Origin of the sequence: Yeosuana aromativorans (assembly GCF_014646655.1) — a bacterium.
GTDB lineage: Bacteria > Bacteroidota > Bacteroidia > Flavobacteriales > Flavobacteriaceae > Yeosuana > Yeosuana aromativorans.
The window spans coordinates 288,356-344,510 of record NZ_BMNR01000005.1 but is presented as its reverse complement, the minus strand read 5'-3'; the positions used below and the strand labels follow the sequence as shown (position 1 = coordinate 344,510).

The window sequence follows — 56,155 nt, the reverse complement described above, 5'->3', positions numbered from 1 at the left end:
TTAATTTTGTTAAATTGAATGGGGGCATAAATGGATTGAAAAGTTTGGTAGCCCAAAAACGCAATCAGCACCCAAAGTAATATTATTAAAACGGGCTTAAATTTTGGTGAGATAAATTTGTCAACCAGCTTTACTAAGCCAATTGTAAGCAGAACTACAACAACTGCAATGATGATTATTTTAAACATAGTAAGTTATTTATTAATAATATTAATTAATGGTGTTCACAAATCTACAATTTTTTTTTAATCGTAAAAACCAATGTGCGTAAAAATCATTTCTATCTTTGAATAATTTATAATTTTAATACAATAAATGACTGCTTCAGAATTCTATTCACTTTTAAAACAGCAATTTCCATTTGAACCCACCCCAAAACAAAATATTGTACTTCATCAATTATCAGAATTCATTTTTAATGGTAAGGCAAATGCACTTTTTCTATTAAAAGGCTATGCCGGAACAGGTAAAACAACCATTATCAGCACTATTGTAACCAATTTATGGAAAGCCAGAATGAGTGCCGTTTTAATGGCACCAACAGGACGTGCTGCCAAAGTGATATCCAATTATTCAGGAAAAGAGGCTTTTACAATTCATAAAAAAATTTATTTCCCCAAAAAAGAAAAAAGTGGAGGTGTGAAATTTGTATTGCAACCCAACAAACATAAAAACACCTTGTTTATTGTTGACGAAGCTTCTATGATACCGGATACACCTGGTGAATCAAAACTTTTTGAAAAAGGATCACTATTGGATGATTTAATGCAATATGTGTATTCAGGACATCAATGTAAACTGATTTTAATAGGTGATACGGCGCAATTGCCACCAGTAAAATTAGACTTGAGCCCTGCTTTAAATGAAGATACACTCAATCTTAATTATAACAAAGAAGTTACAAAAATAGAGTTGGATGAAGTGGTGAGGCAAGAAATGGATTCTGGGATATTGGCCAATGCAACAGTTTTGCGAGAAGCACTATCCAGCACGTTTTGTGATACGTTTAAGTTTGAACTCAGTGATTTTAAGGATATTGTTAGGTTGATTGACGGTCAAGAAGTTATGGATGCTATAAATGATGCTTATAGCAATTTAGGAAACGAAGAGACAGCCATCATAGTCCGCAGTAATAAACGGGCCAATTTATACAACAAAAATATTCGCGATAGAATTTTATTTAATGAAAACGAATTGACGCCCGGTGATTACATTATGGTTGTCAAGAACAATTACTTTTGGATAAAGCCAACAACCGAAGCCGGATTTATTGCCAATGGCGATATTATTGAAGTTCTGGAGATTTTTAATATTTTGGATTTATATGGATTCCGTTTTGCCGAAGTAAAAGTGCGTATGGTAGATTACCCTAGAATGCGCCCTTTTGAAACGGTTTTATTGTTGAATACCATAGAATCTGAATCACCATCGCTATCTTATGATGATTCTAACAGATTATACCAAGAGGTCATGAAAGATTATGAATCAGAATCCAGCAATTACAGAAAGTTTTTAAAAGTAAAGAACAACAAGTATTTCAATTCCTTGCAGGTCAAATTTTCCTATGCTATAACCTGTCATAAATCACAAGGTGGTCAATGGCATACGGTTTTTGTAGAACAGCCGTATTTGCCAAATGGTATTGATAAAGAGTATTTACGCTGGCTTTATACAGCCATTACCCGTGCCAAGGAAAAACTCTACTTAATTGGTTTTAAAGACGATTTTTTTGAGAATTAGATTTTAGCCATTCTAAGGTTGTATCAATAATAATTATTATATTTTTGGTGTTCAATTGATTTAGTACGTTGATGAAGATAATCTCTATGATACCAGCACGCTATAGTGCATCACGCTTTCCAGGAAAATTAATGCAAGACCTTGCAGGAAAAAGCGTCATTTTAAGAACTTATCAAGCTACCGTTGCAACGCAGTTATTTGATGATGTATTTGTAGTTACCGATAGCTCAATTATTTATGATGAAATAGTCAATAATGGTGGAAAGGCCATCATGAGTAAAAAGGAACATGAGTGTGGTAGTGACAGAATAGCAGAGGCTGTGGAATTTTTGGATATTGACATAGTTATCAATGTGCAAGGAGATGAACCTTTTACCGAAAAGGAATCCCTAAAAAAGCTCATTGAGGTTTTTAAGGATGACCATGACAAGCAAATTGACCTAGCGTCTTTGATGGTTTCTATTTCAGATTGGGACGAAATAAGCAACCCTAACACCGTTAAGGTTATTGTGGATAAAGATAATTTTGCCTTGTACTTTTCCAGAAGTCCCATTCCTTATCCAAGAGACAAAACTGTTGATGCACCATATTACAAGCACAAAGGCATTTATGCATTCAGGAAAGAGGCTATTTTAGACTTTTATCACTTACCCATGTTGAAACTAGAGGCTTCAGAAAAAATTGAGTGCATCCGTTACCTAGAATATGGTAAACGCATAAAAATGGTAGAAACAGATGTACAGGGCGTTGAAATTGATACACCAGAAGATTTGGAACTTGCCAAAAAGCTATGGAAATAGATTACAGTAAGATAAAGGTAATTGGTTTTGATGCAGATGACACGCTCTGGGTCAATGAAACATATTTTCGTGAAGCTGAAATAGCCTTCTGCAATCTCATGTCAGAATATGAAACACCCAATAAAACGGACCAGGAGTTGTTTAAAATGGAGATGAAAAACCTTCCTATATACGGATATGGTATTAAAGCTTTTGTGTTATCCATGGTTGAAATGGCGTTGGAAATTTCCAATTATAATGTGTCGCAACAAACCATTCAATCCATTTTGGAGATTGGTAAAAACATGCTTGAAAAACCGGTTGAGCTTTTAGATGGCGTAGAAGAAGTCTTAAAGAAGTTATCAAAACGCTATCGGTTGATTTTAGCAACCAAAGGCGATTTATTGGATCAAGAGCGCAAATTGGAAAAATCGGGGTTAACGGATTATTTTCACCATATAGAAGTGATGAGCGATAAGCAACAAGCCAATTATTCCAAACTATTAAACCATTTGGATATACATCCGTCTGAATTTTTAATGATAGGAAATTCTCTAAAATCCGATATTTTGCCACTGGTTCATTTAAAGGCTCACGCTGTTCACGTTCCGTTTCATACAACATGGGCACACGAGCAGGTTACAGAAAAAGAAACCAATGGTAAAACCTATAAAACCATTGCAAGCTTAAGGGAATTGTTGAACATTTTGAATTAGAACAAATGTTTAAATACCCAAGTTTGATAGATGGTTTATTGATATTTTCCATAAAATTTCACTACGTTTTAACTTAATAGAAATTATAATAATACTATTTTTACTGTTTTAAATGAAAATTTATTAAATGAGTTATAAAAACTTTCCCATGGTGCCAAGGGTGATTTTTGGCAGAGGTAGTTTCAATCAATTAAATGAAATAATAGCCCCAAAGCGATTAAATGTTAATGCCCCTTTTGTGTTTTTGGTTGATGATGTTTTTAAAGGAAATGCATGGTTGACATCAAGAATACCATTATCCTATGACGATAGGGTTATCTACATATCTGCAAAAGAGGAACCAAAAACAGGCCAGGTTGATAGTTTGGTTGAAGATATCATTTTAACATCACGACAAGGCACTTCAGGTATCATTGGCATTGGTGGTGGAACCATTTTGGATTTAGCAAAGGCCGTGGCTATCATGCTGACCAATGAAGGTGAGGCAAAAGATTATCAGGGTTGGGATTTGGTTAAAAATCCAGCAATCTATCATGTTGGAATTCCTACCATATCAGGGACGGGAGCAGAAGTTTCCAGAACAACGGTCTTAACAGGTCCAGAAATGAAACTGGGTATTAATTCAGATTTCACGCCTTTTGATCAGGTTGTATTAGATCCGGAACTCACAAAAGATGTTCCAACACACCAATGGTTTTACACAGGGATGGATTGTTTTATCCATTGTGTAGAGTCCTTAAATGGTACTTATTTAAATGCTTTCAGCCAAAGTCATGGAGAAAAAGCCTTTGACCTTTGTAAAGAAATCTTTTTGAACAATGATTTGTCGGTTTCCGAGTCTCAAGATAAACTTATGATGGCGTCTTGGCATGGCGGTATGAGCATAGCTTATTCACAAGTAGGTGTTGCCCACGCTATGAGTTATGGTTTATCTTATTTGTTGGGAACCAAACATGGTATTGGCAATTGTATTGTATTTGATCACTTGGAAGAGTTTTATCCTGAAGACGTCAAACTTTTTAAGCAGATGAAAAAGAAGCACAACATCCAATTACCTAAAGGAATTTGTGCTAACTTAGATGACTCACAGTTTGACACTATGATCAATATCTCTTTGAGTTTAGAACCTCTCTGGGAAAATGCAATTGGGAAAAACTGGAAAAAGCTCATCACAAGGGATAAGCTAAAATCACTTTATCAAAAAATGTAGCATGCAATGGTTGGCCAAATTTATCTATTTTAAGATTTTAGGATGGAAGGTTGTGGGCAATACTGATATTTCAAAAAGTACGATAAAAAAAGCAGTAATCATAGCCGCACCTCACACTAGCTGGCATGACTTTTATATTGGTGTTTTACTGCGTTCTGTTTTAAAGGTAAAAACCAATTTTGTAGGTAAAAAAGAATTGTTTGTGTTTCCAATAGGTTGGTTTTTCAGAATGTTGGGAGGTGCACCAATTGACCGATATAATAAAGGAAATAAAGTACAGGCCATTGCTAAGCTTTTCAAGGAACGTGACGAATTTAGAATGGCCATGTCACCAGAAGGAACACGTAAAAAAGTAAATGAATGGCGCACAGGATTTTATTACATAGCCAAGGAAGCCAAAGTACCTATCATTATGTTTACACTGGATTTTGAAAATAAACAAAACCGTATATCAGAGCCATTTTATCCTACAGATGACATAAAAAAGGACTTTGAATATATTCATAAATTTTATGAAGGCGTAAAAGGTAAAATTCCCGAATATTCCTAGCATTTACATATTAAATCATGGCATGAAATTTGAACTTTACAGTATGTATTAGTTTGTGAAACATACAGTAAACACATGCATGTCACTAAAAAGAAACACAAACTAATCCTATAAAAAAAGCTACTTGATTCAAGTAGCTTTTTTAAGTTTTAATGAAAAATTTTATTTGATTTCTTTTAATGCATTGTCAATTAGTGTTCTTAAATGTTCTTTGTGTGCTTTTGAACTTATATTACCTGACGGAATGGCCATCGTTCTAATAGTTTTCAAATTATACAACGCCATGGATTTTGCATTAAAATCATATTTGTCAGATTGCTTACCAGTTAGCATGTCAATAAGCATATTGGTATATTCCAATTGAAGATTTTGCCTAAAAGAATTAACATTGCCATTTATATCTGTTTTAAAAATGGCATTGTTCAAGTCAGTCATGAAAGACGATAAGCTATATTCATTACCGTACAATTCAGAATCTGTTATTCTTTGTAGTGTATTGTAGTGCAACAAATGGTTCAACACATTCTTTTGGTATGCCAAAACCTGACTGTGTATTTTAGGATCTTCTGGACCTCTGAAAAATTCTTGCCCTCTTCGCTGCATGGCTAGATAGTTATATAAATCATTTGGTGCATCAAACGCATTAGGGGCAAACACATATTTACTTAGTGCAGCCATGGCTCGTTTTTGGTCCTTTAAGCTTACTGGAGTATAGGGTTGTGTAGCACCTTCTTGACCTGCCATAGCACGATCAACATAAACACCACCAATAAATCTTGAAATGGTATTTGCGGCAGAACCTTGTTGTCCACTCAATAAATAATAAACGCGACGAAGCTCTTGATAGGATTGCCCATTTTTAGTAAACTTAGCTTTGGCATCCTTCATTAAATCATTTGACAATTCAATTCTGTCAATGGCCCATTTTATTTGATCATTTGATTGGTCAGAAACATTTACTCTTGGGTCTATGGCTTTACCTGGTGAACGCATATCATCAGCGTCATTGCCAAAAATATGCTCTGGTTTTGTAGATTCGTTTAATAAAGCTTGGCGTTCATCTTCAGATTTAAATGGCGTGTAACCCAGCTGAATAGCCCAAATATCATATGGCCCAACGGCAACATCATCATATTGCCCTTGTTTGCTTCTATCTCGTGTGATATTTAAAGCGGCATAATCCATCACAGAGGCTGTTAAACATTTTCCTTTAATGAAATCAGCATCTGCCAACTGTTCTGGTGAATATAAATAACTGGCTTTCATGTTATGGTTGAGCCCTAATGTATGCCCAACTTCATGCATAATAAGCGCCATCATGGATTCTTTTTTAAGGCGCTCCATTTCAAAATCAGTAGCTCCTGTAGCTGATGCTACAGCACTGGCAAACATAGTCTCATTTTGTAATCGTTGTCCTAAAGAGCAATACATTTGATCTGATTTATAGTTGTTGGAATTGTCAACTGGTTCTTCAACTGATGATGCTAAGTCATATATTTTGTCATAGAACACTCTGTTTGTGAAATGGGCAAATTCAAGCATAATATCTGCCCCTAAAATCTCACCTGTTCTTGGGTTCACAAAACTTGGTCCATAGCCTCCAAATGGAGGTGTGGGAGATGATGTCCATCGCAATACATTATATCTAATATCCCCTGCATCCCATGTGGCATCATCAGGTTGTACTTTAACTTCCATAGCATTTTTAAAGCCCGCTTTTTCAAAAGCAACATTCCATTGTAACACAGCATTTTTTATGGTTTCCCGCCATTCCAATGGGGTTGAGTTTTCTATCCACCATGTAATAGGCTTTACAGGTTCAGAGATAGCTGCTTCTGGATCTTTCTTTACTAAATTCCATCTGTGTATTAAGTCTCGGTAAGGTGTAGAACTTGTAGATGTCTGATCATTGACTTCAGTAGTAAAATAACCAACCCTAGGATCATCAAATCTTGGCTGATAGTCATCTTCTGGCATTGCCATTAGCGTGTGATACACTTTAATGCTCACATTTCTGCTGTCTGCTAAAGCATTTGAACCACCGTTTGAAACTGATGGTGAAGAGTAAACATATTCAACTTCAAGATTGGTGTTTTCTGGATAGTTTTTAATTGAATTTATTTTGGTTTTTGCTTTGTCCAAATTTCCAAGTTTGAATTCGTTACTTGAAGCACCTGGTCTTGATGCTGGTTTTATTTGGGATAAGGTTTCACTCAAAAATATATTGCCTGCTTTGATTAAATAGAGACCTTTTTCTTTATCCTGTGCTTCAATTTCTAAACTGGCCATATTGCCTTCGCTAACGTTGGCATCTTTTGATTTTGATAATGGATTGTTGGGATCAAAATAAAACGAGGTATTTTGAGTTACAAACTCTATATTGTTAAAGTATTTATTTATTTTAAACACCTTAGAACCTCTGTAAGACCCTCTGTTTCTGCCAACATCTAAAACACCATCTGCAATTTGGCTAAAATAAATATACTCTTTTCCAATTTGATCTTCTGATATGAGCATTTGTATAGAACCAGTAATGGTATCTTGATAAATTTTGAACAATCCATCAATTTCTTTACTGGATTTAACGAGGTCTTTGATGGTTTTTTCTTTGTCTTTTTTTGGTGTAGCGGTTACTTCTTTAGATGAATTTTCTTTGTCTTTTTTGTTCCTCTTTTGTGCATGTGTCTGCTGGAACATTAGCATGGCTAATAAAACACAAGCAACACTTAGCAACCTGATGCTTTTTGAATGTGATTGTTTCATTGGATTTAAACGATTATTTATATTAATATGAATTAGTCGTTCTAAAAGTAATTATTATAAACATATTTTTTTATGTCAAAATGTTAAAAGTGCTTTTAAAAATATTGATTTAAATCTATGATAGGATTTAAAAGCATACTTGTTTTTTCAGTACCTTTATCAACTATGATAAAAGACACCAAAATAGCCGTTTTAATTGATGGCGATAATATTCCATCAAAGTACATAACTGAGATGATGCAGGAAATTGCTAAATATGGTACGCCAACCATCAAGCGAATTTATGGCGACTGGACCAAACCTCATTTGGCAAAATGGAAAAGTGTACTGCTAGAAAACGCTATCAGCCCCATACAACAATATAGTTACACGACAGGAAAAAATGCTACCGATTCAGCCATGATTATTGATGCCATGGATATTTTATATTCAAACAAAGTAGATGCGTTTTGTTTGGCATCATCCGATAGCGATTTTACAAAGCTGGCAACCAGGTTGCGCGAGGCTGGTTTACAGGTTTATGGCATTGGCGAAAAGAAAACGCCTGATCCGTTTATCGTTGCTTGTGATAAGTTTATTTATCTTGAAATCTTAAAAACATATGATGAGAAGGTAGAAGGTAAAAAATCTGAAAAAGCCAATTTATATAATATTACACCTAAGGTAATTAGGATGCTGAAAAACTCAGTCTCTGATGCCGCCGATGATGATGGTTGGGCATTTTTGGGTGATGTTGGGTCGTTGATTTTAAAAAAACAGCCAAATTTTGATGCCAGAAACTTTGGTTTTGAAAAACTCACCCCATTGTTTAAATCTTTGGATATGTTTGAAATGGAACAACGGGACCAAAGCAATGGTCGCTTTAAACTGATATACGTTAAAAACAAATAAGTTTAATCAATTACTTGGCTTAATGCGGCAAACAAAGTTTGTTTAATTGATGAATCTATTTTATTGTTATTTGAAAACTTTTGATTGATTTCCAATTCAATTCCAAGATAATTTTCTGGAAACCGCTTTCTTAAATACGTAGTAAATCCGTCAGCTTTTCCTAAATAGGGGTAATTGTATCTGACGTTTAAATCAGGATTTAGCTTTTTAATGCTATTTTTAAGTTGCTTGCAAAACTGTTTTTCAATCTTGTTTGTAGAATCATAGAGCAAGCCAATATCGCAGTTCCTTTTTACATTGTTTAAAATAGGAGTGAAGCTGTGCACAGAAAGGTGTATCACCGTTTCACCTTGTTCAATATAACTTTTGATTATGTTTTCAATATCATTCCTGTATGGTAAGTAATATTGATCGATTAGGTATTGTTTTTCAGTTATTGACAAGTTTTTTGAAAATTCTGAAAATAAATGCTTGTGATGCAAAGACCGATTGAGTTCAATAAGCAATCGACTAATTGTATTGGATTTTGAAAAATTAGAAAGTGCTTTTAACTCATTGAAAACATCAAAGGCTCCCAAATCAAAACTTCTATGTGTTTTTAAAACCGCTGTATTATTTTTAAATAACGAAACATATTCTTTTGGAACAACATTGCCTCCGTGCTCACAAGTTAGCACCAGTTTCATGGTATAAACAGTTTGTTTTCTTGTAAACAGTTGGCCAATTGCAAATACACTTTTGTGATATTTTTTTCTGAGTAATCTTTGCCGATGGCGTTTAGTATTCGTGTGGCTAATGTGCCTTCAATCAAAATATGTTCAATAGCTTCTTGATATGGGTTAGGCAAATTGGTTTTAACAAGCTCATACAAGTGTCTCCAGATATTTTGCACACTCATAGATTCATTGATACCAAACAATTCAAGATATTCCATGTTTGAAACTTTAAATGTTTCGGCATCTTTTATAATGGGATTTAAAATGTTGAGTAAGTCTTGTTTAAGCCATTTTTTTTGTAATTGAAGTTTTGATAGTTTTTTGTTGACCAATAACTTTAATATTTCAATAATTAAGTTGCAAATAGCCATATCTGCTTTGGGACATTCTTGAATGTCAACCAACCTTATTTCAATGGCATTTCTATCAAAGCGTGCTATGGCACCTCTTGAATTCAGAAAATGATGATCTAAAATATTGTCATGGTCAAACGGCTTGACGGCCTTTTTTATGGGTTCAAAAATAGTAGCGTAATAGTCGGCTTTGGTAAATACCCGTTCTGGAATAACAGAGCCTGTCATTTCGGGTATTTTTTTCTGATTGGTTTTATAATATTCCAATCGAGTGTCCTTAAACCCCGTTTTTTTGCTTTCAAGTATGGGAGAGCTAGCGCATAAACCCGGAATTAAAGGCAGAAGAATCCGAATGGCCGCATGTAACTTTTCAAATTCCTTATCGTCATAAAAAGGCAAATTGATATGGGTGCTTTGAACATTGCTCCAACCATGTCCTTTACAATTGAAAATCCGGTTATAAAGCTCATAAATTTCATTGTATTCATGTTTCCATAATTGCGTATCAGTCAACGGATTCATTAACGGATGAGCCGCTGTAGGCAATAAACAGGCTTGTAATGGTTTTAACAGAGCATTAATTTCGATAATATTTTTATGAAAACTTTCTGATAAACATTCTAAATTATTCGTCGGCCCGTTGGTTTTAAGCTCAACAACGTGTGCCACTAGTTCATTGCTCCAAGCAATGTCTCCATTGTCTATATCAGAAGTTAATTTTCCATTTTTTTTGGTTAAAAGTGTATCCACAATGGGAGCAACTTTTAAATTGGAGTTTTGAACAAGCATATATTCCAGTTCAATCCCAAAAACCTCAAACAAATGATATTTTTTCATGTTACTCCAATCGTTTCTTAAAAGCATTGAGTACTTCCATATAAACTGCCTCTCCATAATATCGGTCCTCAACACCAAAGTCAATATTTGGGTTATCATTGATTTCAATAACCATCGGAACATTATCAATTACTTTAATATCAATGCCATAAAGCCCTTTCCCCATGAGTTTAGCCGATTTCAAAGCCATAGAAAGCACTTTTTTGGGAACTTTTTCTATGGGCAAACAATCGGCATTGCCATCTTGATCGTCCTTTTTCTTAGCATTCCAATTATAGATTTGCCAATGGCCTTTCGCCATATAGTATTTACAAGCAAAGAAGGGTTTGTCATCAATGATTCCAATGCGCCAATCATACGTAGATGGACAAAATTCTTGAGCAATAATAAGGTCAGACTCTTTAAGCATTTGAGTTACCATTAAGTGGAATTCTTCTTTGGTTTTAGCTTTTTTCACGCCAAACGAAAACGTTGAATCGGGTGCTTTTAAAACACACGGTAATCCAATGTGTTCAAGAACCTGTTGCTTATTGTCCTTATGAACAATAGCGGTTTTTGGAGTATTGATATTGGCATTTTGAAGTGCTTCGGCCATATAGACTTTGTTACAGCATTTTAAAATAGCATCAGGATAATCTATAATAGCAATGCCTTCTTGCTGTGCTTTTCTTGCAAATGCATAGGCTTCGTTATTAACTTCGGTGCTCTGTCTTATAAAAAGGGCATCAAATGACGATAGCCGTGATAAATCTTTAGGCTCAATAATTTCCGCATAAATATTCAATTTTTCAGCAACCTCAATAAATTTCTTTAAGGCCTTAGGATTGCTTGGCGGAGCGGGATCATTAGGATTGACCAAAATGGCCAGATCAAAGTCCGAATTTGTGATTTTAAGGGTATCATAACGCTTTTTTGAAAAGTATTGGTTGGCAAATACGTGAACACTGCTCATGTGCTCTTCAGGTATTTCTGATTCTGAAATTACCTTGATGCTCTGAATATTCCATTTGGTTGTATGGACAAACTTGACCCGTAAAAAAGGAACTTGAAAATGCTTATAAAAAAGGCTGCTTAGCTCCTTGTATTTTTGAGCCACATTTTGTCCAAAATAAATACTTAGGGTAAATTCCTGTGATTTAATGTTTTTTAAACTTTGTTGGATTACATCATCAAATTCGTCAGAGACCAGTCTTACCAGCCTACGGGTTTTTAAGTCAACTAGGTTTTTTACATTGGGAATAACCAAATGCCCTCTGGCCTCGGCCAAAAGTGAGACGTAATATCCTTTTGATTGGTAAGAATAATCCTTACAAAGATTAAATATTCTAGCTTTTTTAAGTAAGGCGTATGTTGGGTTTGTTAGATACTCTTGTGAGGAGATGACTTTGATATTCTCAATCGAAAAACTCCATTTTTCAGGTTGATTGACAACAATATATTTGTTCATTAGAGACGCTGCATAGCGGGATAAATTTTAATCAAAAATATATCATTTTTTAATATGATTGACATCTGCAAACATATTTTTATAAATGATTTCCAAGTCATGTCTCTTAACGTAAAACGTTAAAAAACAATGATTAAATAGTATTACAAACTACTTGTTATATCTTTTGTTTTAGTGACATTTGTTCAAAAAACAACCACGTGTTTGGATCCAATTCTATTGATGAAACATTCTTTTTGCTGGTGATATTTATATGCTGTGATTTTTCAGAAACTTGAATAGTTGTTATGTCATTTGTTCCATCAGCGTAATTGATTTTTACATCCAAAGGAAAGTTAAATTGATTGTTTTGTATTTGTTTGACGTCTAATGATAACGTATTTGCTTGAAATTGCCATGCAACATCTAATTTTGGGTGACCGGATTCAAAAACCCATTGTTTGAAAAAAGTGCTGAAATTTTTACCGGAAACCCTTTCAATAACATGCTCTAAATCTTGTGTCAAGGCATTACCGTATTTATAGGTATTATAGTATGTTTGCATACATTTCCAAAACAAATCATCTCCTAATTCCTTTCTAATCATATGCAAAACCCAACTTCCTTTTTCATAAGAGTTAGGATTTAGTAGCATTAAATAATTGGTAACGGTAGTATCAACTATAGGAGCCTGACTCTGCTTGGCATATCGTAATGCCTTTTCTCTGTCGGCTTTCATTTTTTTAACAAAGGAATCACGCCCATATTGATTTTCAAAAAATAAATTTTCAAAATAGGTAGCAAATCCTTCACTTAGCCAAACATGATACCAATTTAGTTCAGATGCTGAGTCTCCAAACCATTGGTGAGCTATTTCATGGGCAATAGTATCTTCATGATCGCCATTACCAGTAACAGAGTTTTCATTATAAAAAATATTTCCTGCATTTTCCATTCCACCATACCGTGTTTTTGATTGCACATTGGCCAGTTTTTCAAACGGATAGGGGCCAACGTGGCTTATCATAAACTCTAAAATAGGAACAGCAGCAGCATAATCTTTAAATCCATTATCCCTATCCTGTGGATATACCCATGATGATATAGGAATATTATTGACCTCTTTAAGATATTCTGTAGCAAAACGGGCAACGCCTATAACCATGACTTTTGTTGGAATCGGTTCTTCCATTTTCCAACGGGTTAGAGTTTGATTATTATTTAAATTGGTTTTCTCAATAAGAATGCCATTTGCAATAGTTTGATAATAGGGTGGTGCTATAATGTCCCATTCTACAGTTGCTTTGTCAGATGGATGGTCAACAACGGGCAGCCAGTTTTTTGCTCTATCGGGCCAGTTATCACCAAAAAATGTCCGGTCGCCATATTTGTTTTTAGAGATAATCAAACCATCTTGAGGAATGCCTTGGTAAGCGATTGTATACGTTTTGATATCTTCGGGTTTGGCTGGTATTATGTTAAGTTGTAATTGGTTGTTTTCTTGTGTGAAGGGAATTTGCTTTCCACCTTCTAAAACAGATGAAACACTCATGCCTGTTCCATCTGATTGCTTTTCAACAAAATCTAGACTGAAGACGGTTGTTGGTTTCTTAAACTTAACGGTAACATCGGCCATTCCATTTATTACATTGGAACTATCTGACAGCGTCAATTTAAATGTATAGTTAATGATATCAATGGATGCCGAGCGTTTGTTATTGTTTTGAGCATGGAGCGTAAGAAATGACAAGGTTAAAAATAAACTGGCTACAAGAAAGTTTTTTTTAAGTTGCATATTTTTCATTATGAAATGATGATAAACAACAAAGTTAATATTAATTAGGATTTGTTTACTTCACATTAAAATAAAAACAAAGAAACTAGAATTCATCAGAATTATCAGTATTGAGTAGTTGGTTCAAATCAATTTCCAGCAGACTATTTTCATTGGTTTCGTATATTGTGTTATTGATGATACGGAAATAAAATGAAAGACTTAATTCACCTATCGGTTTGTTGTTGGAATCTAAAATTATAGTGCTGTTATCTTGATTGATAAATTTATGACCATTTATAGTGTTTTGAATGAGGTACAAATTATCAAAATCAAATGTTTTTAATTCATTGAAGTCCTTGTCTAATTTTAAGGTTTTTCCTTTACTCGTTTGAACAAAATAATGTGTTGAATCTGAAAGCAAGTTGTAGTGTAACTCAGGATCAGTATTTTTAGTATATAATCGGTCACCGCTAAAAAAAGTTAAGTTTCCGTAAGTTTCACTGTCAAATGTTTTGGTATATTTTATCGCTTTATCTTGTAATGAAAAGCATGTAATTTTATCACCAAACAAAAGCAAAAGACTATCGTTTTTCACCTTATAATCAACAATAGGATTGTCTTTCTCCATCAAATTCTTAAATGCTATTTCAGCTCCGGTAAGTTTATTCACCTCAAGAATAAAAGGGTCTCCAAAATCAATGGTTTTGTCTCTCCAGAATGCATAGCCTTTATTGATTAAAACCAAGCTGCTATCCCTAACGATGAGTGATGATTTACTAGTTGACTCATCAGGTAGTTGATAAGACCATGTCACAGTTCCATCACTTTTATTAATACAAGCAAGTTTTTCTTTTGAAGCCATATAAATATTGGTACTATCCATAATTGTATTTGATAAGACATCCCTGACTAAGTTTGAACCAGACGATACAACATAGGTTCCAGTTAAAGCTCCTAGCACAAGGCCGCCCACATTTTTAGCAATAGTTTCGGTATAGTCCTTTTTTCCTGTTTTGGTTTCATAATCCCATCCAGAACCAGTCTCAATGTTTAAGGAATGCATTCCACCAGCCACAATCAGTAAATTAGAAGCATCAGTTTTTATTATTTTGTTCCAGCCATAATCTCTCTTTAACTCCTTTTGCCAAAGGCTTTCACCTGTGTTTAGGTTGATGCCTTCAAGAGTATGAATAGAACCTGTCAATCCATTATAGGCATATCCGACACCTATTTTTTTGTTTATATTAACATAATATAAATCATTTTTAATATCCCACATGGGGTCACCATTTTCAATATTCAAACGGATAATTTTATTTCCTTTGGATAAAATAAGGATATCACCATATTGTTGAATACTAGACATGGAATAATCAATTTTTTTAGTCCACTTCACGGATTTGTTTTTCAAGTCATAAACAACAACAAGACCCTTTAAACTCAATACTTTACCGTTTTTACTTAATTTTCTTAACTGTAAGGTGGCATAACCAGTAAGCGAATCAACATAAGAACGATAGATCCGTTCGTTGAATACAAATTCATTGGCTACAATATCTTTTTGTTGAATTAGGTTTTTGCCAACTATTTTGGTTTTGTTTAAAACCTCAGTAGAAATATTCTGGGAAAAAGAATTTAGAGCAATGAAAAGTGAAATCAGAATGGTTATGTTATTTTTCATTTCTTTTTAACTTAAGGATAACTTCTAAAGTTAGGATTAAAAACATCAATTTCCTATGACAAAAGTCATAAGAAATTGTTTGTAAAAGGCGCTCGTTGTTTCATGGCAATTGCATTGTATGCAATAAAAAAGAGAGCTTTTAGGCTCTCTTATTATATGTTTTAAAATGAGATATATTTAATCCTCAGTTTCTTCCATAGTGTGATAGACGTTCTGTACATCATCATCTTCTTCCAGTTTTTCAAGCAGTTTTTCAACATCAGCAGCTTCTTCGGGAGACAATTTTTTGGTGACTTGAGGGATGCGCTCAAAACCGGATGATAAAATTTCAATCCCTTTTTCTTCAAGGGCCGCTTGAATGGCTCCAAAACTTTCAAAAGGTGCGTAAATCAAAATGCCATCTTCATCAGCAAACACTTCTTCAGCACCGTAATCAATAAATTCCAATTCAATTTCCTCTGGATCCAAGCCTTCAGCATTGATTCTAAAGTTACAAGTGTGGTCAAACATGAACACCACAGATCCAGAAGTTCCTAAACTGCCATCACATTTATTGAAATAACTTCTCACGTTGGCAACGGTTCTGGTGTTGTTATCTGTTGCAGTTTCCACCAAAATGGCTATTCCGTGCGGCGCATAACCTTCAAAAATCACTTCTTTGTAATCCCCAAGACTTTTATCACTTGCTCTCTTTATGGCACGTTCTACGTTATCCTTGGGCATATTTACAGCCTTGGCGTTTTGTATAACAGCTCTTAGGCGCGCATTGCTATCTGGGTCTGGACCACCATCTTTTACGGCCATAACAATATCCTTGCCAATACGTGTAAACGCTTTACTCATGGCAGACCAACGTTTCATTTTACGTGCTTTTCTAAATTCAAAAGCTCTTCCCATAATTTTAGTTTAAAGTTAAAAAGTTTAAGGTCAAAAATGTTTTTGTAACGGCAGCAAATTTAATAAATTCTATATATTGAAATGACTATAAATCATAATAATCTTACACAGCCAACACTTGCAAGCCATAACCGCAAATAAGTGCTTTTTAATCCTCTTCAGGCTCAACAATGCTTTCAATGGCCTCAGCCAGTTTAAAATCCAAATCGGTTACGCCATGAGCGGAGTGTGTTGATAAGGAAATAGTCAAAACATTGTAAACATTGGACCAATCTGGATGATGGTTTAAGGCTTCACACTCAAATGCAATCCGGCTCATGGCACTAAAGCAATCTTTGAAGTTTTCAAATTCAAATTCTGCGTGAATGGCATCGTCATAATATTCCCAATCGGGGAATCGTAATAATCGTTTTTCTATATCTTGTTCTGATAGTTTACTCATAGTTTTTAGGTTTTAGATTATGTATTTCCACTAATTTAATGATTTGAAATTTCAAAATCAATTATATTTCAATTCTTCTACAATTTCATGGCTCATCAATTGCAGATGTTTGGGCAACAGATTATCTTTTGGCAATACGGCTAAATACCGGTCATCATTTGTTGTAAAAACGTTTTTTAGGATAGCTTTTTTAATGCCCATGGACTCAATGATTTCTTTGATAAAATCATCATGGTGAACCAAATCATTACTGCCTAGGTGAAAAACCCCAACCTTGTTCCTGTTAATGATGTAATGGATTTGTTGTGACACTTTGGAGTCTGTGGTTACGTTCATTATTAAGTTAGGAAACACTTCAATAGGGATGTGTTCCTTTAGGCTTTGTGCTATTTTGTTTACTCTTGGGGATTGTGTCCCAAAAACCATGGGCAATCGTATGATTACTACTTTCTTTTTGGGCAATCGTAAGAGCATGTTTTCAATTTTTATTTTGAAATGCCCGTAAATGCTATGGCTTAAGGTTTTGTCATGCTCATAACTGGGATATTTGCTGTAAGCATCAAACACATTGGCTGATGACAAAAAGATCAGTTTACAATTGGTATCGGAAATATATTCTGAAAGATGTTTGTGAACAATCACTTGGGCTGAAAAATCGCCTCTCAAAGATGAAATTATGATGGTTGGTTTAACAATATTAAGAATTTCAAACACGTCATCTTCTTCCAGATTGTATTGAAAAAAGTGCTTGTTTTTACTTAAGGTAGGATTATCTGTATAATAGGTTCCAAAAGTTTTAAAATAGGAGCAAAGCTCTTTGTAAAGTGAACCTCCCAAAAAACCACTGGCTCCTAAAATTAATATTCTGTGTTTGCTCTCTGTCTCCAAAATCTGTTCAATACGGCATTTGAGCCTTTAATTTCAGCTTTTATAAAACGGTAATTTAACCACGGTTGCCGGAATGGCGTTTTTACGAATTTGGATATAGATTTTACTTCCAACGTCGGCAAATGATGTAGGGACATAGCCTAAACCAATACCTTTTCCTAATGATGGCGACATGGTTCCGGAGGTGACATTTCCAATTTTAGTTCCATCAGCATCCACAATATCATAACCATGACGTGGAATACCTCTTTCATCCAATTCAAAAGCGATGAGTTTGCGTTTTGGACCGTTTTGTTTTTCAGTTTGCAACGCTTCAGAATTCGTGAATGTTTTACTGAACTTGGTAATCCACCCCAAACCAGCTTCAATAGGTGACGTAGTATCATCAATATCATTGCCATATAAACAGTAGCCCATTTCCAAGCGTAAGGTGTCCCTGGCAGCTAAGCCAATGGGTTTGATACCGTAAGAAGCCCCAGCTTCAAACACCTTGTCCCAAACTTGTTGCACTTCGCTGTTTTTACAGTAAATTTCAAAACCACCGCTACCAGTATAACCGGTTGCCGAAATAATCACATGCTCTATACCTGCAAAATCGCCAACAATGAAATTGTAAAATGGAATGGCGGCCAAATCATGACTGGACAACGATTGCATGGCCTCAACGGCTTTTGGACCTTGAATGGCCAATAAGGAACAATCATCTGATAGGTTTCTCATGGTGGCACCCACATCGTTTTTAGATTGGATCCAGTTCCAGTCTTTTTCAATATTACTGGCATTAACAACCAATAGATACTGCTCGTCTTTTATTTTGTAAACAATCAAATCGTCGACAATGCCGCCATCGTCATTGGGTAAACAACTATATTGAGCTTTGCCAATGGTTAATTTTGAAGCATCATTGCTGGTCACTTTTTGAATCAAATCCAAGGCGTTTGGCCCTTCTATCAAAAACTCACCCATATGAGACACATCAAACACACCTACACCGTTTCTAACAGTTTCATGTTCAGCGTTTACGCCTTCGTATTGAACAGGCATATTAAAACCGGCAAAGGGAACCATTTTTGCTCCCAAGGCCTCATGTGTTGATGATAAAGCAGTATCTTTCATAGATGTTTTCCGTGCAGCGGATTTTAAAATTAAACGTAGATTGTTGCGCAAATGTATATAAAAATTATAGATTTATTTTTACGGAATGACAAGAATAAAAATCAATATTTAGTTGGTTCATTATTAATAAAACAATGCAATTTTTAAATCTTTAAACGTGTTTTTAATTATTATTGCTATTTTTCAGAATATTTAAAATCCTTTTTTATGAAAACAACCGTCCAACTCCTTTGTTTTTTATTTCTGTCCATTTCAATGAATGCCCAGAATGGATTGCCAACAGATTATTTATCATCAGAATTCCATAAAGGCAGGAGGGACGCGCTAAGAGCCAAGATGCCCAAAAATACGGTTGCGGTATTTTTTGCCAATGCTGAAAGAAACCGGGCCAACGATGTCAATTATGTGTATCATCAAGATCCTGATTTTTATTATTTAACAGGCTACAAAGAGCCCAATGCCGTGCTTGTCATTTTTTCAGATGATCAAACCGATGAACATGGGGAATCCTACAATGAACTACTTTATGTGCAAAAGAAAAATGAACTGGCAGAACAATGGACCGGCAAGCGATTGGGGATTGAGGGTGCTGAGCAAAGACTAGGTTTTAAGATGGCTTTTAATGGAGAGGATTTTATTAAAAAAGGACTTAACTTCACAACATTTGATGCTGTTTTATTTGACGAGTTCAAAAATGATTACCGAGATTCCAAGCGTGATGATGCTGATTTATATGATTTAATACAAGCCTTTAAATCACAAATCAATTATACCGAAACCACCGTTGTTAGCGGTGATAAAATGGACGTGGAATTAAATCAAAACACCAATATGCTGCAAGAAAAAACAGTAACGGTTGACAATGAAACCCTAACAAAACTCATGGCGGGATTGAGGGAAATAAAAACCGATGATGAAATGGTATTGCTGACCAAAGCGGTTCGGATTTCGGCCATGGGACAACGCGAGGTTATGAAAGCCATGCATGTCGGTATGTCTGAAGCAGAAATACAAGGCATTCATGAGTATGTGTTTAAAAAATATGGCAGTGAGTATGAAGGGTATCCCAGTATTGTGGGTGCGGGCAATAACGGTTGTGTATTGCATTATATCGAAAATTCCAAGATAAAAGTGGACAACGATTTGGTGTTAATGGATTTAGGCGCCGAATATCATGGATACACGGCAGATGTAACCAGAACCATTCCTGCAAACGGAACATTCAATCCAGAACAAAAACGCATTTACGATTTGGTATATAATGCACAAGAAGCTGGAATTGCCGCAGCTGTTATTGGAAATAATTCAGGTTCAACCGATACAGCTGCCAGAAATGTTGTTTATGAAGGATTAATAGCGTTGGGCATTGCCAAAAATGATGACGAAGCCAGACGTTACTTTCCGCATGGTACGTCACATCACATTGGATTGGACGTTCACGACACCAATTTACGAGGCGCTTTTAAACCCAATATGGTCATAACCGTGGAGCCAGGCATTTACATCCCTGAAGGCAGTCCCTGTGATAAAAAATGGTGGGGCATTGCTGTTAGGATTGAAGATGATGTGTTAATTACTGAAAATGGCCCCATAGTGTTATCTGCGGAAGCTCCCAGAAAATCTGAAGATATTGAAGCCTTAATGAAAGACACCAGTCCGTTGGGAAGTTTACAATTGCCCGATTTGGATTAGAGTTTTTGAGGGTATGTTTAGCGTTGTTGTTTAAGATTAGTTGCGTTGTCTAAGCACCTAATTTGGCAATTGCAAACCGAATAGAAAATCCTAGAGGATTTTCGTAAGCAGGCTCACACTAGCAATTAATTTTATAAGGTGTTACGAAATGTTTTTTATTCCGACTTCTCAAATTCCGAATGAGGTGGTGGAGGGTAACTCTTGCGCTTGGAAAACCAAATCTTTAAAAATAAACTGTCTTTGTTTTTTTTGTTTAGTTCGTTATATGAATTGACTATTTTAACCAGTAAATCACTTGTTTTTTTAATATTATAAATAGAATCAACTTGTACCTCAAAAATGGTTTTTGCAGGGGAATCTCCATGTAAAGGATTTTTATCTTTGTTCAAAAGATTTAGTTCTAATGCCGTGAACAGATTCTCAATTCCAATTTTTTTATGGTAATCTATTCTAATTGAATCTGGTGATATAGTCACTAAAAATGGTCTAAAACATGCCATTTCTGAAGAACAGGAATTCATAGGCATAATTTTAAATTCAGATTGAGTATTTTCAAAATTTATAACAGGAATACTATCAGTGCAAACAATTTTGTCAATTTTGTCAACTAATTCATTGAAGTTTTTTAGAGAATCAAGAGTGATTTGAGTGATAGTAGAATCATTTTCAAAATCACTTTTACTAGGATAATAGAATTTTGATTTATTTAATCCAATTGTTTTAGTCTTTTCAACGCAAGAGCTAAAAATTAATATCGAAGCGAGTATGTATAATGTATTTCTCAAATATTTGGTAACTATCTTGATATGAGTCGTTTTCATGTTTCATATCAGCAGTTAAACGAAGGTATCATTTTTTTTTCAACAAAGGTTATCTAATGTCTTTTGAAATAGGAAATTAGCGAATATAAAGAAACCAGTGCCCAAACCCCTTCCAAAATGATAAACGGCCAATAATTCAATAAGATGGAGGCTATGCAAGCCATGGTGGCTCCGGTAAGATTGAGTATTATGAAAATCAAGCTCTTATTGGAGGCTTTTCCAGTGACATTCAATACATAAGCCAGCAAAATTTGAAAGACGCCTAAAAAACCAATCCAATCTATTGTAGTCAATTACTTAAATTTTGTAAAAATCAGTTGCCAACAAAATACTCTACATTGATTAATTCTATGGAGTTTACAATACCTAAATCTAATGAGTCTTCGTGATCAAATACTAACGTGCAACTGGAGTTGGCATCAATTGAATTGCATGGGGAAGATGCATTGTTTGAATAGCTTCCTTTTACTTGAAGGCCATCAGCAACGGTGGTGAGCATAGGTGTTCCATAGACCTTAAAGTCGTTTAAATTGTTAAGCTTTATTTCAAATTGCAAACGATTGGTATTATGTCCCGTGTCTGGTGTAAATGTGAAATTTATAACTTCATAAGTAAAATTCTCAAGCATTCCAGATTCAGATATTGGGCTCGCATCATCAGGTTCAGGATAATCACAGGGGACTTCCTGAACAACTTCAGGAATATATATTGTTCCTGAAGGGTTTGTTATAGTGGTTTCATACTGAACAATTATTTCTTTTTTACAATTGTCGTTTTTGGAAGAACACGCTAGTACTAAACACGCAATTATTAATACATATTTAATTTTGTATTTCATGAATCTATTTCTTTCTGTCAATTAAAAATGCCTTTAAATCCTCATAAGTTGAAATAACAACCGATTCCTTTTTCTTATCCATAACGGATTGTATTTGTTCAGGAAGAGGTTGTTTCTCTTTAATAACAGCTTCAACCACATCCAAAAACTTGGTGGGATGGGCGGTTTCCAAAAACACACAATGTGAATCAGGGTGTTCTTTTAAAAAGGCTTGACAGCCTAAATATCCCACGGCACCATGCGGATCAGCCACATAGTTGTATTTATTGTGGATGTCCAACATGGCAGTTTTGGTTTCATCATCTGAAAAACTATATGAAGACAGATTGTCTTTTAGGTTTTCAAATTTGTTTTTATAAATTTCCTGAATTCTTATAAAATTACTTGGCGCACCCACATCCATGGCGTTACTAATAGTTTGTACAGACGGTTTGGGTTCGTAAAGCTGTGAAATCAAATAGCGGGTTACTACATTGTTGGCATTATTTGAAGCTACAAAATGATTGATTGGCAATCCTAACTGTTGGGCCATCATACCGGCGCAAATATTTCCGAAGTTTCCGCTAGGTACTGAAAACACAATATTTTTATATTGGTTATGTAATTGCTTATAAGCAAACATAAAATAGAACAATTGGGGCAACCAACGCGCTACATTTATGGAGTTTGCTGATGTTAATTGCATCTTACTGGTTAAGGCTTCATCCAAAAAGGCGGTTTTGACCATAGCTTGGCAATCGTCAAATGTACCATTAACTTCCAGAGCTTTGATATTTTGACCTAAGGTAGTCAGTTGTTTTTCCTGGATATCACTGACTTTTCCGCTAGGGTAGAGAATGACTACGTTGACACCCTTAACTCCTAAAAAACCATTGGCAACGGCACCCCCGGTATCACCTGAAGTAGCAACTAAAACAGTAACTTCTTTGTCATTGTTTTGATTGAAATGCCCTAAACAGCGTGCCATAAAGCGGGCTCCAACATCCTTAAATGCCATGGTTGGTCCGTGAAACAGTTCTAAAGTTGAAATATGGTCACTTAACGTAACAACAGGAAAATCAAACGACAAGGTTTCTTCAACAATGGTTTTTAAAACGGATACAGGGATATCAGGAGACACAAATTGTTTAATAGCTTCAAAAGCAATTTCGGTATTTGATAACGAATCGATATTATCAAAAAAAGCTTTTGGTAACGGTGTTATACTTTCAGGGAAATACAACCCTTTGTCTGGTGCCAATCCTTTAATGACAGCATTTTTAAAGGTTGTGTTTGGTGCTTTATGGTTTAATGAGTAATAGTTCATTCTAAGTTAATTTGTTCATTTTGTCATTGCGAAACAAATTTATAATTTGTTGTGGCTATCTGTATTAATTTAAATGAGATTACCACGTTGTTTCACTCCTCGTTTTGACAGCTATACATTTAAAATTTTCATGCCTTGTGTATTGATTTTACAGACGTATGTATCAAAATTAATAGCTGTATTTTTATAAATATTTCTTATTGCAACTTCAACATTTTTAGCAGTTTCAATACCTTTACTTAAATTAAAAATTGATGGTCCAGAACCAGAAATACCACAACCCAAAGACCCTGCACCCAAGGCCGCTTTTTTTACTTCCTTAAAGTGAGGAATCAACTGACTTCTATACGGTTCAATGACTACATCATGTAAGGATCTACTAATTAAATCATAGTCATTGGTGTGCAATGCATGAACCAAACTACCCAAATTGGCCCATTGTGTAATGGCATGTTGCAACGGAATTTCGGTTGGTAAAATAGCTCTTGCTTCAGAGGTTTTTACTTCAATTTGAGGGTGAATGATGGTTGCGTACAGCGCATCAGGAGTTGGAATTTGTAATATTTCCAACGGATTGATGCTTTTTACCAAGGTAAATCCACCAAAAATAGCTGGAGCCAAATTATCAGCATGTTCACATTTACTGGCAATGGCTTCGCCCTTCATGGCAAAATAGGTAAGTTGTGTTTGGTTGTAAGGCTTTCCAAGTAATTCATTGATAGCAAACACACTACCGGCGGCGCTGGCGGCACTGCTGCCAATACCACTGCCTGGTTTGATGTTCTTACAGATTTCTATTTCAAATCCGCAATTAGGTTTGGCATCTTCAATAAGCGCTAATGCGGATACACCTGCTACATTTTTTTCTGTTTCATAGGGTAAATCAAACCCTTTTATTTTGGTGATGTAAATACCCTTTTTGTCTGTCTTTCTAACAATCATTTCATCACCAATGCCATCCAAACAAAATCCCAAGACATCAAAACCACAGGCCACATTGGCTACCGTTGCAGGTGAAAATATTTTTATTTCGTTTTTCATTAAATCCAATTGTTTGTGTCATTGCGAAGCAAATTTTTAATTTGCTGTGGCAATCTATTAATTTAATAGATTACTTCGTCGTTTGACTCCTCGTAATGACCGTTGCTTTTTAATTGTTTCCTATTCGTATGATGTCCGCAAATAATCCAGAGGCGGTTACATCGGCTCCAGCGCCGGCACCTTTAATAATCATGGGTTGCTCTGGATAACGATGCGTGTAAAACATTACAATATTATCTTTTCCTTTAAGGTTGTAAAACGGATGGCCTTCAGGGATTTCCTTTAGCCCAACTTGTGCTTTGCCGTTGTTCAATTCAGCTACATATTTTAACTGACAGTTTTTTGCTTTAGCTGAAGCATACAAACCTTGGTAGTGGCTTTCGTCTTTTATAAGCGTTTGGTAAAAATCATCGACCGTGTTACTTTTTAGGCCTGATTCTGATAAAAACGGGGTGTTTATGATATCCTCTAAATTCAATTCCATACCGCTTTCCCTGGCCAAAATCAAGATTTTTCTGGCCACATCCACACCACTCAAATCAATGCGCGGGTCTGGTTCGGTATAGCCTTCGGCAGCTGCTTGTTTAACCACATCATAAAACTTGGTCGTATCATCAAAATTATTGAACACAAAATTCAAGCTTCCCGATAAAACCGCTTGTACCGAAGTAACCTTATCGCCTGATGCTATTAAATTATTCAAGGTATCAATAATTGGTAATCCTGCACCCACATTGGTTTCAAATAAAAACGGAGCGTTGTATTTTAACGACAAACGTTTTAATAAACTGTAATTTTCAAAATTACTGGAACACGCAATTTTATTACAGGCCACGACACCAATGCTTTGTCTTAAATAATCGGCATACAAGTTGGCTACCTCACTATTGGCTGTTACATCTACAAAAATACTGTTGCGTAGGTTCATCTGTTTTACAGTATTGAAAAATCCTTCCAGAGACGCTTTTTCGCCAGCTTGCAACTGATCTTTCCAAGTATTCAAATCAATACCTTCATCGTTAAACACCATAGTTCGTGAATTGGATAAACCCGTTACGCGTAAATTGATTTTCAGGTTTTCCTTTAGGTACTTTTTTTGTTGTTTGATTTGTTCCACCAATTTTTCACCAACGTTTCCAACGCCGGTAATAAACACGTTGAGTTGTTTGGTTTTGGTTTCAAAAAACTGTTCGTGAAGCGTATTCAAAGCTTTCTTGACGTCACTTTGCAATATGACGGCTGATATGTTTTTTTCGGAAGCGCCTTGTGCGATGGCCCTGATATTAATATTATTTTTCCCTAAGGCACTAAACATTTTACCACTGATTCCTTGATGGTTTTTCATGTTATCTCCAACAAGCGCGATGATGGATAGTCCGGTTTCAACAATCAACGGGTCAATTTTGTGAATGGCAATTTCATTTTCAAACGTCGCATCAATAGCTGTCTTTGCAACAGCGGCATCCTGTTCATCAATACCCAAACAAATAGAATGCTCAGACGAAGCCTGAGTAATCAGGATGACATTGATTTTCTCTTGTGCCAAGGTTTCAAACAATCGTTTTGAAAACCCAGGAATACCAACCATACCATTGCCTTGGAGTGTCAATAATGCAATATTGTTGATGTTGCTGATTCCTTTTACAGGGGAGGTGGTTCCATTTACATCTTTAGAGATAATGGTACCTTTGGCCTCTGGCTCCAATGTGTTTTTTATATGAATGGGGATGTTCAAATCCAACACAGGTTGCACGGTTGGTGGATAGAGTACTTTAGCACCAAAATGAGATAATTCCATAGCTTCCTGATAGGATAATTTTTCAATGGGGTAGGCTTGTTTTACCAACTTGGGGTTGGTGGTAAACATGCCGCTTACATCGGTCCATATTTCCAATTGTTCCACTTGTAATGCCGCTGCAACGATGGCTGCCGTAAAATCCGATCCGCCTCGCCCAAGGGTTGTTTGTTCACCAGATTTTGACTTGGAAATAAACCCTGGAATGATTGTTATTTTCTGCTTAGCGTTTTTAAAATATTCTTGGATGTTTTTATTGGTAACTGCATAATCCACTTCTGCTTTGGTGAAATTTGAATTGGTTACAATTAGTTCCTGTGAATTTTTAAGTGCAGCTGACAACCCTCTGCTTTTCATGGTTTCAGCAATGATGTAAGAAGACAATAACTCACCAAAACTCACCAATTTATCAGACGTTTTAGGAGATAATTCGTTAATCAGGAAAATACCATCCAATAGGTTTTTTAAATCGTCTAGTTTTTTGGAGACTTCTTCAATAACATGTTGATTGTCTTTTGGGATTAATTCTTCAATAATCCCAATATGACTATTTTTGATGGTATGAAACATGTCTTCATACAGAATATCTTTATTTTTAGACAAATTACCAGCCAACAGTAGTTTGTCAGTGATGCCACCAACAGCAGACACAGTGCAAATAATAGAATTGCTTTTAGAATTTGCTATTAAGATGTCTATGACATTATTTATGTTTTTTGCAGAACCTACGGATGTTCCGCCAAATTTTAAAACCTTCATTAGTTAATGAATTGAGAATTGAAAAAATATGTTTTGGGTTTGTGAGCGTAAAATTCACAAAAATTGCCTGAAGAATATATAATTAACAACCCCAAGGGGTTGTAATACCAGTAGTTGTTCCAAAAAAAGACATAGTTCCTTTATCTAAAAAAGAAAAAAACAAGGTTGTATGTTGTTCTAAATGTTTCATTTTTTGTTATAAACATTCCAAAAGTATTACTTTTAAGCTAATAAAAAAACAAAACATAGATTTTTACAAAATTCTTAGCCAGCAGTATATTTTATCTCATAAAAAGTATAAATAGCACATGGTTTTGAAAAAATTAATAATCCTTTAGAAGAGATGAAAATATTTTCCAAAGAACAAATTTATGAAGGCGACAAACTAACCACAGAGCGCCAAGGCATTCATTCTACTGATTTAATGGAGCGTGCCGGTGAACAAATTTTCAATTGGATGCATTTAAGGATGCAAGGTGCCCAAGTACCTATTCACGTATTTTGTGGCATTGGAAACAATGGAGGCGATGGATTGGTGTTGGCGCGGCATTTGATTTTAGCTGGGTATTCTGTAAAAACCTATGTGGTCAATTATAGTCATAAGCGATCAAAGGATTTTTTGATTAATTATGATCGAATTAAAAATGTGACCAAAGATTGGCCAATACTTATGGAAAGTGAAGAAGATTTTCCAATGATTGCCCAAGACGACATTATAGTTGATGCTGTTTTTGGTGTGGGCTTAAACAGACCTGTCGCCAATTGGGTACAAGCGTTGTTCCGCCATTTTAAAACGTCTAACGCATTTACCTTGTCGATAGATATTCCCTCTGGATTATATCTTGATAAGACACCTGAGCATGAATCGGGTATTGTTAATGCATCCTACACCTTAAGTTTTACCTGTCCAAAACTGGTCTTTTTTCTGCCTGAAACTGCACAATTCACCAAACAATGGGAAGTTTTGGATATCGGTTTGGATGCTGAATTTATGCAGACAACACAAACGGATGCCGTAATTATTGGAAAATATGAGGTTTTGCCTATTTACAAACCAAGAGATCCGTTTTCACATAAAGGACATTTTGGGCATTGCTTGGTTGTTGGTGGCAGCTATGGCAAAATAGGTGCTGTTATCTTAGCTAGTAGGGCGGCTTTGTCTTCAGGCTGTGGATTAGTAACATCCTATATTCCAAAATGTGGGTACACGGCATTACAGGCTTCATTTCCAGAAGCTATGGTAATAACGGACAATGACGAAAACCATATTACTGATATTCATTTTGAAATAGCACCTTCGGTAATAGCAGTAGGCGTTGGTATGGGAACCGATTATAAAACTATAAGTGCTTTGGAGAATTTTTTAAAGCATAACAATACACCACTTGTTATTGATGCCGATGGCATTAATATATTGGCAAAAAACCAATCGTTTTTAAAGTTGTTACCAAAACAGACGGTTTTAACACCACACCCCAAAGAGTTGGAACGATTGATAGGGAAGTGGTCTGATGATTTTGATAAATTAGAAAAGGCTAAGGCTTTCTCAAAAAAACATGATGTTATCCTTGTTATTAAGGGTGCCCATAGCATAACGGTTTATGGCAATATGCTCTATATAAATTCAACTGGAAATCCAGGTTTGGCTACGGCGGGCAGTGGCGATGTGTTGACCGGTATTATAACTGGCTTGATTTCCCAAGGATACGATGCTTTATCAGCTACTGTTTTTGGGGTCTATTTACATGGAAAATCGGCCGATATTGCTGTTGAGGATTATGGCTACCAAAGTTTAATAGCCAGTCATGTTATAGAATATTTTGGTGCCGCTTATTTGGATTTATTCAAACAACCGGAACCAGTTGAAGACAATACTGAAAACAAGAAAGAGAGTTAAATAAAAAAAGCTGCTTTTTGCAGCTTTTTTTATTTGTCAGTTTTATATTTCTAAACTATCAAAAAGTTCAATAAGTTTAATGCTTGAAGGTCTTGGGGCATCCGGATTTACAATAGTACCATCAGGGCCTATCAATAAAAATCTTGGGATGCCTTGTATTTTATAAGCTTCTACAAATTCTGATTGCCATCCATTAGGCGCAAATAATTGCATACCTCCCAATTCTTTATCCTTGACCATAGCTTTCCAATCCGCTTTGGCTTTATCCCAAGAGCCGCCGTGTGACCGGTCATCATCAATTGAGATGCTTACAAATTGGATATTTTTATCATGGTATTGTTCTTCTACTTTTTTCAAAAAGGGAATTTCAGCTTTGCAAGGACCGCACCAAGTTGCCCAGACATCTACATAAACATATTTGCCTGCTAAATCTTTTAATGACGTTTTACTACCGTCAAAATTTTCATAATCCTCAAATGTTGGTGATTTAGTACCTTGTTTCAATTCTTCTCTTAATGCAATGCCGCCTTCAAAATATTTTTGGTACATGTTTAACATGGGCTCCAAATTTTTATTGGCACTGTTTATTAAAAGGGTATCAATGTTTTTTTGACTGTTATAAAATTCATTCAGTTTATTTTTAACGGATTGCAATTCTGCTTTTAAACCATCCAAATCAAGATCTGCTAATTTATCTTGGTCCAAAAGTTGTTCTTCCATCAATGATTTTTTTGCCAAAAAATTACTGTTTTCAGCACCAATTCCAGTATATTTAATTGATTCGTCAAATTCTTTTGTATCTAAAGTTAGATCAATATCATAACCATTTTTTAAGAACAAGTAGGTGGATTCTTTACCGTCAAATAAGTTGTAAACACCGGGTTCTACTTTCAAAGTATCCCTAAAAGTTCCATCAGAATTTACATCAATGGTTTTAGAGTAATCACGGGTTCTTATCAAAATGGAATCACTGTTTTTATTAACTATTTTTCCAGAAAGTGTTGCGTAATCCCTGGTTTCTTTTTTGCAAGCTAATAATCCTAATGCGCTTAATAAAATTATCGTTTTTTTCATTTTCCTCAGTTTATGGCCGTAAATGTAAAAAAATTATATTTTTTTGGTAGGAAAACGTATTAATTATTAACATTTGTTTGTGTATTTTGGTTTGAATGTAGACTTTTGAATTAAATTATAATTGAATGAGCAATTGTCATATAATCTCTTCAGAAATTCTTGATCTGGCGACTATAAGCAGTATTATTTCTGAACAAAAAGTACTTAAACTTTCTAAGGAGTCTGAAGAAAAAATCAATAATTGTAGAGCTTATTTAGATTCAAAGCTTAAATCTCAAAACAAGCCTATATACGGTATTAACACGGGTTTTGGAGCTTTATACAATGTTAAGATATCCAAAGAAAATCTGACTATTTTGCAAGAGAATTTAGTGATGTCCCATGCTTGTGGTACTGGCGAGCGTGTTCCTGATGATATTGTAAAGTTGATGATGCTTTTTAAGATTCAATCATTAAGTTATGGTCACAGTGGTGTTCAGCTTGAGACCGTGCAGCAATTAATTGATTTTTACAATAATGATATTTTGCCCATTGTCTATACACAAGGCTCATTGGGTGCCTCTGGTGATTTAGCACCTTTGGCTCACTTGTCATTACCTTTAATAGGAAAAGGCAACGTTGTGCGCAATGGTAAAGAGCAATCTGTTACAGATGTTTTAAATGAATTTAATTGGTCCCCCATACGGTTATTGTCAAAAGAAGGATTGGCGCTTTTGAACGGAACGCAATTTATGAGCGCTTATGGGATTTATTTATTATTGAAATCTTATAAATTATCTTATTTGGCTGATTTGATAGGCAGTATGTCTTTGGATGCTTTTGACGGCCGTATTGAGCCTTTCAATGAGCTGGTGCATTTGGTAAGGCCCCATAATGGTCAATTGCAAACGGCCAAAAGAATACGGGAGTTTTTAACGGATAGTGTATTGATCAAGCAAAAAAAGAAGCATGTACAAGACCCTTACTCATTTAGATGTATGCCACAAGTGCATGGCGCCAGTAAGGATACCATTAATTTTGTTAGCAAAACGTTTTTAACCGAAATCAATTCGGTTACAGACAATCCTAATATTTTTATTAAAGAAGATGAGATTATTTCTGGAGGCAACTTTCATGGACAACCTTTGGCATTAGCTTTTGATTATTTGAAGATTGCCATGGCGGAGCTTGGAAATATTTCAGAGCGAAGAACCTTTCAATTGGTATCAGGTTTACGTGGATTACCTGTGTTCTTAGTAAATAACCCTGGTTTGAATTCCGGGTTTATGATTCCGCAATATACAGCGGCAAGTATTGTAAGTGCCAATAAACAATTGGCTACACCCGCTAGTGTGGATTCCATTGTGTCATCAAACGGACAGGAAGATCACGTTAGTATGGGAGCCAATGCAGCCACACAGGCGTATAGTTTGGTCAATAATGTAGAACGTATTTTGGCCATAGAACTGTTCAATGCCTCGCAGGCCTTGTTTTTTAGGGAGCCCTTAAAGTCATCACAATTTATTGAGGCGCTTTTAAAAGTGTATAGGCAAGAGGTGTCATTTGTTACAGATGACAGGGTTTTACACGATGATATAATGGCTTCTGTGGATTTTATTCAATCGTTGGATATAGATTGCAATGAATTGTTTTAATTATATGATTTGAACCAGGCTGTTGTAATTTACAATTTCAGGAATGATTTTTAAATCAAAAAGCTGTTTTTGAATGTTTAAAACCGTTTGTTCATCCATAATATGCTGAGACCACTCCGTGATGAGCAACCAATCTTGAACATCTTCTATTTTTTGTCCATAACGATTGGCTATGGTTTTGTCAATATCTGGGATAAGTTTAAATTCTAAAGTAGTTTTATTAATAATGTTAAGAATGGTTTTTACATCCTCTGAATTGGTCCTAAGAAATTCTTCACGTACTGCTATGACAAAACAAGGCCAAGGTGTAGGGCAGTAGCCTATGCATCTAAACGTGCCATTATCTACCAAAGGTTTTGTCATGAATTTTTCCCAAAGAAAATAATCAGCTTTACCATTGGTCAAACCCTCAACAGCACCGTTCAAATCTGTAATGGTTTCAAAATCAAGGTCATTTTCCAAATTCCAATGATTGTTTTTGGCATTAATGTAGGTCATTAAGTGTGAGCCAGAACCATATCGACTGATGGCTGCTTTAGTTCCTTTTAAATCTGAAATGGTTTTATAATGGGAATCATGAGCAACATGAATGCCCCAAACCAAAGGCGATTGTACAAAAGTTTGCACAATTTTACTATTGTTTCCTTCTATAATGTCTTTTATAATACCTTCTGTAAGAATAACGGCTATATCAATATCCTTATTCCTAAGAGCCTCACACATAACACCAGTTCCCCCCGGATAATCATACCATCTTAAATGGATTCCTTTTTCTTTGTATTCGCCATTTTTGAGCGTTAAATACCAAGCCAGATTAAAGTGTTCTGGCACACCGCCTATATTGATTTTTATCATTCAGTTCAATTGTTTTTGTTAAATACGCTCCAAAGCATATTTAATAAGATTCTCAACTGCCAACCCAGGGTTTTTGCTAAAAGTCCCGTTAGCCCTATTGGCTATTATGGCGTTAAGCGATAAGGCATTATGGCCCAACAGTTTTGAAAGTCCATAAATAACCGATGTTTCCATTTCAAGATTTGAAATTCTATTGCCTTTAAAGTTGAATGAATCAATTTTATGGTTTAATTCTGGGTCTTGTAACGGTAATCGCAACACACGACCTTGAGGTCCATAAAAGCCTCCAGCAGTTGCGGTAATACCTTTAAATACTTGATTGCTTTCAAACTTTTCTTGTATGGATTTACTATTTCCTATAATGAGAGGTCGTCCTTTATCTGGGTTCCAGTTGGTATGTTTAACAAACGCCTGTTCAATATCAGGGTTGCATACAGCATCTATCTGATATGCATGAAGCATGGCGTTTAAATCTAACCCATGTGTACTCAAAACAAATGAATCAACAGGAATATCATCTTGTAACGAACCTGATGTGCCAACTCTTAAAATGTTTAAGCTGGTCAGGTTATCTTTGGGTTGCCTGGTAGTTAAATCGATATTGACCAAGGCATCCAGTTCATTTAGAACAATATCAATGTTATCAGGGCCAATGCCAGTTGAAATAACGGTTATTCTCTTACCGTTATAAGTTCCTGTTTGGGTTTTGAATTCACGTTTTTGGATTTTGAATTCTATGGTGTCAAAATGTTTTGTTATTTTCTCTACCCGGTCTTGGTCACCAACAAAAATGACGTTTTGCGCTATGTTTTCAGGTTTTAAATTCAAATGATAAACACTACCATTAGGATTTAAAATAAGTTCAGATTCTTTAATAGGCATTTAATATGGTTTTAATAAGTTTATTTTGTTTTTTGCTGAATTGAAAGTCCAATTTATTGACGCCCCCAAATTCAATGGCATTATTGATTTCCAAAGAAAAATTATGCTGTCCCAATAAGGCTTCATGACCTTTCCTGTTAAGGGATATCCCTTTTTCATCTTCTGAAAAAAATATTCTCAGGCATTTGATGATTCTTGTAAATTGGATGTCACCATAACCATAATAGCCCTGATAGTTTAATGCGTAACCCAATAGATGGTTCTCTGATTTTATGTCTTTCTCTTTAATGATCTCAAGAATATTGGTTTCCAAGACGTTGAGCCCTGATTTTGAATCAGGAAAACGTTCTAAATGTGCTTTTAGGCAACTGCTTAAATATTCAAAATTGGAACGCTTAACAATGTAGGGTTTTAAAAGGTTATGGTCTTTGCCACAATAAATATCCCAGATTGAAATGGCTAAATCTATATCGTTTTTAGTGAGCCTTACTTTGTTTTTAAAATGATTATTTAATTGGTTTTCTGTCAGTTCTGATAAGCCTTTTAAGCTTTTTTCGCCTTCAATTCTGCCACTGCAAACCAAATAAAGTGGTAAGTCTATTTTTTTTTGATGTAGCAAGGCTATGACAGCAATCATATTAATGTGGCAAAACAAATCATATTCAAACCAAAGAATGATTTCGGTATAGTTTTCTGTGTGATTAAGTATATCTAGGTCGTCTTTTATTTCCTTAATGTTTAAATCGACATTATAATATGAGTTGAAAAACGACGCTCGGATTTTTAAAAACTCGTCTGAATTTATATTGTAGATGGTCGGTCCTTCACAGAGCATTTCTTCCCATGTAAGGATATCGCCAGTAAAATCAAGATCTTTTAAGATGGTGGTTAAACTGCTTCCGTTGGTAATATGAAGTGGATGCGCATCCATAGATTAACCTCCCACACGTTTGACGGCAAATCCTTTGTCTTTTAATAGTTGCATAATTTTATCTCGGTAATCCCCTTGAATAATTATTTTATCGTCTTTAAAGCTTCCGCCAACACTCAGTGTTGTTTTGATTTCTTTTGCCAAGGCTTTAAAGTCTTCATTAGCTCCTGTGTAACCCTCTAATATCGTAATGGGTTTGCCTTTTCGTTTTTCATATTTGCATAAAATGGGATCATCCTGCATCCAAATAGAATGGTCATCACTTTCATTGGACGTTTCTTCTGAAGTGTGCTCCGGAAATAGTTTTTTTAACTGGTCTTGCAAATCCATATGGCTGTTTGCTTTTTTTGGGATTACATCACTTTTTTATGAGTCCAAGCTCGATTAAACGCTCATTCAAAAACTCACCTGCGGTAATATCGTCATATTGTTTAGGATTATCATTATCAATACAACTATCAAGCACGTCCAATTTCATATCACTAATGGGGTGCATAAAAAACGGAATGGAATAGCGTGATGTACCCCAAAGTTCACGAGGTGGATTGATAACCTGGTGGATGGTGGATTTCAACTTGTTATTGGTATGCCTTGAGAGCATATCACCAACATTAATCATTAATTCGTCAGGCTCGGCAATGGCATCAATCCATTCGCCTTTATTGTTTTTCACTTGCAACCCACGTCCTTGAGCACCCATTAAAAGCGTTATCAAGTTAATGTCACCATGAGCTGCCGCTCGCACGGCTTCTTTGGGTTCTTCGGTAATTGGAGGATAGTGAATAGGTCTTAGAATGGAATTGCCGTTATGAATATAGTTATCAAAGTAGGTTTCTTCCAATTTTAAATGTAAGGCTAAGGCACGTAAAACGTATTTAGCAGTTTTCTCAAGCATTCTATAGGCTTCTTTTCCTACTGTATTGAATTCCGGTAACTCTTCAACGATTACGTTTTTTGGATACTCAGCTTCTAACTTTGGATCATTTTCAACATATTGTCCAAAATGCCAAAATTCTTTGAGATCCCCTTCTTTTTTGCCTTTGGCACTTTCTTTTCCAAATGACACATAACCGCGCTGCCCACCAATTCCGGGTATTTCATACTTCTGTTTGGTTTCAAGGGGTAAACTAAAAAACTTTTTAACTTCTGTGTATAATTTTTCTACTAGGGCATCATTTAAAAAATGACCTTTTAAGGCAACAAAGCCTATATCTTCATAAGCTTTGCCTATTTCTTCAACAAATTTCTGTTTTTTGTTTTCATCACCAGAAATAAAATCAGATAAATTAACACTTGGAATATGATTCATAAGTTTGTTTTTAGAAGTCTATCAATACAAATGTACAAAAACATAATCATGTTCAAACATTGTATTTTATGTAACTTTTTACTACAAATAATCAATTTGTGGTATATTTGAGTCAGTTTGAAAATCCAGAATATGAGTTCTCCAATCGCGTTACACACAATACAGTATAACACTCAAGATATTGATAATGATACCTTAATACTGCTGTATAAAAATCTTTTAAAACCTAGATTGATAGAGGAAAAAATGCTTGTTTTATTGCGTCAAGGAAAAATAAGCAAATGGTTTTCAGGCATTGGTCAAGAAGCTATTTCTGTTGGTGTTACCATGGCGATGAACATGGATGAATATATTTTGCCCATGCACCGTAATTTGGGAGTATTCACAACTAGGGAGATTCCGCTCTCCAGATTATTTGCACAATGGCAAGGAAAAGCGTCTGGATTTACAAAAGGTCGTGACCGGTCATTTCATTTTGGTACACAAGAATTCAAAATCATTGGTATGATTTCCCATTTGGGACCTCAACTTGGCGTAGCTGACGGCATTGCTCTAGCCAGTAATTTAAAAAATAAAAATCAAGTGACAGCTGTGTTTTCTGGTGAAGGCGGAACTAGTGAAGGTGATTTTCATGAAGCGTTGAATGTTGCATCTGTATGGCAGCTGCCCGTCCTGTTTTGTATAGAGAATAACGGATATGGGCTGTCTACACCAACAAATGAACAATATCGTTGTGAACATATTGCCGATAAAGGTATTGGATATGGCATGGAAAGCCATATTATTGACGGCAATAATATTCTTGAAGTTTTTACAAGGGTAACAGCCATTGCGGACAGTATGCGGCAATCACCAAGACCTATTTTATTGGAATTTAAAACCTTTAGAATGCGTGGCCATGAAGAAGCCAGTGGTACTAAATACATTCCGCAGGAGCTTATGGATACTTGGGCATCTAAAGACCCGGTTATAAATTTCCAAACTTTTTTAAAGGATCAAGGGGTCTTGAATGAATCGTTAGAGATAGCTATTAAGGAAGATATAATAAGCGAAATCAATACACATTTAAAGATTGCTTTTGATGAAGACGATATTGTTCCTGATAAAACAAACGAATTAAATGATGTATATAAATCATTTGAATATCAGGAAATTGAAAAAAAACCAGAAACAAACCAATTACGATTGATAGATGCTATTTCTGATGGGTTGAAGCAAAGCATGGAGCGTCATCATGATCTGGTTATCATGGGACAAGATATTGCAGAATACGGAGGGGCTTTTAAAATAACCGAAGGATTTGTTAAACAATTTGGCAAAGAACGTGTTAGAAATACGCCCATTTGTGAATCGGCAATTGTAGAAGTTGCCATGGGGCTTTCCATTGCAGGGATGAAAAGTGTTGTTGAAATGCAATTTGCGGATTTTGTATCCTCAGGGTTTAATCCCATTGTAAATTATTTGGCAAAATCACATTACAGGTGGGGACAACAAGCCGATGTTGTTATCAGAATGCCTTGTGGTGCCGGTGTTGGCGCTGGACCATTTCATTCACAAACTAATGAAGCCTGGTTTACCAAAACACCCGGATTAAAAGTGGTGTATCCTGCGTTTCCATATGATGCTAAAGGGTTATTGGCAACAGCTATCAATGACCCAAACCCTGTTTTATTTTTTGAGCATAAAGGATTGTATAGAAGCATTCGCCAAGAGGTTCCAATAGATTATTACACCTTACCATTTGGTAAAGCTTCTGTACTAAGGAAAGGAGATGATGTAACCATTATTAGTTATGGGGCAGCAGTGCATTGGGCATTAGAAACATTAGATAATAATTTGGACATACAAGCCGATGTCATAGATTTGCGAACTCTGCAGCCGTTGGACACAGAAACCATTTATACCTCGGTTAAAAAAACAGGTCGTGCCATAATTCTACAGGAAGATTCGTTGTTTGGAGGTATTGGCAGTGACATTTCGGCACTTATCATGGAACATTGTTTTGAATATTTAGATGCTCCTGTAAAACGCGTTGCCAGTTTGGAAACACCGATACCGTTTTTAAAACAATTGGAAGAACAATATCTTCCTAAGAACACATTTGAATCGGAATTAAAAAGTTTATTGGAATATTAAGTTAAACACTTGTTAACTAGTGTCTTAATCTGAAAAAATGTCAGATTGAACTGAAAAAAATTCAGGTGTTTTTAATTGGTATTTTATTTGCATAATATCAATTAAAAATTGAATGTTTAACTTTTAAAATATTTAGTTATGAGCACTTTAATTCCAACAATTAAAAACGGTAACAAAAGAAACCATGACTATAATTTAGCTTCGTTACCAAGCTTACCTTCATGGTTTGATGATTTTCTAGGTAAAAGTTTTGGAAATGAATTTATGTCTAATTTCAATACTGGTATAACTTTACCAGCGGTAAATGTCATTGATGGCGCCAATGAATTTGTGGTAGAAATGGCAGTTCCTGGATTAGATAAATCTGATTTTGATATCAATGTGGATAATAATCTATTGTCAATAGGTGTTGAAAAGGAAACAGAACAAAATGAGGATACTGAAAATTACACACGTAGGGAATTTGGATATTCTTCGTTCAAGCGTACGTTCTCAATACCAGAATCTGTTGATACTGATAAAATTTCAGCATCCTATAAAGATGGTATCATGAAGATTATGCTTCCAAAACGAGATGAAGCCAAGAAAAAACCACTTAAGAATATTAAAATCTCTTAAAAAAAGAAATTTTAAAAAAAAGAGAGCTAAAAACTCTCTTTTTTTTATCATATCCCGAAGTAGAATCTTGGAGATTTCTTTTTCGATTAAAATTGTATCTTTAAATTTAAAATTCTTCAACATGAACATGAGGCTTTATATATTATGTGTTATTTTGTTGACTTTTAGTTGTAAGGACAAACATGATGAATTTGAGCGAAATTATACCTGGCATACCATTAAAGTAACCGCAACGGCATACAATTCGCTTAAAAGTCAAACAGATTCCAATCCAAGTATTACCGCATTTGGTGATAGTTTAAAACCGGGTATGAAATACATAGCCGTGTCAAGTGATTTATTGAAGAAAGGCTTAAAATACAATACACCTGTTAAAATAAAAGGATTTGAAGGCGTCTATTTTGTGAAGGACAAAATGCACAGCCGTAAAAGAAACCATATAGATATTTATATGGGCATAGATGTCAAAGCAGCAAAAGATTGGGGGTGGAAAAAGATTTATATTGATTACGGGGTGCCAAAAGATACACTACAATAAAAAAAGTCTAGAAATTGGTTTCTAGACTCGATTAATTTTTTAGCTGCATGTTCTTGTAAGTTTTAAGTTAAAGGTTAATGAGCATACCGTTTAGATCCTACCCATAGAGCTTCAATGGAGTTATTGAAGTTTATGATTCGTTTGTTCACAGAAAAATTTTCTGTAGTTAAGCGGTTTATTCGTTTTGATATGTTGTTGATTGTTCTCATTGTTTTTTGATTGATGATGGTTTTAAAGACGCTACTTATCTGTAACGTCTTTTGCTGTTCCAATTGTAACTTTTAGCAGGACTCAAGGTTCCTGAAAATTCATTGCTGTTTAAAGTTCTCATAATAGTTTATTTTTTGATTGTTGAATAATTTGTAATTAAAAAGTTATCTGTAACGTCTTTTTGTGTTCCAATTGTAACTTTTAGATGTACTTAAAGTTCCTGATAATTCATTGCTGTTTAAAGTTTTCATGATTGTTTGTTTTTTTTGATTGATGATTATTTTTTTGTGATACTTATCTAAAGCGTCTTTTACAATTCCAAAGATGGCTTTTAGAATTTTTTAATGATTCTGTTAATTTGTTACTGTCTAATGTTCTCATGGTTTCTATGTTTTTGATTGTTTTATACTTTATAGACGACCAAGAATTAAATTTGTTACAGTACTATGTATAACATAATAATAAATTAACAATTTTTAACATATTTATGATGAAACAAATAGGAGAGGAGTTAGCAAATCACCAATAACAACAAATAATAGGAACGGTTTTTGTTAAATGAATCAAAAAACATGTACAGAGTATAGAACTACTTGTGATAATAAAATATCTTTGGTCAATAAACCATTAAAAATAAATTGGCCTTAGAATCGTTTATGTAATTTTTAAAGGAAATGAAATTTAATTTTATATACTATATATTTATCTTGATTTCAATAGCAGCTCATGCACAAATTGATAGTCAAAATAAATCCAGATCTATTCCAGCAGTAGAAAGCAAGAAAGATTCCGCCGATACGTTTAAACTGCTTCCTTCAAAACCAAACCAAAACAACTCATTTAACGGAATGACCATTCCTAAGTCCAATTCAAATGTAAACGAGCCAAAAAAGGAATTCTCTATGTTTGGAGAAACCTTTGGCAATCCAGGAGAATTGTATGAAAAGCAAGTCAATAAAAATTTAGAAAGCACAAAACTATCTCCACAAGAGGTTGAACAACGTAATGGCAGTACAACCGATCAGTATTTCGGTGATTTTAAAAGCAATTCTAAATTTGTAAATGTTGTCTATCGTGATTTTGGCGAAGTTGATGGCGATTTAATTCAGGTTCGATTAAATGATGACGTAATTCAATCCAGTGTCTATTTAACTGGCGGGTTTAAAGGCATAAAACTCAACTTGCAAAAAGGATTCAATAAAATAGATTTTGTAGCCTTAAACCAAGGAGAATCTGGGCCAAATACGGCAGAGTTCCAAGTAGTTGATGACATGGGCAACTTAGTATCTTCAAACAGATGGAATTTGGCAACAGGAGTTAAAGCCACCATTATTATAGTAAAAGAATAGCCAATAAATTAAGATATTATCGTTTCAATCTGTTTTAATTCTTCTGGACTGAATTCCAAATTATCTATGGATTGAACATTTTCAATCAATTGCCTGGCAGAACTAGCACCAATCAGTACCGATGCAACTTGTGGCTGTCTTAAAATCCATGCAATAGCCATTTGTGATAGTTTTTGCCCACGTTGTTGTGCTATAGATGATAACTGCTTTACTTTCTCTAGATTTGAATGAACCGTTTCCACATCCAAATAGGTGAAATCTTTAGCGGCTCTGGAATCTTTTGGAATGCCATTCAGGTATTTGTCCGTAAGCATACCCTGTGCTAATGGAGAAAAAGCAATACAGCCAACGCCGTTTTGTTCCAAGGTGCTTAAAAGCCCATCCTCAACCCAACGATCTAACATGGAATAGCGTGCTTGATGCAGTATAAAAGGAACATTCAAACGCTTGAGAATATCTGCTGCTTGCTGGGTTTCTTCAGGTTGATAGTTGGATATGCCAACATACAACGCCTTGCCTTGCCTAACAATATCTGCCAAAGCTCCCATGGTTTCCTCTAAAGGTGTATCCGGATCTGGCCTATGATGGTAAAAAATATCTACATAATCCAATCCCATGCGTTTTAGGCTTTGATCCAAACTGGCGATTAAATATTTTCTGGAGCCAAAATTTCCATAGGGACCGGGCCACATATCATATCCCGCTTTTGATGCTATAAAAAGTTCATCTCTATACGGTTTAAAATCAGCTTTAAAAATAGTGCCAAAATTCTCTTCTGCTGATCCGAAAGGCGGTCCGTAATTATTGGCCAAGTCAAAATGCGTGATTCCCAAATCAAATGCACATCGCAACACTTCACGTGCATTATGGATATTGTCAACAAAACCAAAGTTATGCCATAAACCCAATGATATAGCGGGCAAAAGCACGCCGCTTTTACCGGATCGGTTATACACCATGTGTCCGTATCTGTCAGTTGCCGCTATATATGATTTTGTTTTGCTTTTGTCGTTTATGTCCATGATTTTTTAATGGTTTTGACTGTAAAAATAGGAATTATTTTACCCACTATAATGAAATCATCATATAGTTTTATTTGAATTTTATTAAAAAATTAAAAGCAATCATTCGTCAAAAACCCTTTAAAGGTGTTATTTTTGCACCCTGTCAAGATTAAGGGATGTCAAAAAAATCAGATTTAGAAGATCGTAAAGTAGGTAAGGATTTATATAGTTACCAAAAAGGGGCTATTAGCAAAATATTTAAACGTTTTGAAGAAGCGCCAGATGACTATCATTTGCTCTATCAGTTACCAACAGGCGGTGGTAAGACCGTCATATTTTCTGAAATTGTTAGACAGTATTTAAAACATCACAATAAGAAGGTATTAGTAATGACGCACCGCATTGAGCTTTGCAAGCAAACCTCAGCGGTTCTTACTGAGTTTGGGGTTGTCAATAAAGTGGTGGATAGCAAAGCCAATTTGAGCGACCAAGGCGAGTACAGCTGCTTTGTGGCTATGGTGGAAACTTTGAACAATCGCTTGAATGACGATAAATTGGATATTTCTGATATTGGTTTGGTAATCATTGATGAAGCCCATTATAATTCGTTTACTAAACTGTTTAAATTTTTTAGTAAGTCTTTCATCCTTGGGGTAACTGCAACACCTTTAAGTTCTAATATTGAATTGCCAATGACCGACAATTATGATGAATTGATTGTTGGTGAAAGCATTGAGTCATTAATACAAAACGGGTTTTTGGCTCGTGCGGAAATGTTTACCTATAATGTTGGTTTAACTTCCTTAGTTGTTGGTGCCAATGGTGATTATACAGTCAAATCATCAGAGGATTTGTATACTGATAACGACATGCTTACCAAACTTTTGAATGCATATGAAGAACGTTCAAAAGGCAAAAAAACACTGATTTTCAATAATGGTATCAATACATCCTTGCATGTCTATGACACGTTTAGAGCTGCTGGATATCCAATTGCGCACTTAGACAATACCAACACCAAAAAAGAACGGGCACTTATCTTAAAGTGGTTTAAAAAAACACCCGATGCCATTTTAACATCTGTCAGTATATTAACCACAGGATTTGATGAACCAACCGTGGAAAGTATTATTTTGAACCGAGCAACCAAATCCCTAACCTTGTATTATCAAATGATAGGTCGTGGTTCCAGGATCTTGAAAAACAAAAAAACATTTGATGTTATTGATTTGGGTAACAATTTCCATCGTTTTGGACCGTGGGGTGATAATTTAGATTGGCAACGCATATTTAGGTCTCCTAACTATTATTTAGACTCCTTATTAAGTGATGAAGAGCTTGAGAGCAATTTTAGGTATGAAATGCCCGATGAATTGCGCGCAGAGTTTTCAAAATCTGAAGATGTGACCTTTAATGTTCATGAAACCTACGTGGATTCCATTAGAAATGGGGAATCCTCTAAAGTGGTTTTAGAACGTTCCATTGCGCAACATGCCAAAATATGCATAGAAAACAGTGAAGATGTCTATGATGCGTTGGCGTTGGCTAAAAAACTGGGTGATGATATTGATTTCAGGATTAATCGTTACACAAAATGCATCAGCAAAAGTACCTTTAACTTTGTGGAATGGCTTAAAGGGGAATATCGAAAAAAATTGAATGCCTATCTAAGGGCAAACTTTGATGAAATTTTTGAATCCATACACGGATATGCTCCTAAAGATTAAGGATTTCATATTTACACTCTTATTTTTTATTTTTTCATACATAAAAATTACATTACCTTTACGCAATAAGCAAGTTAAGGCAATTTTTATACAATTTTCAATACCAAAGAGTTTCTTGTACAAGATTTTAATAAAAATTACATTATCTTCAATTAATCACAGTAACTTAAAAACAGGAAATAATCAGTAATGGCAAAATCACAAGTCACATTTAACAAAATTGAAAAAGAAAAAAAGCGTCTAAAGAAAAGAGAGGAAAAACAAAAGAAAAAAGAAGCTAGAAAAGCAGAGGCCAAAGAAAACCCACAAGGTATTCAATTTGCTTATGTAGATTACAATGGTAATTTAACGGACACCCCGCCAGATCCTTCCATGAAAGTAAAAGTGGAAGCAGAAAGCATAGAGATAGGCATTCCCAAAAAAGAAGAACGAGAAGAAGAGGATCCTACAAGAAAAGGGAAAGTATCCTTTTTTGATTCTTCAAAAGGATTTGGTTTCATCATTGATGCAGAAAACCAAGAAAAATATTTTGTTCATGTAAGTGGCTTGCTTGAAGATATTCAGGAAAACGATAAAGTTCAGTATGAACTGGAACGTGGGCAAAAAGGCATGAATGCGGTTCGCGTGAAAAAGGTCTAGAAGATTCCCCATCAATTATAAATAGTTTAAAAAGTGGCTTTACACCTGCTGGAGCAAGACGAAGAGTATCTTAATTTACAAACCGAATTGGTTTGGTTACAGCAACATATCAAAGAAACCAATCAACGTGTACTTATTTTATTTGAAGGGCGCGATACAGCCGGAAAAGGTGGTGCTATTATGCGGTTCATTCGTTTTTTAAATCCAAGGCTTTTTAAAGTAGTAGCTCTTTCAAAACCAACCGAAAGAGAGGCTGGTCAGTGGTATTTCCAACGCTATATAGAACATTTGCCCGGACCAGGAGAAATCGTGCTTTTTGATAGAAGCTGGTACAATAGGGCGGTTGTGGAGCCCGTAATGGGATTTTGCTCCAAAAAGCAATATAACTTATTTAATAGACAAGTCGTTTCTTTAGAAAAAATGTTGGTTCAAGACGGTATTCACTTATTTAAATTTTGGTTTTCCATTGATGCTGAAGAACAAAAGCGGCGATTGGAAGAACGTGTGCATAATCCATTGAAGCAATGGAAATTGAGCAGTGTGGATGTTGAGGCGCAATCAAAATGGAAAGAGTTCACGTTTTATAAAGAAGCTATGTTTAAAAAAACAGCCAAACCACATGCGCCTTGGATTGTTGTTAAAGGTAATGAACGTGATGTTGCTAGAAAGGAAGTAATGCGCTATGTTGTTAATAAATTGGAGTATAATAAAAAAGGACAAACAGGCGAACGCTTATCATTGGACACTACTATTGTAACGGAACTTTTCAATAATGTTTAGAGTGTCACCAAGCAGGTTGTTCCAATTATTTTATCGATTTTTTTGAAATTATAAATATGAGCGCTTCTCGCAAAACCATATTGATTGTGTTGGCCTTTTTTGCAATTTATGTTATTTGGGGCTCAACCTATCTACTGAATAAAATTGCCGTAACAGACTTACCGCCATTTAAATTGGCCTCCATTCGTTTTGTCAGTGCAGGTTTGATTATATTTTTGATTGCAAAACTCATGCGAATCAGTTTAGCTATTACGTTGTCCCAGCTTAAAAACACGATCATTGCAGGGTTTTTATTTCTCAGTTTTGGCAATGGCGTTGTTGTTTGGGCATTAAAATATGTTGATAGTGGATTTGCCGCTTTGGAAATATCGGCTCAACCGTTGGTAGTCCTGATTATGATGCGACTGCTCCATGGCAAAAAAATACAACCCATGTCCATAGTTGGTATCGTTTTGGGTGTAATAGGAATTTATCTTTTGGTTAGTCAAAAACAAATCATCAATAATGAAGGAAGCATCATTGGTATGCTAATGATATTTGTTTGTATGCTCAGTTGGTCCTATGGCAGTTTGTTTGTTGGCAAAGCAGATTTACCCTCTAATTACTTTGTCAACACAGGATACCAAATGCTAACGGGAGGCATCATGTTGGCAATAGCTAGCTTTTGTTTTGGCGAAACATGGTCCTCACCATTAAATTGGTCGCCCAAGGTACAAGGATCCATGCTTTTGCTCATCTTTTTTGGAAGTATCATAGCATTTACGTCATTTAATTATTTGCTAAAGGTTGTATCGCCAGAAAAAGTAGCAACGTCAACCTATGTAAACCCTATTATAGCGTTGTTTCTAGGATGGTATTTTCTGGAAGAGCGCATCACAACACAATCTGTAATTGCTACGGTTATATTGCTTACAGGCGTTTACTTTATTAATACCACAAGAACATCCTTCAGGAGAACTAAAGTGGTTTGATGGTATTATAAACTAGACATAGGGTGCTTGTTTGTAAAATCCTTAAAAATTTGTGGCTCTCACATCTAAATACTTATTTTTGTATACCTAAACATACAACATGGGACAAAGAACATACAAAATTGCTGTTATTCAGCTTAATTTAAATGATAAGCCAGAAAACAACTTGAAAAAATGTTTGAGTTGGGTAAAAGATGCTGCTAAAATGGGAGCCGAAGTCATTTCGTTGCCAGAGCTTTACAGCAGTCATTATTTTTGCCAAAGCGAAGATGTTGACAATTTTGCTTATGCCGAGCCGCTTTATAGTACATCATTTAACGCCTTTAGTGATTTAGCCAAGGAATTGGGCGTTGTGATTGTGGTGCCATTTTTTGAAAAACGAATGGCTGGTATTTACCATAACAGTGCTTACATTTTAGATACGGATGGTTCAGAGGCTGGTTTGTACCGCAAGATGCACATTCCTGATGATCCTCATTTTTATGAGAAGTTTTATTTTACACCAGGCGATTTAGGCTTTAAAAGCAATAAAACCAAAAAGGGGAATATTGGTGTATTAATTTGTTGGGATCAATGGTATCCAGAAGCAGCCAGATTAACGGCGTTAAAAGGAGCCGACGTGTTGTTTTATCCCACAGCTATTGGTTGGCACCCCAAGGAAAAAGCAGAATATGGTGTTAATCAATATGGCGCTTGGATTAATGTCATGAAAGGGCACGCAGTGGCCAATGGTGTGTATGTGGCAGCAGCCAACCGCATTGGATTGGAACAATATTTACCTAATACAGATGGCATTGAATTTTGGGGAGCCTCATTTATTGCAGGTCCTCAAGGTGAAATCTTGGCGCAGGCTTCCCATGATAAAGAAGAAATTTTAATTGCTGAAGTGGACTTGGATTTACAGGAAAATGTGCGTCAAAATTGGCCGTTTTTCAGGGATAGGCGAGTAGATGCTTTTGGCGACATCACTAAACGGGCTATAGATTAATGAGACGGTTTCCAGCAGAATGGGAAAAGCAACAAGGTATCTTTCTTTGTTTTCCACATAATGGTAAGGATTGGCCCGGAAAATACGGAGCCATTCAATGGGCTTTTGTGGAATTTATTAAAAAAGTAGCTAGTATTGAAACCGTTTTTTTAGTAGTTGCTGATGATAAGCTAAAAAAGAAAGTTCATGACATGTTGGTTACGGCGCATGTGAATATTTCAAACATATCATTCATTATTCATAAGACCAATAGGAGCTGGATGCGTGATTCTGGCCCCATCATTGTTAAAAATGGAACGAAACGAGAGGCATTAAACTTCAATTTTAATGGCTGGGCTAAGTACACCAACTTTCAGTTGGATAAGCATGTTCCTTCAAAAGTAGCGAATCACTTAAACATTCCTTTAGTCCAAGTGATGTATAAAGGCAAACCCGTGGTTTTGGAAGGTGGTGCTATAGATGTGAATGGAACAGGCACCTTATTAACTTCAGAAGAATGCTTATTGCATCCAACTATACAGGTTAGAAATAGTGGTTTTACAAAAGCAGATTACGAAGCCGTTTTTAAGGAATATCTTGGTGTTACCAATGTGATTTGGCTTGGTGACGGTATAATTGGTGATGATACCCATGGACATATAGATGATTTATGTCGTTTTGTAAATGAAGACACCATTATTACGGTTGTTGAAACTGACAAAAAAAGTGCCAACTATAAAGCGTTGCAAGATAATTTCAAGCGACTTAAAACGTCGGTATTAGAAACCGGTAAGTCACCTAATATTGTTGAATTACCCATGCCTAAAAAACTGGAATTTGATGGTGTTACCATTCCAGCAAGCTATGCTAATTTCTTGATCATTAACAACTACGTATTAGTGCCAACCTTTAACGATGTTCATGATAGAATGGCTTTAAATATTATTGCGGATTGTTTTCCAAATAGGGAAATCATTGGGATAAGTGCCATTGATTTAATATGGGGCTTTGGTACCTTACATTGTTTAAGTCAGCAAATCCCTGAATAAATTCTTAAAACTTAAAGCATAAAATCCATCTATTGGAAATAAAAAAAGCCATAAAATACATGATTTTAAGTACTATGGCTTTTGCGTGCATGAATGCTACGGTAAAGTACTTGGTAAATGTCAATGCCTTTCAAATTGTATTTTTCAGGTCGGCAAGTTCTTTATTTTTTACCTTTGGATTTCTTTTAAAAAACAAGATTCCTATTTTAGGAAACAACCGAAAACTATTGGTGTTACGGGGTTTGGTTGGTGTAAGTTCCATGACCTTGTTTTTTATGTCCATCAAATACTTATCGGTTGGTACCGCTGTATCATTACGTTACATAGCTCCAATTTTTGCGGCTATTTTTGCTGTTTTATTTTTAAAGGAAAAAATTAAGCCTATCCAATGGCTGTTCTTTCTCATGGCTTTTTCAGGCGTATTAGTATTAAAAGGATTGGATAGAAATGTTAGCACTTATGGCCTCGTGTTGGTCTTAATGGCATCTGTTTTGAGTGGTTTTGTATTTGTTATTATTAGCAAAATTGGAAAGCGTGACCACCCGGTTGTCATTGTCAATTATTTTATGGTCATTGCTACCATGGTGGGCGGTTTGTTATCCATTGGAAACTGGACAACGCCCAATGGCGTGGAATGGATTTTCCTGTTCAGTTTAGGTGTATTTGGTTATTTTGGTCAGATATACATGACCAAGGCTTTTCAAACGGCAGCTACTAGCCAAGTGGCTCCATTAAAATATATTGAGGTTATTTTTACCTTATTGCTTGGAATATTCTGGTTTGGTGAAGTTTACACCTTCTGGAGTATCCTAGGAATAGCCCTGATTATCGGCGGATTGATTTTAAATGTTTGGTACAAGGAAAAGAAGCTAAATAATTAACCGTACTTCTCCTAGTTCATGTAATTTGTATGGAAATTTGTTTCCCGGATGTCCTATAAACATAAAATTAACGGGGATATTCCAACGCTTGGATAATTCCTTAATTTTTTCAGGACCAAAGTTGCCCGCTTCTTCTATAAATTCAATGACAACTTTTGGATAGGCTCTGTCCAATACCTCAATATCAGTTTTAAGTCTATCGGTTACTTTTTCCCCTTTGCTAATGATATTAACTATTTTTAACCGTCTGGTTTCTTCATTTGCCGAAATATATTGCAGTACTTTATTAATGCCTTCTACATTGTCTCCTTTAGTAAAAAACACAAATTCTTGGGAATTGATTTTCCGTATGGCTACATTTATTTTGCGTTTTGTTTTTTGAAAAAACAGTTTGTCTGAAGGTGTTATATAGTCTAGAAACAGTAAAATTCCTTTTAAAATTGGTGTACGGTAAAGCATAAACCCAACCACTAAAATGGTGGGAACCAGATATTCCAAAAAGATGGCCAAATATCCAGGATTTAAAATAACATTCCCTAATAAAGCTAAAAATATGCCTATGATAGCAATTAATACTGCTGGATAACTGGCTGTTTCAGGACGAGGCAATCGACTTCTTTTAATTTTCAAAAGTAGATTTCCTACTCCAAATAGAGCCATGACACCCAAAAACGCAATGGTGTAAACGCCAGCTAATGCTTTTAGATCGCCTTTAGTGATTAACAATACTGAAACGGCCAAAAAGAAAAACGTAATAAAAATTAAGTAAGAACTTCCTCTTTTGTTCTTTATTAATAGCTCTTTAGGTAAAATCCTATCCAAGGCCATACGTTCCACCAAACCACCAACACCCACATACGATGTTAAAACAGCACCACTTAGCACTAAGGCAGCATCAATGGAAACTACATAGGATAACCAATTGCCGCCTGTTAAATTCCCCATAAATGACAATAGGGTTTCCTCGTTCGCATTAATTGTGGATAACGGTATGATAGACAAAGCTAAAAATGCTAATAGCGGATTAAAAATGGTAACAATAATCCACATGTTTTTTAGGGTTTTTGGAAAGACGCCCTTTTTTTGTTCCTCTACGTAATTAGCCGAACTTTCAAATCCACTAATGCCCAGCATGGCCGCCGCAAATCCAAAAAACAGAGCCGTTGCTATACTGCCTTCAATGGGAGATTTAAAGTTGCTGATTAAAACATCAAATCCATTACTAAACAGAAAATATATACAGAAAGCGCATAGGATAACGAGTGAGGTTAAATGAAATAAGAAGATAGCAATAGCTACCTTTGAAGATTCACCAATACCTAAAATGACCAGTCCCATAAAAACCAACAACAATGCAATTGTTGCATACACAATAGGTATTTCATGCCATAGACTGTGTGCATATTTGATGGCTTCACTAGCCGAAATAACCGCCGTTGCCATGTATGAAAGCACTGTTAACGATGCGGCAAAGGAGGCCGTTGATTTTTTGGTTGTGTTCAGTAAGGCATTATAAGCACCTCCATTTAACGGTAATGCACCAACCACTTCGCCGTAAATCCTTCGGAATAAAAATAGGATCAATGATACCATCAATAATGAAATCCATGCATACTGTCCAGCATACACTATGGCAAGTGCAGATACATACAAACATGATGAACTGATATCATTTCCACAAATGGCAGTCGCTTCAAGTTCATTAAGTTTTTTCTTCATTGCAAGTTTTTGTAAAGCAAGTATTTCAAAAGTATTTGTAATTAATCAATATTACAAATTGAGATGGATTTAATTGTACTTTTATAATAAAAATCTTTTATAATGAAAACATTTATAAGTGAAATTTCAAAAAATGAGTTTCAGTACAGTGAAAGGGTTTTAGCAAAATCAATTAGAAAATCCATTTTTGAATTGATCAAGAAAGACCACCCTGATTTTAATTTAAAAAGTGCTATTTCAATTTCGGAACTGAATCAATATAGACAAAAATATATTGCCAATTATTTAATTGATGAAGTAGGCGAGTTGAGTGTTTTAGAACAAGATGTTTTAAAAACAATTGAAAACGAAGAAGTTATCAATAAAAAAGAACCAATTGATAATAATAATTTTACATTTGGACAACGTTTAGCTGATAACATAGCTTCGTTTGGTGGAAGTTGGTCGTTTATTATTTTGTTTGGTCTTTTTATTTTAATTTGGATTTCATCAAATGTCTATTTTCTTTTAAATAAGGGGTTTGATCCGTACCCATTTATTCTTTTAAATCTTATTTTGTCATGTTTGGCTGCATTACAAGCACCAGTTATTATGATGAGCCAAAACAGGCAAGAAGAGAAAGACAGAGAGCGTTCCAAACAAGATTATATGGTCAACCTAAAATCCGAACTTGAAATTAGAATGCTCCATGAAAAAATTGATCATTTAATTATTCATCAGCAACAGGAACTATTGAATATTCAACAAGTGCAAGTTGAAATGATGGAAGATATTATGAAACAAATCCGTGTAAAAAAATAAATTTAAAAGATTTATTACTAAGTTGTCTTTCTATACTTCCAAACTGCCAATCCGTTCATTACAAAGGCATAAAGAAGGGTTTTTAATAGTTGTGGTAAGATATCGTTTAATAACGAGCCCTTTAACATGACCATTCGCATCACTTCAACAAAATATTTTATGGGGTTGAATTCCGTAATTAATTGAGCCCATTTTGGCATACTCTCTATAGGGGTGAACAAACCACTCATCAAAATGAATATGACCATGAAAAACCACGATATAAACATAGCTTGCTGTTGCGTATCGGTGAAATTTGATATAAAAAGACCGATGCCTAAAATGACCAAAATATAGATTGATGTGTATAAATACATCAAACCAAGATTGCCCACAATGGGTACATTAAACACAAACTTGGCAATTATCAACCCGATACTTAAAATAGCTAACCCTAGAACCCAAAACGGGAATAACTTCCCAATAATGAATTCTCTCTTTCTAATGGGCGTTACATTTATTTGTTCTAAAGTCCCTATTTCTTTTTCACGAACAATGTTCATTCCTGACAAAAACAGGGTAATCATGGTTACCAGTAACACCAATATACCCGGCACCATGTAAGTTTTATAATTTAGGGTTTTATTATACCAAAACGATGGAATGGTTAGGATGTTAACAGGCTTTGACAATGCATTAGTTGGCTGAAATACGTTCAACTGAATGGCTTTGTTAAACCGTTGCAGGATTTGTGTAATGTAGACATTTTCAACACCCGCGGCTGCACCGTCAATAGCGTTGATTGTTACGCCTAATGGTATGTTTTTTCCTTTTACCAAATTACGCTCAAAATGATTGGGTATTTCCAAAACAACATCTACATCTCCTTTTAGCATGGCTGATTGCGCTTTGTTTTCCGAGGGAAAATCTGTAACAACATTAAAATACGTTGAGGCATCAAATTGTTCTATCAGTGCTCTTGATGTTGGAGTATGGTCATGGTCAATATATGAGAATTTGATATTTTTAATATCAAAAGTTGCGGCATTGGACAGAATAAGAAGTTGTACAATGGGCATGACAAAAATAATGGGGAGCATGCCTTTGTTCCTGAAGATTTGCTTAAACTCTTTTTGTATGATAAAACCCAATATCTTCATTATTCCAATCGTATTTTATATTTTTTAATGCTTAATGCTATAAAAAACACCGTCATTCCCAATAGTATAAGAGTTTCCTTCCAAATAAATGAAAAGCCAACACCTTTTAGCATAATGGCTTTCAAAATAATAATAAACCATTTGGCAGGAATGATGTTGCTGATTATTTGCAACACAAGCGGCATACTGGAAATAGGAAAAATAAACCCGGATAATATGATTACGGGCAGCATAAGCCCCATAAGCGATATCATCATGGCGGTTTGTTGGGTTGCCGCTATAGTTGATATCAAAATGCCCAAAGCCAAAGCCGTAACAATAAACAAAACCGTTTCAAACGCCAGTAAAATTAAGCTTCCTTGTATAGGCATTTTAAAAACAAAGAGGCTTAATAGAATTATAACCGTAGCGTTGATCACCGAAAGCGCAATGTAAGGCACTACTTTACCGGCAATAACCTGTAATGGTTTTAATGGCGACACCAAAATGACTTCCATGGTTCCCAATTCTTTTTCGCGGGTTATGGAAATGGAGGTCATCATGGCGGATACCAACATCAAAATAACTGTCATAATTCCCGGTACAAACATGAATACACTCTTTAGTTCTGGATTATAAACCATACGGGTTTGTGGAATAATTTGATACCCTTTGTCTATTCCTTTATTTAATTCCTTAACCTGCGATTGAATGATGGCATTGACATAATTGGATATGGTATTCGCCGTATTGGGGTCTGTTGCATCTGTGATAATCTGAACGGTGGCTTGTCCATTTTTTATCAAATGTTGATTGAAGTCTTTTTCAAAACTAATCACTGCTTTGGTTTGCCCTTTTTTAAATACCGATTCAATATCGTTTTCTTGTTGAATAAAGGCATTGATGCTAAAGTATTTTGAAGCCGAAATGTTATCAATTATTTTTTTTGTGGTAACGTCTTTAGAATGGTCTAAAATAGCAATGTTAACATTGTTGATTTCATTGGTAATGGCAAATCCAAAAAGCAAAATTTGAACGATGGGCATACCAAATAAAATAAACAAGGAACGCCGATCCCTTAGAATATGGTAAAACTCTTTTTTTATAAATCCTAAAAACAACTTCATCCTCTGGCTAATTTTAAAAACACATCGTTCATACTGTGGGCACTAAATTGTTTTTTGAGATTTTTTGGCGTATCCAACGCTTCAATATTCCCATTGACCATAATGGAAACGCGGTCACAATATTCAGCTTCATCCATATAATGGGTGGTTACAAAAATGGTCGTTCCCTGATTGGCCGTTTTATAGATCATTTCCCAAAACTGACGTCTGGTTATGGGGTCAACGCCTCCTGTGGGTTCATCAAGAAACACTATTTTCGGATTGTGTAATAGTGCAACCGAAAAGGCTAGTTTTTGTTTCCATCCCAAGGGCAACGAGCCAACCATATTGTTTGCAATATCCTCAAGTCCCAATTCCTCAATGAGTTGTTGGGTTTTTATTTTTATTTTGGCGCGTGATAATCCATAAATACCTCCATAAAACGTAATGTTTTCCTTAACTGTTAAATCGTCATACAAAGCAAATTTTTGGCTCATGTAGCCAATATTCTTTTTGATGGATTCGGCTTCTGTAAACACATCAAAACCTGCAACGGTAGCTTTGCCCGATGTTGGATGTGAAATTCCAATGAGCATTTTCATGGCGGTTGTTTTTCCAGCTCCGTTGGCACCCAAAAATCCAAAAATCTCGCCTTTTTTTACATGGAACGATATGGAATCCACAGCCGTAAAGGCTCCAAATTTTTTTGTTAAACTCTCAACTTCTATAACACGTTCCATTACATTATTTTGCTAAGGCCATAAACGTGTCCTCTATGGTAGGTTTTGCAATTTCAATTGTAATATCGTTAAGCCCGATATTTTTCAAATAGTGTTGCAATTCATCTATATCAAATACATCTCTAGTATCTGTATAGTGCACAAATTCACCAAACGGATAGACACTATGCGCATGCTCATAGGTCTTTAGACTTTCAATGAGCTTATACATATTGTTGGCGCTTAAATTGTAAATGGTTTTTGTAAAATGTTTCACTATTGCTTCTGGAGAATCAATCTCAAGGATTTTTCCATCTTGAATAAAGGCAATTCGGTCACACAGTGAGGCTTCATCCATATAAGGCGTGGAGACTAAAATAGTGATGCCCTTTTGCTGCAATCGTTTTAACATATCCCAGAATTCTTTTCTGGATACAGGATCCACACCAGTTGTGGGTTCGTCTAAAAACAAAACCTCTGGTTTATGAATCAACGCACAGCATAAAGCCAATTTTTGTTTCATACCACCTGATAATTTTCCTGCTCTTCTGGTTTTAAACGGTTCAATTTGTTTGTAAATGTCTTCAATTAAGTGATAGTTTTCTTTAATGGTTGTTTTGAAAATTGTGGCAAAAAACTCCAGGTTTTCTTCAACCGTTAAGTCTTGGTACAATGAAAACTTACCCGGCATGTAACCTACACAATTTCGAATGGTTTTATAATCTTTTACAACATCATGTCCAGCTACGGAAGCTTGGCCAGAATCTGCAATCAATAAGGTTGCCAATATTCTGAATAAGGTTGTCTTGCCTGCACCATCAGGACCAATAAGACCAAATATTTCTCCTTTTTTCACTTCAAAAGAGACGTCTTGAAGAGCCCTGATGTCTTTGTATGACTTATTGATATGACTAACCGAAATACTCAATGTGTCTTAATTTTGAACGATGATTTTTGGTTCCATGGTTACTTTTGATGTAATGGAATTGGAGATCAAACACGCTTTTTCTGATTTTTCCAAAATCCGTAAAGCACGATCCCGCTGGCTTTCTTCGGAAATAGTAACCTCAGGAAACAGTAATACTTCGGTCATCACAAATTTTCCATCCACTTTATCCAAAACACCTTTGGCACCACATTTAAAACTTACGAATTCAAATTTTGAATATTCAGCAACTGCCAAAAAAGTAGTCATTAAGCAACTGCTAACGGCTGCAGTGAACAAATGTTCTGGCGACCAAATATTGGGCATACCACTTGAAAACTGTGGTGGTGTAGCAACTTCAATGCAGTTCATGTCGTTATTATCTGCTTTGTGCAATTCTGGTGAACACATCATTCCTTTTCGGTCTTGTGTCCAAGCTATGTTCACATTATAAATATGTTTGTCTTCCATAATACTGGTATTTTAATTATTTAGAGTTATTTAATTGTCAATCCACATTTCAGCTGGCATGCCTATTTTAAGGGCACCGTCATTTTTAACGTCGATTTTTACGGCATACACCAAAGCAACGCGTTCTTCTTTTGTTTGAATGATTTTGGGTGTAAATTCAGCTTCCGAAGCAATCCATGTAATAGTTCCCTTATAGGATTTTATGGATGTATCTGTATCAATTTTAACGGTAACCTCTTGACCAATTTTAATATTGGCAAGTTGGGTTTCGCTAATGTAAACGCGCAATTGCATGGTGTTTAAATCAGCTATTTTGTACAATGGCTTGCCAAATGATGTGATTTCTTTAGGTTCTGCATATTTTACTAAAACAGTTCCTTGAATGGGGTTGATGATTTTGCTTTTTTGGATCTGGTCTTCAATTTGTTTGATTTGAATATCAATGTTTTTCAATTCATTGACAATTGGTGTGTTTTGGGTTTCTATGCTGATTATTTTTTGGTTTAAAACATCAATTTCACCATTGATGTCATCCAGTTGTTTTTGGGTCGCTGCGTTATCCTTTAATAAATTTTCAATGCGTTCTCGGTTCTTTTTAGCAGTCTCCAACTGTGCTCTTAAAACACTGATTTGCGACAAAACACCTTTTGATTTTGATATGGTTGTGGTTTTTGAAACGTCTAATTGCTCGCGTTTTAAGGATAACGGAATGGTGTCAATATACCCAACAAAAGCATCTTTTTCAAGTAGTTGGCCTTCCTGTATATTGAATGCTTCTAGTTTTCCGTTGTTCTCAGCAGAAACCATAATT

Annotated in this window: 52 protein-coding genes and 1 pseudogene (1 of these 53 only partly in view); 21 read left to right on the top strand and 32 right to left on the bottom strand. The window is 35.3% G+C overall.

What is annotated here, in order from left to right; translation table 11 throughout:
* Positions 1 to 188: pseudogene (locus IEW94_RS16940) on the bottom strand (hypothetical protein); the annotation flags it as partial.
* A gap of 127 nt (positions 189 to 315) precedes the next feature.
* Between IEW94_RS16940 and IEW94_RS12885 the strand changes: the two are divergent.
* The 5 genes from IEW94_RS12885 to IEW94_RS12865 all read left to right on the top strand — a co-directional run bounded on the left by IEW94_RS12885 (position 316) and on the right by IEW94_RS12865 (position 4,995).
* Positions 316 to 1,740 carry an ATP-dependent DNA helicase gene (locus tag IEW94_RS12885; protein WP_188653691.1) on the top strand — a complete coding sequence of 475 codons (1,425 nt, stop codon included), beginning with the start codon at positions 316 to 318 and terminating at the stop codon, positions 1,738 to 1,740.
* A gap of 86 nt (positions 1,741 to 1,826) precedes the next feature.
* On the top strand, positions 1,827 to 2,540 hold the full coding sequence (gene kdsB / locus IEW94_RS12880; protein ID WP_188653754.1) for a 3-deoxy-manno-octulosonate cytidylyltransferase: 714 nt from the start codon (positions 1,827 to 1,829) through the stop codon (positions 2,538 to 2,540).
* A complete protein-coding gene (locus tag IEW94_RS12875; protein WP_188653689.1) occupies positions 2,531 to 3,235 on the top strand; it encodes an HAD family hydrolase in 705 nt (234 codons plus the stop codon). The genes kdsB and IEW94_RS12875 overlap by 10 nt, the downstream gene beginning before the upstream one ends.
* A gap of 127 nt (positions 3,236 to 3,362) precedes the next feature.
* Positions 3,363 to 4,445, top strand: coding sequence for an iron-containing alcohol dehydrogenase family protein (locus tag IEW94_RS12870; protein ID WP_188653687.1), 1,083 nt, complete (start codon positions 3,363 to 3,365; stop codon positions 4,443 to 4,445).
* A 1-nt stretch (position 4,446) separates the two neighbouring features.
* Positions 4,447 to 4,995, top strand: a complete 549-nt coding sequence (locus IEW94_RS12865) for a 1-acyl-sn-glycerol-3-phosphate acyltransferase (protein WP_188653685.1) — start codon at positions 4,447 to 4,449, stop codon at positions 4,993 to 4,995.
* A 162-nt stretch (positions 4,996 to 5,157) separates the two neighbouring features.
* On the opposite strand, the gene IEW94_RS12860 is transcribed toward IEW94_RS12865, so the two are convergent.
* Positions 5,158 to 7,758 carry a zinc-dependent metalloprotease gene (locus IEW94_RS12860; RefSeq protein ID WP_188653683.1) on the bottom strand — a complete coding sequence of 867 codons (2,601 nt, stop codon included), beginning with the start codon at positions 7,756 to 7,758 and terminating at the stop codon, positions 5,158 to 5,160.
* Positions 7,759 to 7,923: 165 nt separating this feature from the next.
* Between IEW94_RS12860 and IEW94_RS12855 the strand changes: the two genes are divergently transcribed.
* Positions 7,924 to 8,649 carry an NYN domain-containing protein gene (locus IEW94_RS12855; protein ID WP_188653752.1) on the top strand — a complete coding sequence of 242 codons (726 nt, stop codon included), beginning with the start codon at positions 7,924 to 7,926 and terminating at the stop codon, positions 8,647 to 8,649.
* A 2-nt stretch (positions 8,650 to 8,651) separates the two neighbouring features.
* Here the strand turns inward: IEW94_RS12855 and IEW94_RS12850 are convergent, their stop codons facing one another.
* From IEW94_RS12850 to gcvT, 9 genes are all read right to left on the bottom strand, one after another.
* Positions 8,652 to 9,335 carry an N-formylglutamate amidohydrolase gene (locus IEW94_RS12850; RefSeq protein WP_188653681.1) on the bottom strand — a complete coding sequence of 228 codons (684 nt, stop codon included), beginning with the start codon at positions 9,333 to 9,335 and terminating at the stop codon, positions 8,652 to 8,654.
* Positions 9,332 to 10,555: a glutamate-cysteine ligase family protein gene (locus tag IEW94_RS12845; protein ID WP_188653680.1), complete on the bottom strand. Its 1,224-nt coding sequence runs from the start codon at positions 10,553 to 10,555 to the stop codon at positions 9,332 to 9,334. The genes IEW94_RS12850 and IEW94_RS12845 overlap by 4 nt, the downstream gene beginning before the upstream one ends.
* Before the next feature lies 1 nt (position 10,556).
* Entirely contained in the window at positions 10,557 to 12,002 is a 1,446-nt protein-coding gene (locus tag IEW94_RS12840) for a RimK family ATP-grasp domain-containing protein (RefSeq protein WP_188653678.1), read from the bottom strand.
* A 157-nt stretch (positions 12,003 to 12,159) separates the two neighbouring features.
* Entirely contained in the window at positions 12,160 to 13,776 is a 1,617-nt protein-coding gene (locus IEW94_RS12835; RefSeq protein WP_188653676.1) for a M1 family metallopeptidase, read from the bottom strand.
* An 85-nt stretch (positions 13,777 to 13,861) separates the two neighbouring features.
* Positions 13,862 to 15,439: an outer membrane protein assembly factor BamB family protein gene (locus IEW94_RS12830; RefSeq protein WP_188653674.1), complete on the bottom strand. Its 1,578-nt coding sequence runs from the start codon at positions 15,437 to 15,439 to the stop codon at positions 13,862 to 13,864.
* Positions 15,440 to 15,616: 177 nt separating this feature from the next.
* Positions 15,617 to 16,336, bottom strand: a complete 720-nt coding sequence (locus IEW94_RS12825) for a YebC/PmpR family DNA-binding transcriptional regulator (RefSeq protein WP_188653672.1) — start codon at positions 16,334 to 16,336, stop codon at positions 15,617 to 15,619.
* Positions 16,337 to 16,484: 148 nt separating this feature from the next.
* Positions 16,485 to 16,778, bottom strand: a complete 294-nt coding sequence (locus IEW94_RS12820) for a 4a-hydroxytetrahydrobiopterin dehydratase (protein ID WP_188653670.1) — start codon at positions 16,776 to 16,778, stop codon at positions 16,485 to 16,487.
* A 57-nt stretch (positions 16,779 to 16,835) separates the two neighbouring features.
* On the bottom strand, positions 16,836 to 17,669 hold the full coding sequence (locus IEW94_RS12815) for a sugar nucleotide-binding protein (RefSeq protein ID WP_188653750.1): 834 nt from the start codon (positions 17,667 to 17,669) through the stop codon (positions 16,836 to 16,838).
* A 30-nt stretch (positions 17,670 to 17,699) separates the two neighbouring features.
* Complete coding sequence (gene gcvT, locus IEW94_RS12810) at positions 17,700 to 18,782, bottom strand: glycine cleavage system aminomethyltransferase GcvT (RefSeq protein WP_188653668.1); 1,083 nt, start codon at positions 18,780 to 18,782, stop codon at positions 17,700 to 17,702.
* A gap of 207 nt (positions 18,783 to 18,989) precedes the next feature.
* Between gcvT and IEW94_RS12805 the strand changes: the two genes are divergently transcribed.
* On the top strand, positions 18,990 to 20,474 hold the full coding sequence (locus IEW94_RS12805) for an aminopeptidase P family protein (RefSeq protein WP_188653666.1): 1,485 nt from the start codon (positions 18,990 to 18,992) through the stop codon (positions 20,472 to 20,474).
* Between the two features lie 155 nt (positions 20,475 to 20,629).
* Here IEW94_RS12805 and IEW94_RS12800 read toward each other — a convergent pair whose 3' ends face one another.
* From IEW94_RS12800 to thrA, 6 genes are all read right to left on the bottom strand, one after another.
* Positions 20,630 to 21,295, bottom strand: coding sequence for a hypothetical protein (locus tag IEW94_RS12800; protein WP_188653664.1), 666 nt, complete (start codon positions 21,293 to 21,295; stop codon positions 20,630 to 20,632).
* A gap of 53 nt (positions 21,296 to 21,348) precedes the next feature.
* Positions 21,349 to 21,588 carry a CBU_0592 family membrane protein gene (locus IEW94_RS12795; protein WP_188653662.1) on the bottom strand — a complete coding sequence of 80 codons (240 nt, stop codon included), beginning with the start codon at positions 21,586 to 21,588 and terminating at the stop codon, positions 21,349 to 21,351.
* Positions 21,589 to 21,608: 20 nt separating this feature from the next.
* Positions 21,609 to 22,133 (bottom strand): hypothetical protein, encoded by a 525-nt coding sequence (locus tag IEW94_RS12790; protein ID WP_188653660.1) that lies wholly within the window; start codon positions 22,131 to 22,133, stop codon positions 21,609 to 21,611.
* Between the two features lie 4 nt (positions 22,134 to 22,137).
* Complete coding sequence (thrC, locus tag IEW94_RS12785) at positions 22,138 to 23,439, bottom strand: threonine synthase (protein WP_188653659.1); 1,302 nt, start codon at positions 23,437 to 23,439, stop codon at positions 22,138 to 22,140.
* 111 nt (positions 23,440 to 23,550) lie between these two features.
* Positions 23,551 to 24,480 carry a homoserine kinase gene (locus IEW94_RS12780; protein ID WP_188653657.1) on the bottom strand — a complete coding sequence of 310 codons (930 nt, stop codon included), beginning with the start codon at positions 24,478 to 24,480 and terminating at the stop codon, positions 23,551 to 23,553.
* A 109-nt stretch (positions 24,481 to 24,589) separates the two neighbouring features.
* Positions 24,590 to 27,034 (bottom strand): bifunctional aspartate kinase/homoserine dehydrogenase I, encoded by a 2,445-nt coding sequence (gene thrA, locus IEW94_RS12775; protein ID WP_188653654.1) that lies wholly within the window; start codon positions 27,032 to 27,034, stop codon positions 24,590 to 24,592.
* A gap of 343 nt (positions 27,035 to 27,377) precedes the next feature.
* Between thrA and IEW94_RS12770 the strand changes: the two genes are divergently transcribed.
* Positions 27,378 to 28,931 carry an NAD(P)H-hydrate dehydratase gene (locus IEW94_RS12770; protein WP_188653652.1) on the top strand — a complete coding sequence of 518 codons (1,554 nt, stop codon included), beginning with the start codon at positions 27,378 to 27,380 and terminating at the stop codon, positions 28,929 to 28,931.
* A 42-nt stretch (positions 28,932 to 28,973) separates the two neighbouring features.
* Here IEW94_RS12770 and IEW94_RS12765 read toward each other — a convergent pair whose 3' ends face one another.
* Positions 28,974 to 30,005 carry a TlpA family protein disulfide reductase gene (locus tag IEW94_RS12765; protein WP_188653650.1) on the bottom strand — a complete coding sequence of 344 codons (1,032 nt, stop codon included), beginning with the start codon at positions 30,003 to 30,005 and terminating at the stop codon, positions 28,974 to 28,976.
* A 125-nt stretch (positions 30,006 to 30,130) separates the two neighbouring features.
* Here IEW94_RS12765 and hutH point away from each other — a divergent pair, with 125 nt between their 5' ends.
* Entirely contained in the window at positions 30,131 to 31,639 is a 1,509-nt protein-coding gene (gene hutH, locus IEW94_RS12760; protein ID WP_188653648.1) for a histidine ammonia-lyase, read from the top strand.
* On the opposite strand, the gene IEW94_RS12755 is transcribed toward hutH, so the two are convergent.
* The 5 genes from IEW94_RS12755 to IEW94_RS12735 are packed head-to-tail and all read right to left on the bottom strand — an operon-like array spanning position 31,640 to position 35,616.
* Positions 31,640 to 32,494: a substrate-binding domain-containing protein gene (locus IEW94_RS12755; protein ID WP_188653646.1), complete on the bottom strand. Its 855-nt coding sequence runs from the start codon at positions 32,492 to 32,494 to the stop codon at positions 31,640 to 31,642.
* Positions 32,495 to 32,512: 18 nt separating this feature from the next.
* Entirely contained in the window at positions 32,513 to 33,376 is an 864-nt protein-coding gene (locus IEW94_RS12750; RefSeq protein WP_188653644.1) for a nucleoside phosphorylase, read from the bottom strand.
* Complete coding sequence (locus tag IEW94_RS12745; protein WP_188653642.1) at positions 33,366 to 34,307, bottom strand: DUF1835 domain-containing protein; 942 nt, start codon at positions 34,305 to 34,307, stop codon at positions 33,366 to 33,368. Before IEW94_RS12745 ends, IEW94_RS12750 begins: the two co-directional genes overlap by 11 nt.
* A gap of 3 nt (positions 34,308 to 34,310) precedes the next feature.
* Entirely contained in the window at positions 34,311 to 34,637 is a 327-nt protein-coding gene (locus IEW94_RS12740) for a translation initiation factor (RefSeq protein ID WP_188653640.1), read from the bottom strand.
* Positions 34,638 to 34,665: 28 nt separating this feature from the next.
* The gene (locus IEW94_RS12735; RefSeq protein ID WP_188653638.1) at positions 34,666 to 35,616 is read right to left on the bottom strand and encodes an isopenicillin N synthase family dioxygenase; all 951 of its coding nucleotides are present in this window, start codon (positions 35,614 to 35,616) and stop codon (positions 34,666 to 34,668) included.
* Positions 35,617 to 35,748: 132 nt separating this feature from the next.
* Between IEW94_RS12735 and IEW94_RS12730 the strand changes: the two genes are divergently transcribed.
* The 3 genes from IEW94_RS12730 (at position 35,749) to IEW94_RS12720 (ending at position 38,908) form a co-directional block, all read left to right on the top strand.
* Positions 35,749 to 37,752, top strand: a complete 2,004-nt coding sequence (locus IEW94_RS12730; protein ID WP_188653636.1) for an alpha-ketoacid dehydrogenase subunit alpha/beta — start codon at positions 35,749 to 35,751, stop codon at positions 37,750 to 37,752.
* Between the two features lie 138 nt (positions 37,753 to 37,890).
* Complete coding sequence (locus IEW94_RS12725) at positions 37,891 to 38,370, top strand: Hsp20/alpha crystallin family protein (protein WP_188653634.1); 480 nt, start codon at positions 37,891 to 37,893, stop codon at positions 38,368 to 38,370.
* Between the two features lie 121 nt (positions 38,371 to 38,491).
* Positions 38,492 to 38,908 carry a 3D domain-containing protein gene (locus IEW94_RS12720; RefSeq protein WP_229669522.1) on the top strand — a complete coding sequence of 139 codons (417 nt, stop codon included), beginning with the start codon at positions 38,492 to 38,494 and terminating at the stop codon, positions 38,906 to 38,908.
* Between the two features lie 74 nt (positions 38,909 to 38,982).
* Here IEW94_RS12720 and IEW94_RS16985 read toward each other — a convergent pair whose 3' ends face one another.
* Positions 38,983 to 39,117: a hypothetical protein gene (locus IEW94_RS16985; RefSeq protein WP_262890543.1), complete on the bottom strand. Its 135-nt coding sequence runs from the start codon at positions 39,115 to 39,117 to the stop codon at positions 38,983 to 38,985.
* 675 nt (positions 39,118 to 39,792) lie between these two features.
* Between IEW94_RS16985 and IEW94_RS12715 the strand changes: the two genes are divergently transcribed.
* Positions 39,793 to 40,467 carry a hypothetical protein gene (locus IEW94_RS12715; RefSeq protein WP_188653632.1) on the top strand — a complete coding sequence of 225 codons (675 nt, stop codon included), beginning with the start codon at positions 39,793 to 39,795 and terminating at the stop codon, positions 40,465 to 40,467.
* Positions 40,468 to 40,475: 8 nt separating this feature from the next.
* Here IEW94_RS12715 and mgrA read toward each other — a convergent pair whose 3' ends face one another.
* On the bottom strand, positions 40,476 to 41,489 hold the full coding sequence (mgrA, locus tag IEW94_RS12710; protein WP_188653630.1) for an L-glyceraldehyde 3-phosphate reductase: 1,014 nt from the start codon (positions 41,487 to 41,489) through the stop codon (positions 40,476 to 40,478).
* Between the two features lie 158 nt (positions 41,490 to 41,647).
* Between mgrA and IEW94_RS12705 the strand changes: the two genes are divergently transcribed.
* The 7 genes from IEW94_RS12705 to IEW94_RS12675 all read left to right on the top strand — a co-directional run bounded on the left by IEW94_RS12705 (position 41,648) and on the right by IEW94_RS12675 (position 48,485).
* Entirely contained in the window at positions 41,648 to 43,198 is a 1,551-nt protein-coding gene (locus IEW94_RS12705; RefSeq protein WP_188653628.1) for a DEAD/DEAH box helicase, read from the top strand.
* Between the two features lie 189 nt (positions 43,199 to 43,387).
* Positions 43,388 to 43,837, top strand: coding sequence for a cold-shock protein (locus tag IEW94_RS12700; RefSeq protein WP_188653626.1), 450 nt, complete (start codon positions 43,388 to 43,390; stop codon positions 43,835 to 43,837).
* A 33-nt stretch (positions 43,838 to 43,870) separates the two neighbouring features.
* Positions 43,871 to 44,617 (top strand): polyphosphate kinase 2, encoded by a 747-nt coding sequence (gene ppk2, locus IEW94_RS12695; RefSeq protein ID WP_188653624.1) that lies wholly within the window; start codon positions 43,871 to 43,873, stop codon positions 44,615 to 44,617.
* 56 nt (positions 44,618 to 44,673) lie between these two features.
* Positions 44,674 to 45,588, top strand: a complete 915-nt coding sequence (locus IEW94_RS12690; RefSeq protein WP_188653622.1) for an EamA family transporter — start codon at positions 44,674 to 44,676, stop codon at positions 45,586 to 45,588.
* A gap of 100 nt (positions 45,589 to 45,688) precedes the next feature.
* Positions 45,689 to 46,576: a carbon-nitrogen hydrolase gene (locus IEW94_RS12685; protein WP_188653621.1), complete on the top strand. Its 888-nt coding sequence runs from the start codon at positions 45,689 to 45,691 to the stop codon at positions 46,574 to 46,576.
* Positions 46,576 to 47,604: an agmatine deiminase family protein gene (locus tag IEW94_RS12680; protein ID WP_188653619.1), complete on the top strand. Its 1,029-nt coding sequence runs from the start codon at positions 46,576 to 46,578 to the stop codon at positions 47,602 to 47,604. Before IEW94_RS12685 ends, IEW94_RS12680 begins: the two co-directional genes overlap by 1 nt.
* A gap of 32 nt (positions 47,605 to 47,636) precedes the next feature.
* A complete protein-coding gene (locus tag IEW94_RS12675) occupies positions 47,637 to 48,485 on the top strand; it encodes a DMT family transporter (protein WP_229669521.1) in 849 nt (282 codons plus the stop codon).
* Here the strand turns inward: IEW94_RS12675 and IEW94_RS12670 are convergent.
* Positions 48,474 to 50,204, bottom strand: coding sequence for an APC family permease (locus tag IEW94_RS12670; RefSeq protein WP_188653617.1), 1,731 nt, complete (start codon positions 50,202 to 50,204; stop codon positions 48,474 to 48,476). The genes IEW94_RS12675 and IEW94_RS12670 overlap by 12 nt on opposite strands.
* 102 nt (positions 50,205 to 50,306) lie before the next feature.
* Here IEW94_RS12670 and IEW94_RS12665 point away from each other — a divergent pair, with 102 nt between their 5' ends.
* On the top strand, positions 50,307 to 51,005 hold the full coding sequence (locus IEW94_RS12665) for a DUF1003 domain-containing protein (protein ID WP_188653615.1): 699 nt from the start codon (positions 50,307 to 50,309) through the stop codon (positions 51,003 to 51,005).
* A 17-nt stretch (positions 51,006 to 51,022) separates the two neighbouring features.
* Here IEW94_RS12665 and IEW94_RS12660 read toward each other — a convergent pair whose 3' ends face one another.
* The 6 genes in view from IEW94_RS12660 to IEW94_RS12635 are tightly spaced (at most 30 nt apart) and all read right to left on the bottom strand, a layout consistent with a single transcriptional unit that may run on beyond the window.
* On the bottom strand, positions 51,023 to 52,144 hold the full coding sequence (locus IEW94_RS12660; protein ID WP_188653613.1) for an ABC transporter permease: 1,122 nt from the start codon (positions 52,142 to 52,144) through the stop codon (positions 51,023 to 51,025).
* Positions 52,144 to 53,250, bottom strand: coding sequence for an ABC transporter permease (locus IEW94_RS12655; protein ID WP_188653611.1), 1,107 nt, complete (start codon positions 53,248 to 53,250; stop codon positions 52,144 to 52,146). Before IEW94_RS12655 ends, IEW94_RS12660 begins: the two co-directional genes overlap by 1 nt.
* Entirely contained in the window at positions 53,247 to 53,969 is a 723-nt protein-coding gene (locus IEW94_RS12650; protein ID WP_188653609.1) for an ABC transporter ATP-binding protein, read from the bottom strand. Before IEW94_RS12650 ends, IEW94_RS12655 begins: the two co-directional genes overlap by 4 nt.
* Positions 53,970 to 53,973: 4 nt before the next feature.
* Positions 53,974 to 54,876, bottom strand: a complete 903-nt coding sequence (locus IEW94_RS12645) for an ABC transporter ATP-binding protein (protein ID WP_188653607.1) — start codon at positions 54,874 to 54,876, stop codon at positions 53,974 to 53,976.
* Between the two features lie 6 nt (positions 54,877 to 54,882).
* Positions 54,883 to 55,344, bottom strand: a complete 462-nt coding sequence (locus tag IEW94_RS12640; protein ID WP_188653605.1) for an OsmC family protein — start codon at positions 55,342 to 55,344, stop codon at positions 54,883 to 54,885.
* Positions 55,345 to 55,374: 30 nt separating this feature from the next.
* A protein-coding gene (locus tag IEW94_RS12635) for an HlyD family secretion protein (protein ID WP_188653603.1) crosses the window boundary here: on the bottom strand, positions 55,375 to 56,155 show its 3' portion. Its footprint extends 113 nt past the window's final position; 781 of the gene's 894 nt are visible here — the last part of the coding sequence; its start codon lies beyond the right edge, outside the window; its stop codon occupies positions 55,375 to 55,377.

Bases quoted from the DNA above. Each gene is read 5' to 3' on its own strand.
- IEW94_RS12885 (WP_188653691.1), top strand. From the start codon at position 316: ATGACTGCTTCAGAATTCTATTCACTTTTAAAACAGCAATTTCCATTT.
- kdsB (WP_188653754.1), top strand. From the start codon at position 1,827: ATGATACCAGCACGCTATAGTGCATCACGCTTTCCAGGAAAATTAATG.
- IEW94_RS12875 (WP_188653689.1), top strand. From the start codon at position 2,531: ATGGAAATAGATTACAGTAAGATAAAGGTAATTGGTTTTGATGCAGAT.
- IEW94_RS12870 (WP_188653687.1), top strand. From the start codon at position 3,363: ATGAGTTATAAAAACTTTCCCATGGTGCCAAGGGTGATTTTTGGCAGA.
- IEW94_RS12865 (WP_188653685.1), top strand. From the start codon at position 4,447: ATGCAATGGTTGGCCAAATTTATCTATTTTAAGATTTTAGGATGGAAG.
- IEW94_RS12860 (WP_188653683.1), bottom strand. From the start codon at position 7,758: ATGAAACAATCACATTCAAAAAGCATCAGGTTGCTAAGTGTTGCTTGT.
- IEW94_RS12855 (WP_188653752.1), top strand. From the start codon at position 7,924: ATGATAAAAGACACCAAAATAGCCGTTTTAATTGATGGCGATAATATT.
- IEW94_RS12850 (WP_188653681.1), bottom strand. From the start codon at position 9,335: ATGAAACTGGTGCTAACTTGTGAGCACGGAGGCAATGTTGTTCCAAAA.
- IEW94_RS12845 (WP_188653680.1), bottom strand. From the start codon at position 10,555: ATGAAAAAATATCATTTGTTTGAGGTTTTTGGGATTGAACTGGAATAT.
- IEW94_RS12840 (WP_188653678.1), bottom strand. From the start codon at position 12,002: ATGAACAAATATATTGTTGTCAATCAACCTGAAAAATGGAGTTTTTCG.
- IEW94_RS12835 (WP_188653676.1), bottom strand. From the start codon at position 13,776: ATGCAACTTAAAAAAAACTTTCTTGTAGCCAGTTTATTTTTAACCTTG.
- IEW94_RS12830 (WP_188653674.1), bottom strand. From the start codon at position 15,439: ATGAAAAATAACATAACCATTCTGATTTCACTTTTCATTGCTCTAAAT.
- IEW94_RS12825 (WP_188653672.1), bottom strand. From the start codon at position 16,336: ATGGGAAGAGCTTTTGAATTTAGAAAAGCACGTAAAATGAAACGTTGG.
- IEW94_RS12820 (WP_188653670.1), bottom strand. From the start codon at position 16,778: ATGAGTAAACTATCAGAACAAGATATAGAAAAACGATTATTACGATTC.
- gcvT (WP_188653668.1), bottom strand. From the start codon at position 18,782: ATGAAAGATACTGCTTTATCATCAACACATGAGGCCTTGGGAGCAAAA.
- IEW94_RS12805 (WP_188653666.1), top strand. From the start codon at position 18,990: ATGAAAACAACCGTCCAACTCCTTTGTTTTTTATTTCTGTCCATTTCA.
- IEW94_RS12800 (WP_188653664.1), bottom strand. From the start codon at position 21,295: ATGAAAACGACTCATATCAAGATAGTTACCAAATATTTGAGAAATACA.
- IEW94_RS12790 (WP_188653660.1), bottom strand. From the start codon at position 22,133: ATGAAATACAAAATTAAATATGTATTAATAATTGCGTGTTTAGTACTA.
- thrC (WP_188653659.1), bottom strand. From the start codon at position 23,439: ATGAACTATTACTCATTAAACCATAAAGCACCAAACACAACCTTTAAA.
- IEW94_RS12780 (WP_188653657.1), bottom strand. From the start codon at position 24,480: ATGAAAAACGAAATAAAAATATTTTCACCTGCAACGGTAGCCAATGTG.
- thrA (WP_188653654.1), bottom strand. From the start codon at position 27,034: ATGAAGGTTTTAAAATTTGGCGGAACATCCGTAGGTTCTGCAAAAAAC.
- IEW94_RS12770 (WP_188653652.1), top strand. From the start codon at position 27,378: ATGAAAATATTTTCCAAAGAACAAATTTATGAAGGCGACAAACTAACC.
- IEW94_RS12765 (WP_188653650.1), bottom strand. From the start codon at position 30,005: ATGAAAAAAACGATAATTTTATTAAGCGCATTAGGATTATTAGCTTGC.
- hutH (WP_188653648.1), top strand. From the start codon at position 30,131: ATGAGCAATTGTCATATAATCTCTTCAGAAATTCTTGATCTGGCGACT.
- IEW94_RS12755 (WP_188653646.1), bottom strand. From the start codon at position 32,494: ATGATAAAAATCAATATAGGCGGTGTGCCAGAACACTTTAATCTGGCT.
- IEW94_RS12750 (WP_188653644.1), bottom strand. From the start codon at position 33,376: ATGCCTATTAAAGAATCTGAACTTATTTTAAATCCTAATGGTAGTGTT.
- IEW94_RS12745 (WP_188653642.1), bottom strand. From the start codon at position 34,307: ATGGATGCGCATCCACTTCATATTACCAACGGAAGCAGTTTAACCACC.
- IEW94_RS12740 (WP_188653640.1), bottom strand. From the start codon at position 34,637: ATGGATTTGCAAGACCAGTTAAAAAAACTATTTCCGGAGCACACTTCA.
- IEW94_RS12735 (WP_188653638.1), bottom strand. From the start codon at position 35,616: ATGAATCATATTCCAAGTGTTAATTTATCTGATTTTATTTCTGGTGAT.
- IEW94_RS12730 (WP_188653636.1), top strand. From the start codon at position 35,749: ATGAGTTCTCCAATCGCGTTACACACAATACAGTATAACACTCAAGAT.
- IEW94_RS12725 (WP_188653634.1), top strand. From the start codon at position 37,891: ATGAGCACTTTAATTCCAACAATTAAAAACGGTAACAAAAGAAACCAT.
- IEW94_RS12720 (WP_229669522.1), top strand. From the start codon at position 38,492: ATGAACATGAGGCTTTATATATTATGTGTTATTTTGTTGACTTTTAGT.
- IEW94_RS16985 (WP_262890543.1), bottom strand. From the start codon at position 39,117: ATGAGAACAATCAACAACATATCAAAACGAATAAACCGCTTAACTACA.
- IEW94_RS12715 (WP_188653632.1), top strand. From the start codon at position 39,793: ATGAAATTTAATTTTATATACTATATATTTATCTTGATTTCAATAGCA.
- mgrA (WP_188653630.1), bottom strand. From the start codon at position 41,489: ATGGACATAAACGACAAAAGCAAAACAAAATCATATATAGCGGCAACT.
- IEW94_RS12705 (WP_188653628.1), top strand. From the start codon at position 41,648: ATGTCAAAAAAATCAGATTTAGAAGATCGTAAAGTAGGTAAGGATTTA.
- IEW94_RS12700 (WP_188653626.1), top strand. From the start codon at position 43,388: ATGGCAAAATCACAAGTCACATTTAACAAAATTGAAAAAGAAAAAAAG.
- IEW94_RS12690 (WP_188653622.1), top strand. From the start codon at position 44,674: ATGAGCGCTTCTCGCAAAACCATATTGATTGTGTTGGCCTTTTTTGCA.
- IEW94_RS12685 (WP_188653621.1), top strand. From the start codon at position 45,689: ATGGGACAAAGAACATACAAAATTGCTGTTATTCAGCTTAATTTAAAT.
- IEW94_RS12680 (WP_188653619.1), top strand. From the start codon at position 46,576: ATGAGACGGTTTCCAGCAGAATGGGAAAAGCAACAAGGTATCTTTCTT.
- IEW94_RS12670 (WP_188653617.1), bottom strand. From the start codon at position 50,204: ATGAAGAAAAAACTTAATGAACTTGAAGCGACTGCCATTTGTGGAAAT.
- IEW94_RS12665 (WP_188653615.1), top strand. From the start codon at position 50,307: ATGAAAACATTTATAAGTGAAATTTCAAAAAATGAGTTTCAGTACAGT.
- IEW94_RS12660 (WP_188653613.1), bottom strand. From the start codon at position 52,144: ATGAAGATATTGGGTTTTATCATACAAAAAGAGTTTAAGCAAATCTTC.
- IEW94_RS12655 (WP_188653611.1), bottom strand. From the start codon at position 53,250: ATGAAGTTGTTTTTAGGATTTATAAAAAAAGAGTTTTACCATATTCTA.
- IEW94_RS12650 (WP_188653609.1), bottom strand. From the start codon at position 53,969: ATGGAACGTGTTATAGAAGTTGAGAGTTTAACAAAAAAATTTGGAGCC.
- IEW94_RS12640 (WP_188653605.1), bottom strand. From the start codon at position 55,344: ATGGAAGACAAACATATTTATAATGTGAACATAGCTTGGACACAAGAC.